The 56111-nt window shown below is 43.0% G+C and carries 72 protein-coding genes (1 of these 72 running past the window's edge); 57 read left to right on the top strand and 15 right to left on the bottom strand.

What is annotated here, in order from left to right:
* The 8 genes from J7384_RS17330 to J7384_RS17295 all read right to left on the bottom strand — a co-directional run.
* A protein-coding gene (locus tag J7384_RS17330; RefSeq protein WP_209115804.1) for a DEAD/DEAH box helicase crosses the window boundary here: on the bottom strand, positions 1-1147 show its 5' portion. 470 nt of this gene lie to the left of the window's left edge; 1147 of the gene's 1617 nt are visible here — the first part of the coding sequence; it begins with the start codon at positions 1145-1147; the stop codon falls past the left edge of the window.
* Complete coding sequence (locus tag J7384_RS17325) at positions 1147-1347, bottom strand: hypothetical protein (protein ID WP_209115803.1); 201 nt, start codon at positions 1345-1347, stop codon at positions 1147-1149. Before J7384_RS17325 ends, J7384_RS17330 begins: the two co-directional genes overlap by 1 nt.
* A 63-nt stretch (positions 1348-1410) precedes the next feature.
* Positions 1411-1719, bottom strand: coding sequence for a hypothetical protein (locus tag J7384_RS17320; RefSeq protein ID WP_209115802.1), 309 nt, complete (start codon positions 1717-1719; stop codon positions 1411-1413).
* On the bottom strand, positions 1712-2797 hold the full coding sequence (locus J7384_RS17315) for a hypothetical protein (RefSeq protein ID WP_209115801.1): 1086 nt from the start codon (positions 2795-2797) through the stop codon (positions 1712-1714). The genes J7384_RS17320 and J7384_RS17315 overlap by 8 nt, the downstream gene beginning before the upstream one ends.
* Before the next feature lie 60 nt (positions 2798-2857).
* The gene (locus J7384_RS17310; RefSeq protein WP_209115800.1) at positions 2858-3091 is read right to left on the bottom strand and encodes a hypothetical protein; all 234 of its coding nucleotides are present in this window, start codon (positions 3089-3091) and stop codon (positions 2858-2860) included.
* A 4-nt stretch (positions 3092-3095) separates the two neighbouring features.
* Positions 3096-3773: a hypothetical protein gene (locus tag J7384_RS17305; RefSeq protein WP_209115799.1), complete on the bottom strand. Its 678-nt coding sequence runs from the start codon at positions 3771-3773 to the stop codon at positions 3096-3098.
* A 2-nt stretch (positions 3774-3775) separates the two neighbouring features.
* Positions 3776-4546, bottom strand: coding sequence for an ATP-binding protein (locus J7384_RS17300; RefSeq protein WP_209115798.1), 771 nt, complete (start codon positions 4544-4546; stop codon positions 3776-3778).
* 5 nt (positions 4547-4551) lie between these two features.
* Positions 4552-5025 (bottom strand): hypothetical protein, encoded by a 474-nt coding sequence (locus tag J7384_RS17295; RefSeq protein ID WP_209115797.1) that lies wholly within the window; start codon positions 5023-5025, stop codon positions 4552-4554.
* 540 nt (positions 5026-5565) lie between these two features.
* Here J7384_RS17295 and J7384_RS17290 point away from each other — a divergent pair.
* The 27 genes from J7384_RS17290 (at position 5566) to J7384_RS17160 (ending at position 17499) form a co-directional block, all read left to right on the top strand.
* Entirely contained in the window at positions 5566-5916 is a 351-nt protein-coding gene (locus J7384_RS17290; RefSeq protein ID WP_209115796.1) for a hypothetical protein, read from the top strand.
* 30 nt (positions 5917-5946) lie between these two features.
* Positions 5947-8109 carry an AAA family ATPase gene (locus J7384_RS17285; RefSeq protein ID WP_209115795.1) on the top strand — a complete coding sequence of 721 codons (2163 nt, stop codon included), beginning with the start codon at positions 5947-5949 and terminating at the stop codon, positions 8107-8109.
* Positions 8110-8123: 14 nt separating this feature from the next.
* A complete protein-coding gene (locus J7384_RS17280; protein ID WP_209115794.1) occupies positions 8124-9101 on the top strand; it encodes a hypothetical protein in 978 nt (325 codons plus the stop codon).
* Positions 9101-9721 carry a hypothetical protein gene (locus J7384_RS17275; protein WP_209115793.1) on the top strand — a complete coding sequence of 207 codons (621 nt, stop codon included), beginning with the start codon at positions 9101-9103 and terminating at the stop codon, positions 9719-9721. Before J7384_RS17280 ends, J7384_RS17275 begins: the two co-directional genes overlap by 1 nt.
* A 16-nt stretch (positions 9722-9737) precedes the next feature.
* Positions 9738-9923 carry a carbon storage regulator CsrA gene (csrA, locus tag J7384_RS17270; protein ID WP_209115792.1) on the top strand — a complete coding sequence of 62 codons (186 nt, stop codon included), beginning with the start codon at positions 9738-9740 and terminating at the stop codon, positions 9921-9923.
* On the top strand, positions 9904-10263 hold the full coding sequence (locus J7384_RS17265; protein ID WP_209115791.1) for a hypothetical protein: 360 nt from the start codon (positions 9904-9906) through the stop codon (positions 10261-10263). Before csrA ends, J7384_RS17265 begins: the two co-directional genes overlap by 20 nt.
* Positions 10264-10305: 42 nt before the next feature.
* Complete coding sequence (locus J7384_RS17260; RefSeq protein ID WP_209115790.1) at positions 10306-10491, top strand: hypothetical protein; 186 nt, start codon at positions 10306-10308, stop codon at positions 10489-10491.
* Entirely contained in the window at positions 10481-10729 is a 249-nt protein-coding gene (locus J7384_RS17255) for a hypothetical protein (RefSeq protein ID WP_209115789.1), read from the top strand. Before J7384_RS17260 ends, J7384_RS17255 begins: the two co-directional genes overlap by 11 nt.
* A gap of 18 nt (positions 10730-10747) precedes the next feature.
* On the top strand, positions 10748-10939 hold the full coding sequence (locus J7384_RS17250; RefSeq protein ID WP_209115788.1) for a hypothetical protein: 192 nt from the start codon (positions 10748-10750) through the stop codon (positions 10937-10939).
* Positions 10929-11183 (top strand): hypothetical protein, encoded by a 255-nt coding sequence (locus J7384_RS17245; protein ID WP_209115787.1) that lies wholly within the window; start codon positions 10929-10931, stop codon positions 11181-11183. The genes J7384_RS17250 and J7384_RS17245 overlap by 11 nt, the downstream gene beginning before the upstream one ends.
* Before the next feature lie 117 nt (positions 11184-11300).
* Entirely contained in the window at positions 11301-11723 is a 423-nt protein-coding gene (locus J7384_RS17240; RefSeq protein ID WP_209115786.1) for a hypothetical protein, read from the top strand.
* A complete protein-coding gene (locus tag J7384_RS17235) occupies positions 11720-11914 on the top strand; it encodes a hypothetical protein (protein ID WP_209115785.1) in 195 nt (64 codons plus the stop codon). Before J7384_RS17240 ends, J7384_RS17235 begins: the two co-directional genes overlap by 4 nt.
* Positions 11915-12091: 177 nt before the next feature.
* Complete coding sequence (locus tag J7384_RS17230) at positions 12092-12436, top strand: hypothetical protein (RefSeq protein ID WP_209115784.1); 345 nt, start codon at positions 12092-12094, stop codon at positions 12434-12436.
* Between the two features lie 28 nt (positions 12437-12464).
* Positions 12465-12725, top strand: coding sequence for a hypothetical protein (locus J7384_RS17225; protein WP_209115783.1), 261 nt, complete (start codon positions 12465-12467; stop codon positions 12723-12725).
* 103 nt (positions 12726-12828) lie between these two features.
* A complete protein-coding gene (locus J7384_RS17220; RefSeq protein WP_209115782.1) occupies positions 12829-13287 on the top strand; it encodes a hypothetical protein in 459 nt (152 codons plus the stop codon).
* 13 nt (positions 13288-13300) lie between these two features.
* Positions 13301-13531 carry a hypothetical protein gene (locus J7384_RS17215; protein WP_209115781.1) on the top strand — a complete coding sequence of 77 codons (231 nt, stop codon included), beginning with the start codon at positions 13301-13303 and terminating at the stop codon, positions 13529-13531.
* A gap of 9 nt (positions 13532-13540) precedes the next feature.
* Positions 13541-13789 carry a hypothetical protein gene (locus J7384_RS17210; RefSeq protein ID WP_209115780.1) on the top strand — a complete coding sequence of 83 codons (249 nt, stop codon included), beginning with the start codon at positions 13541-13543 and terminating at the stop codon, positions 13787-13789.
* Positions 13790-13794: 5 nt separating this feature from the next.
* A complete protein-coding gene (locus tag J7384_RS17205; RefSeq protein ID WP_209115779.1) occupies positions 13795-13935 on the top strand; it encodes a hypothetical protein in 141 nt (46 codons plus the stop codon).
* A 228-nt stretch (positions 13936-14163) separates the two neighbouring features.
* The gene (locus J7384_RS17200) at positions 14164-14487 is read left to right on the top strand and encodes a hypothetical protein (protein ID WP_209115778.1); all 324 of its coding nucleotides are present in this window, start codon (positions 14164-14166) and stop codon (positions 14485-14487) included.
* An 8-nt stretch (positions 14488-14495) separates the two neighbouring features.
* Positions 14496-14726: a hypothetical protein gene (locus J7384_RS17195; protein ID WP_209115777.1), complete on the top strand. Its 231-nt coding sequence runs from the start codon at positions 14496-14498 to the stop codon at positions 14724-14726.
* Positions 14727-14746: 20 nt separating this feature from the next.
* Positions 14747-15115, top strand: coding sequence for a hypothetical protein (locus J7384_RS17190; protein WP_209115776.1), 369 nt, complete (start codon positions 14747-14749; stop codon positions 15113-15115).
* Between the two features lie 6 nt (positions 15116-15121).
* Positions 15122-15382 (top strand): hypothetical protein, encoded by a 261-nt coding sequence (locus tag J7384_RS17185; RefSeq protein ID WP_209115775.1) that lies wholly within the window; start codon positions 15122-15124, stop codon positions 15380-15382.
* A gap of 25 nt (positions 15383-15407) precedes the next feature.
* On the top strand, positions 15408-15608 hold the full coding sequence (locus tag J7384_RS17180; RefSeq protein ID WP_209115774.1) for a hypothetical protein: 201 nt from the start codon (positions 15408-15410) through the stop codon (positions 15606-15608).
* Positions 15609-15769: 161 nt separating this feature from the next.
* Complete coding sequence (locus tag J7384_RS17175) at positions 15770-16051, top strand: hypothetical protein (RefSeq protein ID WP_209115773.1); 282 nt, start codon at positions 15770-15772, stop codon at positions 16049-16051.
* A gap of 32 nt (positions 16052-16083) precedes the next feature.
* The gene (locus J7384_RS17170) at positions 16084-16236 is read left to right on the top strand and encodes a hypothetical protein (RefSeq protein ID WP_209115772.1); all 153 of its coding nucleotides are present in this window, start codon (positions 16084-16086) and stop codon (positions 16234-16236) included.
* A gap of 150 nt (positions 16237-16386) precedes the next feature.
* Positions 16387-16587, top strand: a complete 201-nt coding sequence (locus J7384_RS17165; RefSeq protein ID WP_209115771.1) for a hypothetical protein — start codon at positions 16387-16389, stop codon at positions 16585-16587.
* A 543-nt stretch (positions 16588-17130) separates the two neighbouring features.
* Positions 17131-17499, top strand: a complete 369-nt coding sequence (locus J7384_RS17160) for a RusA family crossover junction endodeoxyribonuclease (RefSeq protein ID WP_209115770.1) — start codon at positions 17131-17133, stop codon at positions 17497-17499.
* A 205-nt stretch (positions 17500-17704) separates the two neighbouring features.
* Here the strand turns inward: J7384_RS17160 and J7384_RS17155 are convergent, their stop codons facing one another.
* The 6 genes from J7384_RS17155 to J7384_RS17130 all read right to left on the bottom strand — a co-directional run bounded on the left by J7384_RS17155 (position 17705) and on the right by J7384_RS17130 (position 20196).
* A complete protein-coding gene (locus J7384_RS17155; RefSeq protein WP_209115769.1) occupies positions 17705-17911 on the bottom strand; it encodes a hypothetical protein in 207 nt (68 codons plus the stop codon).
* The gene (locus J7384_RS17150; RefSeq protein WP_209115768.1) at positions 17908-18135 is read right to left on the bottom strand and encodes a hypothetical protein; all 228 of its coding nucleotides are present in this window, start codon (positions 18133-18135) and stop codon (positions 17908-17910) included. Before J7384_RS17150 ends, J7384_RS17155 begins: the two co-directional genes overlap by 4 nt.
* Positions 18136-18199: 64 nt before the next feature.
* Positions 18200-18490, bottom strand: a complete 291-nt coding sequence (locus tag J7384_RS17145; protein WP_209115767.1) for a hypothetical protein — start codon at positions 18488-18490, stop codon at positions 18200-18202.
* Between the two features lie 227 nt (positions 18491-18717).
* Positions 18718-19449, bottom strand: a complete 732-nt coding sequence (locus J7384_RS17140) for a hypothetical protein (protein ID WP_209115766.1) — start codon at positions 19447-19449, stop codon at positions 18718-18720.
* A 79-nt stretch (positions 19450-19528) separates the two neighbouring features.
* Complete coding sequence (locus J7384_RS17135; RefSeq protein WP_209115765.1) at positions 19529-19921, bottom strand: hypothetical protein; 393 nt, start codon at positions 19919-19921, stop codon at positions 19529-19531.
* 5 nt (positions 19922-19926) lie between these two features.
* Positions 19927-20196: a hypothetical protein gene (locus J7384_RS17130; RefSeq protein ID WP_209115764.1), complete on the bottom strand. Its 270-nt coding sequence runs from the start codon at positions 20194-20196 to the stop codon at positions 19927-19929.
* A gap of 266 nt (positions 20197-20462) precedes the next feature.
* Here J7384_RS17130 and J7384_RS17125 point away from each other — a divergent pair, with 266 nt between their 5' ends.
* The 29 genes from J7384_RS17125 to J7384_RS16985 all read left to right on the top strand — a co-directional run bounded on the left by J7384_RS17125 (position 20463) and on the right by J7384_RS16985 (position 54743).
* Entirely contained in the window at positions 20463-21005 is a 543-nt protein-coding gene (locus J7384_RS17125) for a hypothetical protein (RefSeq protein WP_209115763.1), read from the top strand.
* Positions 21006-21372: 367 nt separating this feature from the next.
* The gene (locus tag J7384_RS17120) at positions 21373-22083 is read left to right on the top strand and encodes a terminase small subunit (protein WP_209115762.1); all 711 of its coding nucleotides are present in this window, start codon (positions 21373-21375) and stop codon (positions 22081-22083) included.
* Complete coding sequence (locus J7384_RS17115) at positions 22080-23639, top strand: terminase (RefSeq protein ID WP_209115761.1); 1560 nt, start codon at positions 22080-22082, stop codon at positions 23637-23639. Before J7384_RS17120 ends, J7384_RS17115 begins: the two co-directional genes overlap by 4 nt.
* Positions 23640-23648: 9 nt before the next feature.
* On the top strand, positions 23649-25703 hold the full coding sequence (locus J7384_RS17110) for a hypothetical protein (RefSeq protein ID WP_209115760.1): 2055 nt from the start codon (positions 23649-23651) through the stop codon (positions 25701-25703).
* 31 nt (positions 25704-25734) lie between these two features.
* A complete protein-coding gene (locus J7384_RS17105) occupies positions 25735-25992 on the top strand; it encodes a hypothetical protein (RefSeq protein ID WP_209115759.1) in 258 nt (85 codons plus the stop codon).
* A 49-nt stretch (positions 25993-26041) separates the two neighbouring features.
* Positions 26042-27043, top strand: coding sequence for a hypothetical protein (locus tag J7384_RS17100; RefSeq protein WP_209115758.1), 1002 nt, complete (start codon positions 26042-26044; stop codon positions 27041-27043).
* A 25-nt stretch (positions 27044-27068) separates the two neighbouring features.
* Positions 27069-27977, top strand: coding sequence for a hypothetical protein (locus tag J7384_RS17095; RefSeq protein ID WP_247741843.1), 909 nt, complete (start codon positions 27069-27071; stop codon positions 27975-27977).
* A 52-nt stretch (positions 27978-28029) separates the two neighbouring features.
* A complete protein-coding gene (locus J7384_RS17090; RefSeq protein WP_209115757.1) occupies positions 28030-28263 on the top strand; it encodes a hypothetical protein in 234 nt (77 codons plus the stop codon).
* 12 nt (positions 28264-28275) lie between these two features.
* Positions 28276-28947: a DUF6682 family protein gene (locus J7384_RS17085; RefSeq protein WP_209115756.1), complete on the top strand. Its 672-nt coding sequence runs from the start codon at positions 28276-28278 to the stop codon at positions 28945-28947.
* A complete protein-coding gene (locus tag J7384_RS17080; RefSeq protein WP_209115755.1) occupies positions 28940-29494 on the top strand; it encodes a hypothetical protein in 555 nt (184 codons plus the stop codon). The genes J7384_RS17085 and J7384_RS17080 overlap by 8 nt, the downstream gene beginning before the upstream one ends.
* Positions 29495-29505: 11 nt before the next feature.
* The gene (locus tag J7384_RS17075; RefSeq protein WP_209115754.1) at positions 29506-29841 is read left to right on the top strand and encodes a hypothetical protein; all 336 of its coding nucleotides are present in this window, start codon (positions 29506-29508) and stop codon (positions 29839-29841) included.
* 19 nt (positions 29842-29860) lie between these two features.
* Entirely contained in the window at positions 29861-30607 is a 747-nt protein-coding gene (locus J7384_RS17070; protein WP_209115753.1) for a hypothetical protein, read from the top strand.
* Between the two features lies 1 nt (position 30608).
* Positions 30609-34001, top strand: a complete 3393-nt coding sequence (locus J7384_RS17065) for a hypothetical protein (RefSeq protein WP_209115752.1) — start codon at positions 30609-30611, stop codon at positions 33999-34001.
* Positions 34002-34067: 66 nt separating this feature from the next.
* Complete coding sequence (locus tag J7384_RS17060) at positions 34068-34556, top strand: hypothetical protein (RefSeq protein WP_209115751.1); 489 nt, start codon at positions 34068-34070, stop codon at positions 34554-34556.
* Positions 34557-34566: 10 nt separating this feature from the next.
* A complete protein-coding gene (locus tag J7384_RS17055; protein ID WP_209115750.1) occupies positions 34567-34893 on the top strand; it encodes a hypothetical protein in 327 nt (108 codons plus the stop codon).
* 8 nt (positions 34894-34901) lie between these two features.
* Entirely contained in the window at positions 34902-35195 is a 294-nt protein-coding gene (locus J7384_RS17050) for a hypothetical protein (RefSeq protein WP_209115749.1), read from the top strand.
* Positions 35195-35680, top strand: coding sequence for a hypothetical protein (locus J7384_RS17045; RefSeq protein ID WP_209115748.1), 486 nt, complete (start codon positions 35195-35197; stop codon positions 35678-35680). The genes J7384_RS17050 and J7384_RS17045 overlap by 1 nt, the downstream gene beginning before the upstream one ends.
* Positions 35680-36093, top strand: a complete 414-nt coding sequence (locus J7384_RS17040) for a hypothetical protein (RefSeq protein ID WP_209115747.1) — start codon at positions 35680-35682, stop codon at positions 36091-36093. The genes J7384_RS17045 and J7384_RS17040 overlap by 1 nt, the downstream gene beginning before the upstream one ends.
* A 21-nt stretch (positions 36094-36114) precedes the next feature.
* Positions 36115-37713: a hypothetical protein gene (locus J7384_RS17035; protein ID WP_209115746.1), complete on the top strand. Its 1599-nt coding sequence runs from the start codon at positions 36115-36117 to the stop codon at positions 37711-37713.
* Positions 37703-42523, top strand: coding sequence for a tail fiber domain-containing protein (locus tag J7384_RS17030; protein ID WP_209115745.1), 4821 nt, complete (start codon positions 37703-37705; stop codon positions 42521-42523). Before J7384_RS17035 ends, J7384_RS17030 begins: the two co-directional genes overlap by 11 nt.
* Positions 42516-43721 carry a hypothetical protein gene (locus J7384_RS17025; protein ID WP_209115744.1) on the top strand — a complete coding sequence of 402 codons (1206 nt, stop codon included), beginning with the start codon at positions 42516-42518 and terminating at the stop codon, positions 43719-43721. The genes J7384_RS17030 and J7384_RS17025 overlap by 8 nt, the downstream gene beginning before the upstream one ends.
* Positions 43722-43835: 114 nt before the next feature.
* Entirely contained in the window at positions 43836-44237 is a 402-nt protein-coding gene (locus tag J7384_RS17020; protein WP_209115743.1) for a hypothetical protein, read from the top strand.
* Complete coding sequence (locus tag J7384_RS17015) at positions 44218-44796, top strand: hypothetical protein (RefSeq protein ID WP_209115742.1); 579 nt, start codon at positions 44218-44220, stop codon at positions 44794-44796. The genes J7384_RS17020 and J7384_RS17015 overlap by 20 nt, the downstream gene beginning before the upstream one ends.
* 2 nt (positions 44797-44798) lie before the next feature.
* Entirely contained in the window at positions 44799-45266 is a 468-nt protein-coding gene (locus J7384_RS17010) for a hypothetical protein (RefSeq protein ID WP_209115741.1), read from the top strand.
* Complete coding sequence (locus J7384_RS17005; RefSeq protein ID WP_209115740.1) at positions 45267-45785, top strand: hypothetical protein; 519 nt, start codon at positions 45267-45269, stop codon at positions 45783-45785.
* Complete coding sequence (locus J7384_RS17000; protein WP_209115739.1) at positions 45785-47014, top strand: hypothetical protein; 1230 nt, start codon at positions 45785-45787, stop codon at positions 47012-47014. Before J7384_RS17005 ends, J7384_RS17000 begins: the two co-directional genes overlap by 1 nt.
* Before the next feature lie 8 nt (positions 47015-47022).
* Positions 47023-52911, top strand: coding sequence for a PLxRFG domain-containing protein (locus tag J7384_RS16995; protein WP_209115738.1), 5889 nt, complete (start codon positions 47023-47025; stop codon positions 52909-52911).
* A gap of 60 nt (positions 52912-52971) precedes the next feature.
* Entirely contained in the window at positions 52972-54210 is a 1239-nt protein-coding gene (locus tag J7384_RS16990; RefSeq protein WP_209115737.1) for an integrase family protein, read from the top strand.
* A gap of 296 nt (positions 54211-54506) precedes the next feature.
* Positions 54507-54743 carry a hypothetical protein gene (locus J7384_RS16985; RefSeq protein ID WP_209115736.1) on the top strand — a complete coding sequence of 79 codons (237 nt, stop codon included), beginning with the start codon at positions 54507-54509 and terminating at the stop codon, positions 54741-54743.
* Positions 54744-54752: 9 nt separating this feature from the next.
* Here the strand turns inward: J7384_RS16985 and J7384_RS16980 are convergent, their stop codons facing one another.
* On the bottom strand, positions 54753-55874 hold the full coding sequence (locus tag J7384_RS16980; RefSeq protein WP_209115735.1) for a site-specific integrase: 1122 nt from the start codon (positions 55872-55874) through the stop codon (positions 54753-54755).
* Here J7384_RS16980 and J7384_RS16975 point away from each other — a divergent pair.
* On the top strand, positions 55864-56111 hold a 248-nt coding region (locus J7384_RS16975), incomplete at its 3' end, for a hypothetical protein (RefSeq protein ID WP_209115734.1). The genes J7384_RS16980 and J7384_RS16975 overlap by 11 nt on opposite strands.

Raw genomic sequence — 56111 nt, 5'->3', positions numbered from 1 at the left:
TCGGTGCTTCACCTTCGCCAGTTGTTGATTGTGGTTGTTTGCCAATGTCGGGATCGTCAAATGCTCCGTGCTCTAGAATATTGCCCGCAAAGTCGAGTACTAAACAATTTTCTTTGTCGGGATGAATACGAACACCACGGCCTAGCATTTGAATGTATAAGGCCGTACTTTTAGTCGGCCTAAACATTGCGATTAGGTTTATTTGAGGCTCGTCAAAACCCGTAGTAAGGACACCGACATTAACAATGCAACGAATAATGCCAGCATTAAAATCTGAAAGTATTCGTTCGCGAACAGACTTCTTAGTTTTGCCCGAAATAACTTCACAACTAACCCCTAATAATTTTACTTCTTTGCAAATGTTGTTTGCGTGCTCAATGGAAACAGCAAAGGCTAGCCAATGACTACGGGAACCGCCGTGCTTATACATTTGATAAACGGCTCGCTTGATTAGCTCTTGCTGGTTTACCTTTTCATTAAGCTTTTTGAGAACGAATTCATTGCCTCTTATGGGTACGTCATCAACGTTAACCGTGGGCATTTCGTCGGCGGGGGTAATGAGTGGGGCAATTAAGCCTCGCTCAAGTAGCGTTTTGACCTGAATTTCATAGGCGATGCCATCGAATAAGCGGTTTTTACCTTCGTAAAGGTAGCCGCCACTTAATCGGTATGGCGTGGCTGTTAAACCAACCACTTTCAATAGTGGGTTTAGTTGCATTAGTGCCGCAAGGTAAGTGCGGTACATGCCGTCATCGCTCTTAGGAATTAAATGGCATTCATCAACTAAGACAACATCGAAGCGGCCTAGTAATTCAGGGTGCTTATAAATTGACTGTATGCCAGCAAAAATAACGCTGTTATTGGTTTCTTTTCTGCCAACAGAGTCGGAATAAATGCCAGCATCAACCTCTGGCCATTGAGTTAACAATTTTGCGTGGTTTTGTTCTATTAACTCTTTTTGATGAGTTAACACAAGAAAACGAGCAGAGGGGTAAGCCAATAAATTACGCTTGATGTACTCAGCAATAATGATTGACTTACCCGCAGCCGTAGGCGCAACAACAATAGGGAACGAGCCACGTTGAGCGATAAAGTAATTATTTATCGCTTGAATAGCTTCTTCTTGATGTTGGTACGGCGTATACATTAGTCGATCTCGAATATTTCAAAAAAACGGGTGCCATACGGTGTGGCTTGCCATGTGATTTTTTGGGTTTTAGACCTGGTACATGTTCGGCGCTCGCTCGATTCAACATGGCCGTTGCAAACCAGTGTTTGTAAGCAATCGAATAGCTCGCCGTCCGTTCGAGTAATATCGAGTTGTGCCGCTATTTCGGTGATCGTCATGCTTGTTGCCGCATCCCTCAACGTGGCAAATATTTTTTGTGTTAATGGTCTTTTCATTTGTAGTTAACCTAGTCGTTTGGCTTTTCTAGCTTTTACTTCTTTGCGTTTGATTCTGGCTTTATACTTGCGGCGTTCTTTGGTTTCCCGCTGCTTTGCGTAGCGCCTGTTGGCCTCTTTGATGCGCTTTTGTTCTTCTTCCTCGGTACGCACTTTTAACTCGTATAAGCTTTCGCGCGTGTGAGTTGATTTAACCCAGTGAGAACCAATGAAAATGTAGATATAACCAAGGTGGCCGATCTTATAGTAAATGTTGTCAATCAAGTACATTGCGCCGCTTGGCGCTTTGCTATCGTGCGGGAATAAATCATTCATCACTCACCCCCTCGAACGTAGCGTCAAAGTCGTTTAGTAGGGCGAGCACGTTGCTATCGACAAATTCGTAACCGGTTCTGACAATTGCGGCTAGGCTTTCAGAGTCGATAACTGTTTTGGCTTGGGTGCCGTTTTTGAGTTTTAAGCCGTTATCGAATTCGTACTCGATAAAGTTCTCGGCATCGTTGAAGTCAACTGCGACCGCGATATTGGCCAAGAAGTCAGGGTGAAAAACATGGCTTTTACAGCCCACGGTCATTAGATCAGGATGAAGGTTTTGTTCGTTTCGGTAGTTACAGTCCCAAGTACCATCGGGCTTAGGCTCGATGTGGGCGCATGTTCTGCAAGTAACATTTAGCGGGTATTTTTCGGTATGACAGATAGCATAGTGATCGCAAAATCTACATTCAAAATGGCTCGGATCTTCGTGCAACCTGATAGGAATTGTTTTTGATGACGCAACGCTAACCATTCTATTCTCGTAGTGGTCGGCGTGCTCTTGTTGAAAGTGAACAACTTCAACATAAAGCGCGTCAGTGTTCTTATTGACGGCTATATATAAAGCTTTGCTCAATTGTGACCACTTCATATAGAGCTGCATTTGCGTAAAGTGCAGCGGCTTCGATTTCTCGACACCTTCTTTTTCAAGCTTGGTAAACGATTTGTCGTTGTGGGTTTTCATTTCAACAACAACCCATTCGTTCAAATCAAAGTGCTCAAATTGCTCTGTTAGTACTTCGGCAAAGCCGTCACCGGAACCGGAAATATGCGTATTAATTTGGCTGGTTAGTCTGAACTGGTTGCCGTTTGGGTCGGTCGTTAGCAAACGAAAACCAACGCGGTTTAATTCGTCTGCAAAGGTGAATTCTTCTTTGTGGCCACGTTGGAATAGCTTTAATAGTCTGCCATCGTGTTCGATACTTATTGCGTGGCGAAAGTTATAGTAAAGGTGACGTAAACATTGATGACCGCCCATACTTGCGCCAAGGTGAGGGCGAAACTCACCGTTAAATCGTGTCTGATAGTTCTTATAAATTGCTTGAACGATATCAGCACATTGTTGTGCCGTGGTACTCATTTCTTAGGCTCCGTTGTATGGCTGTTTGCCGACAGCCATACGCTTTTTGTTAGAATTAAATTAGCCGTAAAAGGCTTTGCGAATTATCTGCATTGCTTTAGTTGGCTCAGTATTCGCCGGTATGGTGGTGTAGTAAGTGCTGTCTTTTAATCTGATTCTGCGTTGCGTGATGAACGTATCAGCAAAATAGACGCTTACTTGATTTGGAATACCACCTTTATCGATGAATAGCGCCATATCAGATGGCGCATTAGAGCAACGTGCAACAGTCCCGTGAAAGTCTGTTACGGTCATAAGCTTATTGTCTTTGTTGCTGCATGAACGGCGGCACGTTGCCGGTATTGTTCTGCATTGGTTGTTGAGCTTGTTGCGGCGCTTGTTGCTGCATTTGAGGCGGCATATTTTGCGGCTGCATTTGTTGCTGTTGTACCTGCTGTGGCGGCTGTTGCGCTACAGGTGCTTGCTGAGCCATTGCGTCATCTTTAGGGAAGAAGTCGACAACAGAGTTGTAAACAGGCACTTGATCTACGGCTGAGCGAGTTTTGTTTTTCTTAAGCTCTTTCAAATCGTCTTTAGATACACCAACACCTAGCGTTAAAATAGCACCGTCCATCATGTACGCGTTTTGCGGGTCAAGCGTTGGCATTTGATTTACATCGCCATTGAATTTATTGGCAATGACGTTTTGATAAAGGTCGAATAGCCAGTTCTGCTCGCGGTTCGTGCGCCATTCCATTTTAGGGCTTGAGTGCTCTAACCAGAGATTAATAAAAACAGTGCGAGTGGTGCTGTCAGGCATGAAAACATCAACTTTAGATCTGAACTCAGTGCGTTGACTGGTGCGGTCGTTGTTGAATTTGCCAACTTCAATCTCACATTCGTTTAACTGGCAGCGGTAGTTGCCGTCTGGGATAAGCTCAAAGCTTTTTTCTTCTACTTCGTGTTTTTGAAAGTTGTTTGCTTGAATTTGAAACATAATTAGTTACCTTGCTTAGGTGCGTTAGACGCGATAGTTGTCATTAATTGGTTAAAGTCCATTGGGATTGGCTGTTGAATGCCGTAACGGTTTTTCGATGTGTACTTTTTGCTTGAGTAACAATGTAAAACACGTTTACCGGTTTCTATTGCCGTGCCTTGCTGACGGCCAAAACCTTGATCTGTTTGCTTGATAATCTGCTCTAGTTCACAGTAAGCGACGATATCGGCTTGCGTGTGAATGTAGTCACCGATTTTGTTATTGATGTTAAGGACGTACTGGTCATAAGCCGCTTTATCTGGCGGGCTAATGGTTTGGGTTTTGGTGTGGGCAATAAGGATTACGCCCATATTGGTCTGCGCGCGAAGTTCTTTAAGTTCACGAACAAATCGATCCATCCATTCCAATGCACGGGTATAGCCTTTACCGTAGCCGCCGCCGACTTCCTCGATAGAATCCGCGTTGTTAGTGTCACATAGCTCAGACCAGATTTTTTTCTCTAGTGCTGTTACTGAGTCAACAACAAGCCATTTGCGGTCGCGAGGGTCATTTTTAATGGCTTGTAACTGGCCTAAAACGTCCTGTGCTGATTCAGGTTCAGGCATATGCGCAACTGGCAACATGCCCAAGCCATCCTCGGCAATAATAAAAATTGCGTCCTGCGCTTGTGCTGCAAATGTTGTCTTACCAACACCCGCGTCACCGTGCAAAACGATAATAGGGGGCTTTGACAGCGAGTTAACAACTACGCTGTCCATTGAATACTTAGACATAAAATTTACTCGATTGGTGTTAACGAAACCGCTGTTTTTGCTGGCTTAGCCTCGATGCACGTAGCAACTCTAGTCATAAGCCGAGGGTTAGCTTTTGCAAGCGCGTTATATTCACGCATGTTCAAGCTGGGCGTGTATTTGATGAGGTCAGGCGCTAGCTCTGCTAAGCGGTCTGGATCGGTGATTTTTCGGGTTAATTTACCGGTTGTTGCAACGACGAATTTAGGGGATTCGTGCTTTGTCACACCTTCGGTTTTTGCTCCGCATAGCTCAATCAGCTTTGATTCAACATCAAGGATTTGCTCGGTGATATCGTGCTTTTGCTGTTTAAGCGTTTGCAGCGTAATTGCGAGGCTTTCTATTTGACTCGTGACATTTTGTGTCACGGGCGTGACATTTTGTGTCACATTTTTTTCGCTTGGGTGCGAAAATTCGTTGATCTGACCGTGACGATCAGATACATTTGCGTTGGGGGTCATGCCAATGGCTCCTGCTTTTTGTTAGAAGCATCGAAAGATGCGATAGTGTTTTGTGAGTTGCCGCTCACTTTTCACGTTCCGCGCCTCAGTCAGAAATGGCTGGGGCGCAGTTCTTTTTAATTCCCAATTCCTTCGAAATATTTCCAAATTACACCCGCCATATCGAGTGCTTTTTTTAAGTTACTTGAGTAATTTTTTTTTGCAAGATCAAAAAATGTCACTTTTTTTTCATTTTTTTTTCGAGTCATTTTAAACGTGACTTTTTCTAAACCTTTGTTACCAATTTGTGTTTTTGGCTGTTTAAAGTAAAAGCTCAGTTATAACGCTTGTTTTATGAGGTTTTGATGATTATTCGATTATATTTTAACTCGAATATAAGGTATTATTACCCTGATTTTTATCGGTCTATTTTAAATAGGCCGATAAATTTTTAAATTGTTTTAAACCACTCGTTCGTGGCTACAGCCCTTGTTTACAAAGGATTTTGATTAATGCTATAAATCGTCCCAGTTTGATTGGGCTAGCATTAACCCAATATAAATGGAAAGCGAAAAGGTATTAACCGCGACTATCCAACGTAGTCAAAAAAAGGAACGGAAAAAAATGTTCAGACAATGGTACATGAGTCTGTCGCAAGCTGATAGACGCTCATTTTGCAAAGATGCTGATGTGAAGCAAGGTACTGTTAAGAATGGATATCTTGCCATAGATCCGCTTAAACGGACTATGCCCCGCCCCGAATCGCTCGCCAGAATGGTTATTGCTAGCAGGAAGTACGGCAAAATTACTCTTGATGTAAATGCAATGCGTGGTTACTTCTTTGACGAGGTAGTCCAAGCCTTAGTCGATGAACACGACGAAATGCACGGTACAGAAAGGAGTGATCACTAAAAAAAAGCAGGATCTACATTGGCATATTCAATGAATTTTGCTCAAGAAGCGGCAAAACTTGAGCAAGCAAAATTGTCCGAACAGAAAGTAATGGACAACCCCCTTCAAGAATTTGAGGTAACACTAAAAAGTTATGGCTTAGAGCCAAACCATATCGACGTAACAGGCTACGGAACCTTTAAAAGAATCCCTAGCAATGTCGGCGGCAAACGCTCTAAGGACTCAGGCTGGTACTGGCTAGAACAAGCAGGCGATACAATGTTTGCGTGTTACGGCGATTGGCACGTAGGTGACAACAATTACTGGCAATCAAGTAATGCAAAGCGCTTATCACCCGATGAGCGCAAAGCATTAGATGAGCGCATAGCGAGAACAAAAGCGTTACACCAACAACACCTAGAACAGCTAAGAGATAAAGCAGCGGAAAAAGCGGCAACGCTTTTAAACCAGCTAGAAGATGCAAACACAAAACACCAATACCTAAGAGATAAAGGTGCCTCTGTTTACAAAGGCGTTAAAACCGATGGTAAGTTTTTGTATATCCCTGTTTATATCCAAAACCAGATCCGCAGTTATCAGAAAATTGATGCAAAAGGCAATAAGCAATTTTTGTATGAGTCTGAAACAAAGGGTGGTTACTTCTGGATAGCTGGTACTACGTCGACAGACATTTACCTTGCCGAAGGTTACTCGACTGGTGATACCGTTCACCGTGCGACAGGTGCTAGCGTACTTGTTTGCTTTAACGCGAGTAACATGTATGAGGTGTTATTACATTTTCGCACGATAGATAAAGATACACCGGTAACTATCGCAGCCGATAATGATCACCACAACAATGATAAAAAGTGCGGGAATACTGGCCTAATATACGCTGAAAAATGCGTTGAAGACTTTGCCGGTGTTCGCATGCACTACCCTGAAAATATCAAAGGCACCGACTTTAACGATATGGAACAAGAGCTAGGCTTGAGCCAAGTTAAGCGAGTGCTTAACAGCTATGTTCCGCGCTTTGATATTTTACCCGTTCACGATATGGATATTAAGCCGACCGATTGGCTTATTAAAAATATCCTACCCAACGTAAACCTCGGCCTTTTATACGGCGCTAGTGGCCACATGAAATCGTTTCTTGTGTTTGATATGGCGCTAAGTATTGCCGCTGGCATCGACTGGCATGGCAATAAAGTAAAAGAGCCAAAGAGCGTCCTTTATATATGTGGCGAGGGCTTTTCAGCAATCACCAAGCGATATAAGGCTTGGGTTCATGCAAAACAAATCACTGAAAAGTTACCGTTTTTTATGACAAACAAAGCTGTTCATTTTCTAGATGAAGGACAGCGATTTGATGTGCTATCAGATTTAACATATTTCATGGCTCAAAATGGCCAAAAGGAATATCCAGCATTAATTATCATCGACACGTTAAACCGTAACTTTGGCGATGGTGACGAGAATAGCACGCAAGATATGACTAATTTTGTTGCGGGTTGTGATGAGTTACATCACAAAACCGGCTCAATGATTTTTATTGTTCATCACTCAGGAAAAGGTGAACTTGCAACGGCGCGAGGTTCAAGCGCTTTAAGAGCAAGTCTTGATGTTGAATATCAAGTAACAATGAAGAATATCGAAGAATTTGAGGCGGGAATTCAACCGGCAAACATCGAGCTTAAGTGTACGAAAATGAAAGACGCTGAGGCTCCTAAGTCAATGTTGTTTGAGCATGAAAGCGTCAATATCCCCAATGTATTCGATGAGGATGGCGAGCCAGTATCGTCTGTCGTATTGCATCCTATCTCTAGCCAAAAAGTGAACTCGTCAGAAATTCGAAACCTTATCGATCAAGACGTGGCATTCAACGCTAAAGCTAAAAACAACAAAACAGATTTTGCATTACTTGCAATAAAAGATGCCCTGATAAATACAGCCGCAGGCATGCTTGGGAAATCCAACCAAAAAGCCGGTGTATTTGTTCAGGTGCCAATTGATGACGTAACAACTCGCTATCGCGCCATTTGCGAACGAGAAAAATTAGATATGTCCTCAATGCGTAAATTGAAGTCACGAGCAATTGATTCACTAGTCGATATGAAGTTTATCGATGCACTTGGCAGCAATACTCATTATGTGATTTCAAATAAAGAAGTAATTAAGAAAATTAATCAAATAATCGACGAACGATTTAATTAACGGAGTAAAAGGCAATGCAGGCATTACAACAAAGCGGAATGAGTGATTACAACTTGTCGATTTTGTTTCTTAAAAGTAGACAAAGTTTATCGGCATCGGTTGAGTACGTAACACCAGAAATCGCCAAAGAATACATAAAGGTCAACCATGAGAACAACAGAACTGTTGATAACAGAGTTGTTGAGAGCTTCGCGTGGCAAATGCTTAGGGGGTTATGGATTAGCGCGTCAGGGGAAACCCTCAAATTCGATCAGAAAGGCAAATTTGTTGATGGCCAACATAGAGCTTTAGGCGTTATCAGAGCGGCGGAAATAGCAGCGAATTCAAATGGCGAACACTATTTTAAAGGCGTTGAATTCTTAGTTGTTACTGGGGTGCCAGAAGAAGCATTTATAACCATTGATGACGGGCATAAAAGAACATTAAGCGATGCTTTTAAGATCCGTAATATGTCGGTTTCAGGCCAAAAATATATTAATGGTGCAATCAAAACACTAATGACATTGAGAGATAGCACCTTGTCAGGCAAGCATTATGAAGTAGAAGCAGGATTAAAACGCCGTTCAACCTCAGAAAGTATTGCATTTTATGAGCAGCTAAAAGGTATTGACGAGCTTTACTGGAAATTCAAAGACAAATTTGCATTTTCACGCATTGAGGGAGTAATGCCGATAGCACAAGCTTTTGCCATGTACTACTTGTTTCATGATCAAAACGAAGAAGCTTGTTTTAGTGTGTTTAAAGATTTTGAACAACATGCGGCATTCACCGAGAAAAACTCGGCAGCACATTTAATCGCCGTGAAGTTAAAGCACGATAGAAACTTGCGTATTCGCTACCGAGCATGGGAATACATTACATACTTTTTGACGGCATACAGCCGACAAATTGAACCGAATATTTTACCACTTCCTGTAAAAATCAAATGGAATTGGGACACGTCAAACCCTGTTATTTCAGGGGCAGTTAAAAAGTTAATGAGGATCGACTAATGGCAATCAATAAAAAAAATCAGGTGTACTTATCAGTAAGTACAGGTAACGGCAAATTTAATAGGAAAGATGGCTTTCAAGCAACCTTTATCGATGCCGAAGGCCAGCCACAATATAAGTCCATGACGTTTGATGAGGGTGAGCATGAGCTGCCATACCAAGTGGTTGACGCTTGGGCGCAAAGTAAGGTTGATGAATTCGGCGCTAAATATGTGAGGCCAACACTAGAGGAATTACTTGTAAGACTTGAAAAAGCTCGAAGTAAAAGCCGACCGTCTACTATGGCTGGGCGATTACCAGTAGATGAAGCCGAAGAAAGCAGAAAAATGTTATTAGCGATGAGCAACTATAACTTTTTAGATGTTGAGATCAAAAGGGCTTATAGAGTGCTTGGTGAGGACAGAGTATACGATGTGCTAAGCCGAGCCAAAGCCTTAGTTGATAACTTGGTTGAAAAGGAGCAAGAAAAAAGAGAAGCAGCTAGCGCCGAAGCCACTAAAAAAGCACAGCCACTATTTGAAGCATATAAAAGCACTGGTATTTGCTTGTCTGACTCAATTAAAGACAAGTACGTACTTGAAATTTACAACGAGCTAAAAGCTCAACACAACTCAAAGTAAAAAGGAAGATTAAACTATGTTGATTTTAACCAGACGTGTAAGCGAAAAACTGATTATCGGTGAAGGTGTTGACGCGATCGAGGTAGCTATTCTCGGCGTGAAAGGTAATCAAGTTCGCATAGGTGTTGAGGCACCAAAAGACGTGCCAGTGCATCGCGAGGAAATTTACCAGAGAATTCAAGATGAAAGATACGAAAGGTAAGTTTTTAAGTAAACACGCTAACAGAGTGAGCGCTCAGCTCGCTTTGTTAGTGATTAATTTAATTATTTTCTATGTGCAGTATTACGCTGCGGCAAGCATTAATTACTTGCTGTTTAACGCAGTAATGATCGGCGGGAACCTCTTTCTTGTCGCTCATACACTACTAGTTGAGCCAAAGACAATAAAAACGCTAAATCGTTATGAACTACAAGTCAAGATGGTTGAGGACAAGAACGAACTCTTAACGCAAGCGGTTTCAATACTACAAGACGAAGCGGCTTTGCTGAGAAAAATACTCGATTCTGAAAAGCGTGAAAACGAACGTAGCGAACACAAATAACGAACACTATTAACCTAACAAAAGCAAAGGAAACTCACGGCAATGAGCACAGAAAAAAGACGATTAACCATTATTGAGGACGATATCGGCGCGTATGTTCAACTAGAAGTTGGGCGCGAACGTTATCACATTGATTTTGACGGCTGGGACGAGGCACTAGAGGGGGTTAACGACTTACCCGAAGTGCCAAAAGTTGAAGAGTGCAAAGGTGGCCAATATGTCGCGTAGCACGTTATCAGATATGCGGGACGATACGATCGTTTTGTTGCTATCACTTTACTGCAATAAAAATCTGCCCGTTGAAGGGCAGGCACGAGCAATTAGAAAGTGTGCAAAAACTATCGCTCAACGAACAAGAGATAAGGCACTTAAACAGGCATGTAAAGGGCTTAGGCGCAGTAAAAACGATTATCTCGTTGTTGCTGGCATCGAGCAGGCCGCTTATAAGTTTTTCTTGTCTAAATAACGGAATTAGGAAACAACAATGAATGATGATTACCCAATAGAGCTATTTGAGTGGATGAGTACCAACGACGATCAAACGTTACCGGACGGTGCTTGGCAAGCGATGTTAGAGGATGCGGCCAACACGTTTAACTTGCTTAATAAAACGCAGTTTTGCACGTATGGCTCTTTTATCGCTTATTGCAAGTGGTCACATAACAATGAGTGCTGATCTGCCACTAAAACTATTTAAGCGCATGTTATACGCCTATTTATCGGCGCTTGCATTCAATTTGACGATGCAGTTTATTTCGCTGGATTACTACATGTGGGGCGGCGTTATTTATTTGCTCGTTGGCCTTTGGTGTGTTGAGCAAGTTTTTAAGATCAACAAGGCAAAAGGAAGCAAGCCGAGCAATTGGCGAGAATACTACGAAATTATTGCGGAGTTTACGACACATGAAAATCGAAGATGAAAAACGCCGTCGACATAAAAATGAACGCACGCGGCGAGGTGATACAAACGGCGGTAGCTTAGTCGTTCTAGCCCTGTTTTTATTTTGGGTATTTGTTTTGTTTATACAGGATTGATTATGGCTAAGCCGAAGAAAACACGCGCCGAACGGCGATTGTCGAAAATTGAAGCGGATAAAGCTATTGATAGATTATTTAACGGTATTTGTTGGTGCGTATTAAAAAATAGAAAGCCTGTGCCAATAACAGCAAACACAATACGGGGGCTATACAGAAAAATAAAACCTTCTACAAAAATTAGGAGAACTTATTTTGACAATTGCGTTGTGTGCACGTCATTTATGGCTATTGACCATGATTATTTATTTGATGGTAGTCGGGTACATTTTGAAACAATGGTTTTCTTTGATCCTAGTTTAGACGTATCACACAAATTAGATGGCGAACCATTTAGATCAACCAACCACCGTGACGCACTGAAACAACACTGGAAAATCGTTAGAGAAATTGAAAAATCAACCGGCAACAAGAGGCATAAATGACTAAAAAAATAAAAATAGATCAGGTGTCGCTGGTGGCCTCTATCTGTCAGGCCGTTTGTGACCAACAAGAGCATAACGTGCCAGCTCATAGCAAGATTATGAACGCTTTTATAAAAGCCGCTGACTTGATTGTTGAAGAAATCGACGGCTACGAATACGAGCCAGTGAAGAAGCATGATGAGGGGGCTTAAATGCTTCGTATATTGAAGTTCCTTATAACTGGCGATTGGCACCTTCACAAATGGCAGTGTGTGGCTACTTATAATTGGCGTGAAAAAAATTATGGCAATTATCTCAACTATGAAATTCAAATTTTAGAATGTGAGCACTGCGGAAAAAGAAAAAAATTTAAGGTTAAAGGCTAGGTCATGAACGACAAAATTAAAGCATGGTGCGAGCACACCGATTCGCAAAAGGGCTGGGAAATAGACGGCGTTATATATTTAGCGCATAAGCTCATGTTTCACTGGGCGCTATTAATAGATCCTGACCCCTTTGGCTATAGCGATCGCTATTGCTTTGCAAGCCTTGAGCTTATCGAAAAGGCCATTGAGGAATTTAAACGTGACGGCGTGCTTAGGTATTGGCACAAGTATCACACCAAAAACCATATTGTTCGCGGGAATTTGGTTTTTAATCAAGCCGATTTCCCATACAAGCCAGAGGATGCGCTATACAGCGTTGATTTTGAAATAGACAAGTCACTTAACTGACTTAAATTTACTAACAAAAGGTATAAAAATGAAACCTATACAAATGAATGATGCAGTAGTTGAAAAGTTACAAGCCCATAGAGCACTAAGAGAAAGGCACGAAGCTGAGTACGAGAAATCACATGATGAATTATGGAAATTTGTTCATGAGCAATACCCAGAGCTAGATCCTGATGGCAGTTTTTCGCTCAAGGCTCAGTTCATTGAAGCCGGTGTTGTAATGCTTGTTGAAAGTGAAAATGACGGTATGTCAAAACTTAAAAATTTGCTTGAAAAAGTTGTGAACTAATTACCCCCAACCATCACTTTGACGAGTGGTAATGCTGGCCGCTTATGCGCGAACTTTGAAAAAGCCCCGTGACCAGCCACGGGCGTTTAATTGAGGTGATTAAGTGGAAATAAAATCAATACTTGATATTAAGAAATCAGAACTACAAAAAATGTCTGATGAACAAACGCAAATACTGCTCAGACTTATGCTTGCTGATAGCAAAAGCAACGAATTACAGGCAGTTTATGAAAAAATTAAAAACTCAAGTGTTTTGCATAGTGCGCTTGATAACCGTTTAAAGTGGATAGGAATAAAAGACAAAGTTGATAAACGTGTTGAAATTCTTCTTGGCTTTATTTCACCATCACTAGGAGCTATCACGCTTTGGTGTTACGCACTCTATAAGCTAACAAAGAAGTACAGTCATATAACGTTGAATCAGTTATGTGAGGAATTCCCTTGGGGTTTTCCTTCAGAACAACAATACGCTGAATATTGGGATATGCAAAAAGGCTTCGCCAACAAGGATCTAGGCTTAGATTGCGATAACGTTCTCGATCAGCAAAGTATTTATGCTTAATTGAGGTGATTACATGGATTTAGACGAGTTATCACAAAGCGATATCGATCACATGGCTAAAGACGCAAAAGAAATGTTTTCGTTGATGCAGAAAGGTTCTGGCCACAGTGTAGCCATGTTCCTTGCGACCTCTAAAGAAGCCGTTGAGTTTATCGGGCGTTACGAGATTGCACGGCAGAAAATAATTGAACACGGCTTTGATATGCCGCTGTTATTAAGCAGTGTAACAGTGACAATTGAGTGAGTTGTGTAAATGACAAATCCACTAATAACAAAATTAAGCCTTTTGCTAGAAGAGGCAAAAAGGGCGAGTAAAAGCAGTGAGGTTGTAGAGCTAGAGCTAGCCATTAAACAGGCTACTAACATGGTTCACGCACTGAAAGGTGTTGTCGCTGATGTTGAGCACTGCGAAATATGCCTGTGTGGTATATGGGAAAACGATCCAGAGCTAGGCGAAATGCTAGACAACATGAAGAACCAATGTGCTAACGCGTTAAAGTAGACCTTATGGACTCAAAAACAAAACAAAAACTTGATGAGCTAATACTTGATTTATCGAGAATGGTAGTTGAAAACAAGTTTAACGAAAAAGAGCAAAAAGTCGTACTGAGTGCTATCGATGACTTGGACGAATTAATTGAAGAATAAGTGTACTTAAACGGGGGAACTGAAATGAATTTACCTAAAGTAGGTGAGCAATATATGCACACTAACGGCAATGTTTATGAAATCATTATGTTTACCAATGAAGAATCCACAAAATCGAATTATCCACCAACTGTCGTTTACAAGAACATAATAAACGGAACTAAGTGGAGTCGACCTATAGCGGATTGGTCTAGATCGTTCACTTTAAATGCTCAAAAGTAAACGATCATGAACGATATAATAGATTTCACAGCGAAAGCAAAAGAAACAGTTATGACACCTGTTTCTAAGTTTACTGGCGGCTGCCCCCACACAAAGATTGATCTTGATGAACATCGTCGCGTGATTGAATGCACCGAATGCCGCAAGATTTTTGAGCCATTTGATTACTTGCTTAAATGGGCTAACGGACAGCAAAGAATTATTTGGAAAATAACGGCCGCTAAGCATGAGGCTGAGTCGTTGAATAATCAGATTAAAGAACTAAAGCGCCAAAAGCGAAACCTGCAAGCTCAAGTTAATCGACTCAAAAAGAAAGTTATTTTGGAGTAGAAATGACAATGAAAAAATTATTAACAGCACTAGCGATATTATTATTGTCTGCTTGTGATGGTTCGACGATCAAGCCAAGTAAAAAAGGCGAATTGAGTATTTATGTTTATGTTGTCGAAGGAATACCACTTGAGTGCGTTAACTTGCATTATCGACTCTCTTGCAATTGGGAAAAATACAATGCGCAAAACCTGAGAGCAAAATCAGGCGGTTTCGGCGCTGTCCCTACTATTAATTAGCTTTCTTTAGGAGAAATATCATGGTTGACGCATTTACAGCTAAAAAAGCGCAAGAATACCACGATACTCTTGAGCGAATAATGATCTTAGAACCTGATTTGGATATAGATGAACTTAAAGAAAACATTAAACAGTATTGTTTAAGCAGTCCAGTCAGTGTTGGCGATGCTTTGACACAATGCTATCAAAGCATTATTGAAAGCAAGCCGATGCCATGGGAACCCATTGAATGTTGGCGAGATTTGCAGGTAGGTGAAAAAGTGCAAGTAGGTGACAGGTTTTATAGTGGGCATACGAGAGAATGGGTAACAGTAACTGATGAAGATGTTCACATTAGAAAAGTAACTAAAACAACCTTCCCTTTTCAAAGATTAGTTACACAAAAGTAGGCTGATATGAAGAAGAATTTAACCTTTATTGTTTCTATTGCATGGCAAAAAACAAGCTCTGGTACAACTGAGACTAGATTAAGAACTAGCATCTACTTTAAAGACCGTGACGGTGTGAATAGTGAAGATGAAGCACTTGGTCGCGCAATGAGAGAGCAAAAGAAAGAATTTGATGTACCCGCTGAATTCAGTCCTTTTGTTCACAATACGGCGTCGACTTGGCAGTCGGCCAAGAAATCAGACCTAAGTTGTCTTAGATACTGTTAATTAAGCGTACTTTAGGAGAATTGAGTTGAATATAGATAGCGAAAAAATTTCAGAGATTATCACTAGCAGCGTTGGAACTGTAAAAAGTCCATTATCACCGTGGATTGAAGAAAAAACATGTGTCGGAGAATTTGACGGGGTTCAAGTTCAAATAGTTGTTACAAGTGATGAGTCTGAATTTGTCGAAGAACCATCATTAAACGATATCGCTGTTACACCAAAGTAGGCTTGAAGATGAACAGAGCATCAAACGCCGAGTGGCAGCACAAATGCGATTGCGGAGCTTGGAATAAGGTTAGCCATTTAAATAAAACAAATGGTCATTGTCATGGTTGTAAGCAAAAAACATTTAAACGCAAAAATGAATCAACGAAAAAGTAGTCACCCATGAACAAAGATGAATTTGTTTTTTATCTCGGCAAGTTGAAAGGCCGATTTCCAGAGGCGTTTATTTGTATCACTTTGTACGACAAACCCAGTGATGAGCCAGAAAATTATGTTGCTAGGGCGCATGTAGCCATGAAGGGCGATACAAAGCCAACAAATGTATATTTTAAATCACCGGATAGGGCAGAGGTTGAGGGCGCGGTGCCAGATCCATATTTTTACTGGCTTGATCGCGAGCCGAACGACGATCCTACTATTTTGGGTACATGGATTTTTAAATGATCGGCTGTTACTACTGCTTAAATGAGATCGATATGGCCAAAGTTGAGGATTATGTCGACCAAGGTAAAACGCCGCTATGTTATCACTGTCATGTTGATGCCGTGGCCGAAGTGAAGGACAAGAGCGAGCTAGAAGCGCTTAATAATAAATTTTTTGGTGAATGTGACAATGAAAGTGTTAACTAGGGTATCAACAATCAAAAAAGGCTGTTGGACGTACAATTTAATGAGCAACGGCATGATCCATATTAATAACCACAAAACGGGTGATAAAAGCGTGATAGTGCCGTCAGACGGGCTACTGGATTTGCTTTTGATGGTGGCTTAGGGGGTGTTATGAGCTATTGGATATCGCTTTATTTACTGCTCAGCTACATAGTATTTTTTATCTATGTGTATTGGGTTGCGCCAAACGGCATGAACCCCAAAGAGCACTTATTGGGCAGTTTAGGTGCGGCATTATTTGGCTTTATTTTGCTGCCGTTTATAGTGGTTATTATCGCGATGAAATTTATCAAACGAAGGTTAAATACGTAAAGCTAGGCTTTTGTTTAATGTGACAATCGGCACCAATTAAGGTGCCTTTTTTGTCACTATAGGGCGTGACTTTGGGCGTGACTCGCGGCAAATTCCTGTCACATGGCTTGTGGATAACTTACCTAAAGCTACAGAAATAAAGGCGTAGCGGTGAGTCACGGCAATTTCGTTTAAAAAATTTTATTTTAATTTTAGAGTAATAACTTCAAACAAGCTTGTAGCCCTTGTTATATAAGGGTTTGATTTAGTTATTTAATAAAATAAAGGTGTGAATCGGTATTACTTTGGTGGGTTACTTTTGGATTGCTCCGCAATCTGTTCGCCGTGACAAATAACCGAAGGGACTTCGTTTGTCGACGTGCGACAAAAGTACCATATAAATACAAAGCGCGTCTAGGTATCACGTTATGTTTTAATGTTTATTTTGAATATATGAAAGGTGGTTTTTAGTTATTTAGGTTATATACGATTTTTAGTATTGAGGTAAATTTTGATTAGGCGATAGTGCAACGAACTAGGGTTATTTTAGTGAGTTGTATTTTTATGTATCGATTGGTTTTGCCATTTCCACCGAGTAACAATACGTATTATCGTCATGTTGATAATAAAGTTGTTTTGTCGAAGAAGGGGCGCTTGTATAAGGCTGATGTAGCCAAAGTATTAGAAAGCTATGGTTATGCTCGGTTGATGATAGATAAGCCGGTAATTTGCCGTTTAGAGCTTTATAGGCCAGATAAAAAAAAGAAGTGGGACAGTGATAACTATTTTAAAGGTGTTTACGACTCACTGAGTCATGCGGGCTTTTGGGTTGATGATCACTTGGTTGTCGAGAGTCAAGCTCGCAAGATGGAACCGGACGGTTTAGGCCGTGTTGTTGTTAATGTTGATTATGATATGGGGAATACGTTTTGAGTAATTACCCAGATGATGTAAGACGTTATGATGGTGATCCCCGTTCGCCGTTCTGTGATGATGAGAAGTGCCAGTGTGAACAGTGCGAAGGCTGGTTTGATTATGAGGATATAATCGACGGTGAGATTTGCAGCGGTTGCTTTGATTCGGTTTGATGCAAAGTGAAAAAATCCCCAGAGCTAGGGCAGCGCTGGGGATTTGTGTTTTATAAATCTCGATAGCCTTTCGGTTTGGTTAAGTTGTAATAGTGGACTATCGCTTTTTCGATGAGCTGGCCGTTAGGTGTGTCCTCGATTGAATCTAAGTAGTCTTTAACAAACTTAGATAGCCTGAGAGGTGTGTTCACTTTGACTAGTTCATCTGGCAGTTTAGGTCGGTGCGCTGGGCGCTTTGGTTTCTTTGTTGTGCTCATAGTGATAGGTCGCTTTTGTTGAATTGGCATTCGATATGCGTAGCAAGCTGTCGTAGTTTTAGTGGTAATAGTTTTAGATCATCTTGTGGCATTTGAAGCGAAAAGCCGCCAATTCTGGGATTGTTCAGGTTGATTAATATTGCTGCGTCAAGCTCTGCTTGTTGTGCAGCTTGTTCAAGAATTTGATTGAGTGCCGTGTTATTAGATAAATTGCCGTTTATCATTTTTGTTGCCTTTTGTTAGTTATTCCAACAAAGCAAGCTAGAGCTAACTTGCTTTAGTAGATAACTATTTTTTCACCGCCTCAAAACTTAACTTGATGTGTCCAGTATCTAGCGCGTGTTTTGCTAAGGTTTGTTGTTCTTCTTTTGTCTTAGCTAGATAAATTTCGCGTTTATCAGGCTTAAGACTGTTAGCAAAGCAATCAACTAGATCGCTGAACTCTTGATCGGTTAATGTTTTGTTTTTGATCAGGCTGTTCAAGCATATCGCAAGCGTTTCGGGGTCGTCTAAGTTATCTAACCCCTGCTTGTAACTGGCACAATCTAACCCGATCCTTTCGTCTGACTTGGTAGCCATCGTTAATTCCGTCCGATTGTTTTAGCGCAACCTGAATCATTAGGCGCGCGGTTTGTTCTGTCATGTTCTCAGATTTTAACAAAACCTCTTGAACTAGCTTTTCAGCTAGAAGTGTTTTGTTTACTGTGCTGTTAGCTGTTTTTAGACAGTTAACTAATAAACATTGTATTGCATTATCAGCCGTATTTGTGAAAAAGTTTCTCATTTTTATTTAACTCCCTTTTTTGTTAGTCGATTAACTCAAAAAGAACAATTGATCTGGCTGATTTATCAAATAGCTTTTGATGCTGCTCTGATAGCTTAGTTGTTGGTGCTTCTAATACGTTGATAGACATTTGTTTTAAGGTGCATAAGAAATCGATTTGCGTGTTTACCATGCTTTCAACAAGCGCTAGTGATTCGCTACGATTATCAGACAAAACTATGCTTGCAAGGTTGCACATATTGAGTGCATCTTGGATTGAGTGGCGACAGTTGCCTACAAAGCGAGAGTATTCTTTTACGTACTTTAGTTTGTCGTTAGCGCGTTCTAGTGCTCGCTTTATGGTCAATATTTCCAATGAGTTATTGAAGTTATGAACAGGCTTGTAAAAGGTTACAGGCCAAGGGTGGCGGCTCTTATATTCGGTTTGCTGGTTGATAAAGTCCCACAAATCAATTTTGTGGTTTTGTATCGAATCATCCCTAATATCAATTGTTTTGTAGCTTAATTCGCCTGTTTTAGCGTCGAAATGATATTGATATTCTAGCCCGCCAAACTCGTCGGCTGATTCAATTGGTTCAGCTTCTGGGTTGCCTCTTAAGAATGCCGCATCAAAACAACCCCGATCTGAGTCTGGGCGCTCTAGCATTCGATAAAAGTAGACACATGCAAATGAAGGATAGCCGTCATGATGGATATAAAAATGACGGGTTTGGCCGTTTAAATTTTTGATTGAATAGGTTGCTCTAGTACTCATAGTAATTTGCCTTTTGTTAGAAGTTAGTAACGAGCTGTTACCAGATAGCGCACTGTCGCCAATGCGCTAACGGGTTATGCTATTTGTCTAGTTCTTCATTGCCGATTAGTACGAACTCAGAACGGCCATACCAGCAGCCAACGCCGACAGGATAAAAGGCACCATCAAAACCGATTTCTAGATCTAGGTTTTCGGCGTTGAAGTGATCGCAAAATTGCGAAACGTCATGAATCAAGTAATGTTTAGCGTTTAGGATGCAGAGCGCTAACTTTGAAAGCGTATCAAGCGAGTATTCGCCGTATTCCTCGGCAAAATCATCATTGAACATATCGACCAACCAACAAAGTAAATTCTCATCGTCTGTTTGATGGTTAAGTGACTCGATCACTTTGTTTAACAACTCGTCAACTTCTTCAACGATTCTAGAGTCGATCAGTGTTACGCCTTGTCTGTGAGTTATCTTGTGATACATGGCTATTACTCCTTGATTTCTGTTGCTTGGCGTTTCATACCGCCGCAAGGTTCGAAACCTTCGCAGTAAATGAAAAGAGTGTGAGTTTGCCAGAACTGTGAGGACGCGTAGGCGTATGCGATTTTCGACGCTTTGTCGATAATGCAAATTTTATAGCCGTTGTGGTCTTTTAGTTCTCGTTGAATGAACTGCGCTTTATCAAGCGGTAAGTTTTGGATGTAAAGGCGTTTTTTGCTGTCCATCAGTTCAGCGATTCTTTTAATCAATTCAAGCATTGCCGTGCTTTCCTTTTAGTCAATTTGTTAGAAATTGGCCTTAAAACTAGCCAACGAATGAGAGTATTACTTATTGTATTACAAAAAGCAATACAAAAAGTAAAATAAGTTAAAAATAGGCTAAATTAGTTTTTGCTAATATAGTGGTGCAAGTCATGTTTTTGCTGATTTCGGTCTGGTTGGTGTTGGTGGGTGATGTATATTTTTAAAAATTAATTTGCGTTTTTTTGTCAGATTTTTAAGATTGCCTAAAAAAGGGGGTATCTGTGGAAAAGCTTCTAACAAAACTCGCGACAGGCTCGGCAAAGCTTGAAGCAACCGGTAGTTCAACCAGCACAAAAGCTAGTCTTGATAAGGTATTGAATATCAAAGGGATTAGCATAACGCACAACAACTATTTGTATGCGATCTATCTTGATGATCGTATTGCAACCATCAAACTAAAAGGTCATTTGCTCATCGTCTCTAATGACTGGCTAGAACAACACGACGATAAACAGCGTTTAAAGCTCATAAACGGCGCTATCGAAGCACTTAAGACAAACGCATATCAAAGCGTTGATTGCTACAAGTGCAACGGTTCTGGACGCGTTAACGAGTCAGAAAGCGATTGTGATCGATGCAAAGGGATTGGCAGCGTAGCGAAAAAACCGAAAGCTTATCAGCTTTGCGGCTTTCATCGTTCGTATTGGTATCGCAAAGACAACACACAACTCAGAGAAGTATTTGATCGACTCGTGAACAAGCTATTTAAGCTAGATAACGAGGTTAGAGCGGCAATCGCTAAAAACGAACGTGATAATGATTAAGTATCACTGATAACTTACCATAACTAATATATAAAGAGGCTTTCAGGCTGTTTGAGCTAACTGCGCACTAAAATTAGTACGCTTTTTGGTTCATTTTTGAGAGCGTTTCGCCTGTTTATTGTCTAAAGCTCTTTTTAGTATGATTAGCATAACTTAGGGTTTTCATGCCATACCTTGAGTTATTGCCTTTTGGATCACTCCCATTTGTAGCCAGACCGTCAAGTCTGGCTTTTTTTTGCCCCTTTACCACCCCCCCCAGACCCACAGATTCTTCGGGTAGGGGGGCAATTATATATATGGAACAAACTAGCGAAAAATCCTAAAAAAATTTTTCCAATTTTTTCACCCAACTTTTTTCGAGTTTATCATGACCTCCTATGCAGCAGTTGTCGACGATAAGGGCAAATTGAACCTTGACGTTGCACAAATCAAAGAGCGCTACGGCATTAGGCAGGATAAGCATGTTGAGTTTGCTCTCGCCTATGTCAGCGACCCCAGACGAAACGCTGGACGTGCTTTTGCCAAAGTACGTGGCAGAGCGAAGCAAACACAAACCGATAATGCCCAAGCGTGTCAGCTACTAAAACCACATACACCGGTAGGTAAGTTTATTAACGACCTAAATACCGGCGTGGCTAACGTAATGATGCGTCGAAACATTATCTCAACTGAACAGGTGTTAAATGAGCTTATTAAAGTCGGCTTTTGTGATGTTGGTGATCTGTACGACGACAATGGCAGTCTCATACCAGTGGCAGACCTCCCACAAGATGTTTCCCCTGCAATTCGCAAAATCAAAGAGAAGGTGCTTAGCCGAAAGATTGATGATGAAACAGGGCAAGAAGAAGTCGTTTTATCACGAGAGGTTGAGCTACACGACAAAAAAGGTGCGCTCCAACTCATCGGCCAGCACTTACAAATGTTCGTTCAGAAAGGCGAGATCGAGGTCAAAACGTCCGTTGATGATCTAATTCGAGATATCACCGAACGCAACGCCCAGAACCGAAACGGCTTGCTACCTAAAAACAATATTCGCCTTAAAGACCGATTGCCAATTGAAGGTGAGGCTAGCGAATGACTCAGGTAGTACCGGTTGAAGGCCAGCACGCACTGGCTGAAAACGAGGGTAGCTTAGAGTTTATCCTTGATAATCAAAACTGGCTCTGGCGAATAAACAACCTCTATTACATCACCGACAAGCGTGGCCAGAAAGTTAAGTTCGTGATGAACGATGCGCAAAAGCGTTTCTTTCACGGCATGCACACGCGCAACATCATACTCAAAGCCCGTCAGCTCGGCTTTACCACGTTTATGATGATTTTCATGTTAGACGCGGCATTGTTCAATAGTCGTACTAACTGTGGTGTTATCGCTCATACAAAAGACGATGCTAACCGGCTATTTGATGAAAAGATCAAGTTTGCATACGACAACTTGCCAAAAAGCCTACGCGATCGTTTCCCAGCACTGACTGACCGCGCTGGCCAAATCAAGTTCCCGAACAAGTCAAAGATCACGGTCGGCTCATCGTTCCGTGGCGGCACGTTCCAATACTTGCATATTTCCGAGTTCGGTAAAATTTGTGCCAAGTACCCAGAACGCGCACGCGAGATTGTTACCGGTGCATTCGAGTCTGTCGGCGCTGATTGTGTGATCACCATCGAGTCAACGGCAGAAGGGCGACAAGGCTATTTCTTCGACCTTTGCCAAGTGGCCGAACAAGACCAGCTCAAGGGCAAAGAGCTTAGCTTTCTTGACTGGGAATTCTTCTTTTACCCTTGGTACAAAGACACTAATTACCGGCTTGAATCAAAAGAGCCGTTGCCAATGCGGATTATCGAGTACTTCGACACCTTAAGGGCGAAGCACAAGCTTGAATTCACGCAAGAGCAAATGAACTGGTACTACGCCAAAGAAAAGCTCTTAGGCCACGATGTTAAGCGCGAATACCCGACCACACCGCAAGAAGCTTTCGAGCAAGTGATCGAGGGGGCTTACTACTCAAGCCAGTTCCGCAAACTTTACGAAAACAACCAGATCACCAGCGTACCTTACGAGCCTACAGCGCTTGTTCACACGTTTTGGGATATCGGCTTTAACGATGACAACGTGATCTGGTTTATTCAGCAAATAGGCCGTGAATACCGCGTCATTAACTACTACGAGAACCACGGCGAGGGCTTACCGTTTTACGTCGATAAGCTTCGCGAATTATCCCAGCAATACGGCTACCAATACGGCATTCACATGGCACCGCATGATATCGGTGTTCACGAGTGGGGTACGGGTATGTCGCGTTTAGAGCAAGCAGATCAACTCGGCTTGCATTTTGAGACAGCACCAAAGCTATCAATTATGGACGGCATAGAGGCCGTGCGCGCCGTGCTCCCTATGTGCTGGTTCGACGAAGTGCATTGCGAACAAGGCATATCAGGTTTGCAGAATTACCGCAAAGAGTGGGATGACAAATACGGCGTTTGGAAAAACAGACCCGCACACGATAGCGCATCACACTGCGCCGATGGCTTTAGAACCTTTGCTGTTGCTCTGCGTGATATCCAGAACCGCATGGGCAGTGTTGTTCACGGCAGTTTTACCGATGTTGAACAAGTCGACGTTAGCTACTGGTGTTAAGAGGCAATTATGACCGGAATTTTACAATCATTAGGTGCCGAACAAACACAGGCAATATTTGATCAACAAAAGCACGACGAACGCGAAAAAGCGAACCCAAATTACGGACAACAAGAAGTTGTCAGCGGCCTAGCGTCTTATGTTAAAAGCTGTTGGGACATTGCAAAGCATCACAAGCTAACAATGACTGACCGCCTTACTAACTGCCTTAGACGGCGCAAAGGCATGTACTCAAGTAATCAGCTAGCCAATATCCGCAAAGCCGGTGGCAGCGAGATTTTCATGGGTATTACCGGCACCAAATGCCGCCACGCAAAGTCATGGATTTCTGATATTTACAATCCTTCAGGTGATCGCCCGTTCTCGTTAGAACCGACACCCGTTCAGGAATTGCCACCACAGCTAAAAGAGCACTTGCTTAACGAAGCGATGCAAGGCGCTTTACAGCACGGCGTACCTGAACAAGAAGCCTATGCGCTGATGAAAAAGCACGAAACCCGACTGAAAGAAGAACTCAATCAGGAAGGTGAGAAGCGCATGGAACTTATGGGCGATTACATCGAAGATATTCTAGTTGAGGGCAACTATCGCCGCGAATTCGACGAGTTCTTAGACGATTTAACGACTTACCCCTCGGCGATCATGAAAGGCGTTATTTTCAAGCAGAAAAAGCAGCTCAAGTGGAAACAAATTAATAACGGCGAGTTTGTCCCGCAAACCTCGTTAGCGATTAGCCGCGAATTTAGCCGCGTTTCGCCTTTTGACTTTTACCCGTCACCAAACACGATTGATATCGGCGATAGCTGGACGTGTGAACATATCCGTTATACGGCTCCTGATTTGAGCAATATGCGCGGTATGAAGGGTTATAACCGACAAGCGATTGAGTCCGTATTGCGTGACTATCGCATGAACGGCCATCGTGAATGGCTATTTGAATCGAATGAACGCGAACAGTTAGAAGGTCGCGACTCATCACAAGCTTACCGCTATGAGCTATTTGACGCGGTTGAGTTCAACGGACACGTTCAAGGTCAGCAACTAATTGACTGGGGCATGAACCCAAGCTTAGTTGACGATCCTTACAACGAATATCCCGTGTCTGTAACGCTAATTGGTAATCACATTATCCGTGCTTTGATCAATCCAGATCCGACAGGCCGACCGCCTTACTACAAGGCTTCTTGGTTAAACGTGCCTAATTCGTTCTGGGGCGAAGCAATCCCCGAAGTGATCGCCGATATTCAAGATGCGGCGAACTCAACCGCGCGAGCGCTAATGAACAACATGGCTATTGGTAGCGCGCCACAAACCGCGATTGATGTATCGATGTTGCCGACCGGCTCTAAGCCAACGGCTATTCACCCGCGCAAAGTCTGGCTATATGACGGCTCTAAAGGCTCTCATCGCGGCGGCTCAGCAGGCGTTACCTTCTTTAGCCCTGATATTAAGGCCAACGAGCTTTTAGGCGTATATGAGCGTTTTGAGCGCTATGCCGACGATAAAAGCGGTATCCCGTCTTATATGCAAGGTTCAGATCAAGGCGCAGGCGCGGCACGCACTGCGAGCGGCTTATCTATGTTGATGAACGCGGCAAGTAAGTCAATTAAAGACGTTGTACGCAATATCGATATCGGCGTGATTGAGCCGGTGATCAATTCAATTTTCATAACGTTGATGCTCGACAAAGACATACCGGCAGATATCAAAGGCGATGCGAAAGCCAAAGCTCGTGGTTCAGATGCCTTAATGCACAAAGAGGCCGCAGCGCTTCGTCAGCAAGAGTTATTGCAGCTAACTAATAATCCAGTCGACTTAGAAATTATCGGCACTGAGGGACGATTAGAGCAGCTAAGACGCGTGTTCCAGACAAGTGACGTACCGGTTAATCGTATTTTGCCAAACAAAGAGCAATTGCGAGAACGTCAGCAAGAACAAATGAAGCAGCAACAACAGCAGATGCAACAAGAAATGCAGATGCAGGAAAAGCAGCTTCAAGACGAGCGAGCATTTCAAATGCAGCTTGAACAGCAAAAGCACAGCCAGCGGCAACCGGCTAATTAATTTACTTCTAACGAAAAGGTAATAGCTAACAATGGAAAATAACGAAGATAACATTCGATTATTGCGTGCGCTTGTTCGCTTACAAGCTAAAGAACCAGACGCATACGAACAGTTAATTTTATTGCTCAAACGAGCAGGTGTGAACGCGTCAGATCGCGTTATTCATTCCGGTGAAACGGTAGATATCTATCGAGCACAGGGCATGGCACAACTCATCTTTGAGCTTCAAAAATACATCGAGAAGCCAAACGAATTGCTAATCGAAATTGAAGCTCAAGACCAGGAATAGCAACAAACGCTATTCACCCAACTAAGCCGCTAATTCAGCGGCTTTTTTTATGCCTGAAATTCAGGCCAACCCAACTTACCCGCGAACACCTTTGAATACCGGCAAGGCTCATCGGCTCGCTAGAGGCCAAGTTATGACATTACCAAAGTCAGTGCAAGAAGCAGAACAACGCGCAAATGAAATAATCCAAGGGAACACCGAAAACTCGGCTCCTGATACAGACGTTTCTGAGCAAACATCAACAACTGAACAGCCTACTCAACAAACAGAAACACCGGCACAAACGCCGACTTCTAACGATGTTGATTGGCAAAAGAAATATCAAGTTTTACAAGGCAAGTACAACGCTGAGGTTCCGGCTTTATTAGATAGAGTCAAAGCCCTTGAATCACAAGCGCCACAAGCTAACGAGCCTGATCAATCTCAAGAACAAGAGATAGCACGATTAAAGCAGCAATTAGCAGAAGCGCAGCGGCATGCAGCCGCCAAGGACTCAATCACCTTAAACGAACACCTTGTCAATGAGTACGGCGAAGAATTTGCGCGTGCAGTGGCACAGACCGCAAACGCTCAAGTTGACGCTTTACGCAAAGAGTTTGACGGGAAACTGTCAGCTCAAGAAAAAGATATTTCGACTTGGAATACTGAGGCAAAGATGAACTCAGTTAAGCAAAGCTTAGCGAGTCAAAGCATCAATTTTGACCTCGTAGACAGCGATCCACTATTCCATGATTGGCTACGTGAACGCGATGAATACTCAGGTCAAAGCCGCCAAGAAATGTTGATGAACGCCTTTAACGCTGGGGATTTAACCCGCGTCACCCGTTTTTACTCTGCCTACGTTGACTCAACCCGCACACGTTCAGAACAAAACCCTTTTAACGAGCACATACAAGCACAACCTACAGCCGCGCCTGATGTTGGTACGACTGAGGCTGTTTTTGATCCTAGTGCCTTTGAAGATCTGCACAGACGCTACCAGCGCAACCAGATCAGCGAAGAAGAATTTCAAAAGGCTGAGCGTGAAATGTATGCGGCGCTACATCGCTAATTTTCACAATCAAGGAGTATAAGCAATGGCTTATCCTAAAAATTCTAGCTTGCCGGTAGTTTCAGGCAAGTTCATCCCGCAAATTTGGTCGACCAAGCTATTAACCAAGTTTTACTTAAAAACTATTTATAGCGAAATCTCTAACACTGATTACGAAGGTGAGATCCGTAACCACGGTGACGAAGTAATCATTCGCGAAATTCCAGATATCGCGGTTCAAGATTACGTTAAGGGCAGTGGCCTAACGTATGAAAATCCGGTTCACAAGACCACTAGCTTACTTATCGACCGTGGTAAGTACTTTGCGTTTAACTTGTTCGACGTTGACCGCGTTCAGTCAGACCTTAAGTTAATGGATGACTGGTCGAATGACGGCGCTGAGCAAATGAAAATTGCGGTTGACCGCGATTTCTTAGGCGCAATTTACGCCGATGCTGATTCAGCAAACGCTGGTGCTACAGCCGGTAAAATCTCAGGTGATATTAACTTAGGTACGTCAGCGTCACCGAAAGCAATCACCAAAGCAAACGTAGTTGATTGGATTGTTGACTTATCGACGGTAATGGACGAGCAAAACTTACCAGAAGAAGGCCGCTTTGTTGTCTTACCAGCAAAAGCGTGTGCGCGTATTAAGACCTCTGAGCTTAAAGACGCGAGCTTAACTGGTGATGGCAAGTCTACCTTGCGTAACGGCAAAGTCGGCATGATCGACCGCGTTACCATTTACCAAAGCAACAACGTCAATAACTCTGGTGGTAAGTACGATATCGTATTTGGTCACAAGTGTGCGACTACGTTTGCTAGTCAAATCACCAAAATGGAAAACCTTAAAAACCCTGATGACTTCGGCGACTTAGCGCGTTCGTTGTTCGTGTTTGGTTTCAAGGTTATCAAGCCAGACGCATTAGGCCACAGTGTTATCACTTTAGCTTAATGATTATTAGCCCTGCCTTTGGCGGGGCTTTTTCTTTTTCGGAGTCTTAAAAATGAGCAAAGTAGTAGGTTACAAAAACCGTTTCGGTCGCATCTTGGCCTATACACCAACGCTACAGCGAAATGTTGACGCTTTTCAGTTAACCCCAGTATTCGAAGGTGATCCAGAAGCCGCTGAGCTTCGAGAAGTTATCGACATTACCGCCGAAGTAGTTGAGTCAGAAGAACCTGCAAAGGCAACTGAATCAGACACTAAGGCTAGCAAAAGACGTTCAATCGTTAAATAAAGGTGGTGAACCGTGGCAACCATTAAAATCGTTGATGTGATTTCACAAGCTGAAACCATCATTCAAGATAAAACCAACACACGTTGGCCTAAACAGGAATGGCTAGACTGGTTTAATGGCGCGGTTCTAGCTGTCATTGGCTTGCGTCCTGATGCCAATATTGCCAATGAAGAATACGACACCACTGGCGGCCAGTCATTACAAACGTTACCGGCTTCGGGTTTGCGCTTAATCAATGTGGTTTACAACGTTGGTACAGGTAAGCAAATTCGCCGTATCGAAAAACGCATGTTAGACGATCAGGTCGACAACTGGTACAACGCATCGGGTTCTGACGTAGACCATTATGTTTATGATGACCGAGACCCTAAATCGTTCTGGATATACCCGACACCGGCATCGAGTCATAAGCTTAGAATCATATATTCAGAAGCCCCGTCATCTATCACTATCAGTAATTTTACTACTGACACACAAGTGCTACCTATCGACGATAGCTATATGAATCCTATTTTGGATCACATGCTTTATCGCGCTTATAGCAAAGATGCTGATTACGCAGAAAACGCGAGTCGAGCAGCGCAACATATGCAGGCGTTCCAAGTGGCCTTGGGTGCTAAAACCGAAGGTGATACCGGTATTAGCGCGTCTAACAACCGAGCGGGGATTATAGCTAATGGCTGATTACACAGAGTTTACCAGTTTGGTTAATAACTTTGTGCCTAATATACCGCCGTTCGTTGTCGCGAAGGCCGCACAGCAGTGCTCTCAAGACTTTTTTGGGCGCACTACTGAGTTGCAAGAGCAGCAAACACTTAGCGTTACAGAGGGCAAGCGTAAATACACGTTACGCCCTCAAACCGCTGACACATTTATCAATTTAGTGCTCAGTGTTGAAGATGACAAAGGGCGTGAAATTGCCTTTTGTCAGCACGCTAACGAGTTAGTGTTAGATCCCATCCCTAGAAAAAATGAAGATCTAACTATTCGCTTGGCTCTTTGCCCAAACTTGGAATCAAGCGAAATTCCCGACGATGTGTATTTTAGACACTCAACACCACTAAGGTACGGCGTTCTGGCCATTCTAAAGGCACAACCCAATACCGAGTGGTATCACCCTCAAGAAGCGGCTAGCTACCGCGCGATGTACGAACAAGAGATAAGCCAAAGCAAGATCTTGCAGTACACGACAAACCCATACCTAAAAATGGAAATCGATTCCTTTAATTAAAAGGGGTACTCATGATCCCAATTCTAAAGACCTTGCGCACTTTGCTTGCTTACTTAGTGCTGGGCTTGCCAACACTTTTATTTATTTGGCCTACGGCTTTCTGGATTAAGAAAAACCGAGCTATTCGCTCAGCGTGGATCAGCTTTGACAAAAGGATTTGCTCATTCGCTCACGGCACTTATGACCGCACTATTAGCGGCTATACAGGCCAGTTTATGCACAAACATAAACGCTTTGAGTATCAAGCCAAGTTTATCGATTTTTTTGCTGAGCTATTCGGCGATGACCCCGACCACTGTTACCGCGCTTACTTGTATGAACTAGGGCGTGGACTAGTAAAACCCTAACCTCTAAGGCAACACTAAGATGAAATTATCAGACTTCAATACTTTGTCTGAGGCACAGGCGTACTCAGAACTTAAGACAAAGTTAATTAGCGGCTCACAAATGAAAATCTTTGTCGTTGGTAATGGCCTATACAGCTATTTCAAAAATCACGCTGGCGACTTACAAGCCGCTACTTATGACGAGTTACGAGGCGGTGAGTTCAACTTTATCAACGGTCATCCTAGCAATGTTTGTGCAATGCTTGACGCTATGATTGCGCTTTCGGCGAGCGAGGGCAATGTAACGCTACTTGATGGAACTCAAGTCAAAGTTAGCGATGCTCTTACCAACCTGAAAAATGCGGCAATTGTATACGCTAACGGTGCTCACAAACCTTTTGAGTCTGTAACGCAAGAACAGTTCGATCAAGCAAAAGCAGCACTGACACCGAAAAGCATATTAGCAAGTACTAATATAACAACCGGTGATGACACCCACTACTTGATCAATAACGGTGCGCGAGAAAAGCACAAAGTCACCATTACGGTGTCGAACGCTTCGCAATACGATGACGTTTTTACTGTTACGGCCTTAACTAAAAATAATGCCGATGACGATTACGCTGTTGATTCTCGTATACGCGGCAGCATTGCATTAAAGGCGGGCGAAACGGCACCGATCACGCTTACGGTGAATAACAGTGATTTGCTTCGCCGCGTTAAATATCGCGTAGCAAGCAAATACGACCGCGACTTTACAGCAACGGCACAAACAGCGGTAAGCTAATATGAAGTTTTACCAACAAGTCAGAGGGCTTAATCAGGTTGATATAAGTAGTCCTGTTGCGCCTTACTTAGTTGCTGCAATCATACCCAGCGAGGGCGCGGGTAACACGATTACTGAAATTGTTAGCGGTCAATCGCTTGATTTTGTCGACGGTGTTACGTGGAATGTCGACGGTTCGGTGACTACAAAAGGGGCTGATTCTAGCCAAAATGCTTTATCTATCGCTAATAGCAGACTGATCGGCAAATCTTCCGAGGTCGGTGACTTTGCAATAATTATTGATATTGATGTGGGTTCATTAGGTGGCGTTGGTAATGCAAACAAAGTAATTGCTTCACTAACTACGCCCGCATTAGGTTCAAAATTAACGATCGAACACCAGAACTGGTCAACTAACTTAACAGGTACAAATACTAGATCTTGGAGCGCGGTTACTGGTGGATCCTCAAATTTGCGAAAAGGTGTCATTATCTTTCATTGGACTGGCACTACTAACACATTATCTATTTATGAAGATGGCGTAAAAGTTACTGAAACAGTTGCGACAGACAATAATACAGGTTCAGCGATAAATAATGTTGCGATTGGGTTAGGTTGCTCTACTGATAAGTTGCGTTCAACTGCAATTTATCACAAAGATACTCAATTCACTGAGTCTGAGCTAAACGAATTTATCCACAACCCATATTCAGCTTTTGAAACCGCCGAGGTTATTGAGGACGAGTATTGTTTGCAGTTCAGTGGTGCAAATCCGACTTACGTAACCGCTAATTATGCGCCAAGCGGTGACTTCAAATGCTTAATTGAATTTACTTACGAAGATTCTGGACACCAAGTTTTACTTGGCATGACAGGTTATGACAATGTATTACGTATTAACAGCCCAACATCGATACTAATTAAACCGCAGAGCAACTCGTCAAACGTGACGTTAACGACAGGTCTAATTATTGGTCAGCGATACAAGTGGTACTTTGTCCGTTCTGGCTCTACGTATGACATTCAAGACATTGACGGTAACAGTTTACTTGCTTCAATTGCCAATAACACCTCTACGTTTACCTTTGATCGCATTGGTAGCTTTAATATTGAGGGTTTCTTTTCAGGTAAATTGCACGCTTTTGGCTTGGAATTCAATGGTGTTAAGCGTCTTTGGTCTTTTAATCAGACAGACGGCGATACTGTAGAGTGCGTCTATACTGGTGACACATTAACATTGAACGGTTTCCCCGTTGATAAAGGTTATGTTAGAAGTGATAGCGGAGTGATTGATGGCTATCGGTTTGATAACAATACTTTCGCCACTATCAAATCCCCTTTTAGTCTAGCAGACAATTCAACATTAAAATGTCGCTTTAATTATAAGCACAATGCCTTAGCAAACACGTTTCAAATGCTTATTGGTGTGTATAGCAGTAGTAGTGGCTTAGATTTTATATCTATTTCAACTACTAACCACAGGCTTGATTGTCGAATTGATAACCAAAGACTGAGCGGTCAAACAGTTTTAGTCGAAAATCAGGATTATGATTTAGCTATAGAGCGCAGCGGCACACAAATAAGCATTCGTATCAATGGCAATTTAGAAATGTCTTGGTCTAATGTTACGTTTGACCCAATTCTCGGTTTTAACACGGCTGATAGTAACTTTCGCTTTACAGGGACTATATATTCAGCAAGTTATGGTATTCAAGACGGAACGGTAATCAACTCTTGGGATTTTACAACTGGCGACTCTAATCAAATCATTGAACGGGTAAGTAATAATCATGCGTCGATAGTCAATATTCCCACGACTAAATGGCTACGAGTTATCGATAAGCAAGTCTACACAATAGGCAGTGCTAAAGATTATTCAACGCCGCAAAACTTCATTAATGGCATAGGCTCAAATTTAAACGTTATCAATCAAGGTGTTGTTTACGAGTATTTTACGAATGAATCATTAGCAAAAAATGGCGCAGATGGTGCGATCATAGAGCTAGTCGGCAGTACTGATAAACACGCTATTTTAGAACAGAAACAATATGGCTTTGGCGGGCATTGCTTAATAAATAAGTCAGGGTTATTTAGCCTCAAAAGGCTAACGCTTGGTAGTTTTTCGGGTAATACAAACGATGGAAATTTAAGCATAGATAGTTGTGTCGTTGATACAGCTAGCACACAAGCGATAAATTGCAGCTTTATACAAAAAGCTAACATAAGCAAAACCCTTTTCAAAAGTTATACAAGGGAAGCCGTTGTAGGTAAGAACACTGACAATACTAAGCTACAGGAATGTATCTTTGATAGTTCGTCAGTAACAAGTGCCGTTGCTTTCAATGTTAACAATGCTGAACTGCACAACTGCCTTATTCCTAAAGGTGGATGCTTTGCAGCTCTCGGCACTGTGACGGGTTCAGGTAATGTTACTGATACTGTCGATGCGAAAAACAAAGGCGTAGGTATTCAAGATGCAAGTTTACCAAGTTATATCACTGATGACGGTCAAATCAATGAAGCTGGCCAAACGGCTTTAAAGGGTAAAGGCTGGAACGGTAGCGATATCGCGTCAGCGTTTTACTTAATAAACAGCGGGCTAGTAAGTGTGTTATCTAACTTGGACGTTAGAACATCAACGCTAGGACAAGTGCTTAGTTCTGTCGATATTAGACAGCAAATATTATCGGCGTTGGCGAGTATTACATCGAGTATCGATGTTCGTAACGCTGTTTATCAAAGCGTACTGTCAAACACTGATATTAGGCAACAAATATACGGGATCGCGGTATCTCAGGCCGATTTACGATCAAGTGTTCTTAGCTTTGTCGCCAGTAATACCGATGTGCGTTCAAGTGTCTATCAGGCGATTAGTTCGTCATATAGCATTCAGCAAAAAATACTCTCGGCAATCCTAAGTAATACTGATATCAGAGCAGCAATACTTGGCAGCACAGTGTCAAAATCGGTTGATATTCGTCAAGCTGTTTTGGGCGCTACGGTTGCTCAATCGGTTAATTTGGTTTCACAAGTATTAGCCGCTGTTTCACACGACAGCGAAGTCGTTAACAGTGTGCTTGGAACCATCAACGCGACAAGTGACATTCGCGCAAGCGTGTATCACGCAATAGACAAAAGCACTGATATTCAAGCTTCTATTTATCAGGCGTTAAGTAAAGAGCTTGATATCAGGCAACAGGTTTACAGAGTTGTCGCAAGTGACTTAGATACCGGCACGAAAATTCTTAGCAGCGTCAGCAATATTGTAGATATACGCATGTTTGTTGATGGTGTTGCTATTCCGGTAGATCTCGACAAACCCGTTAGTTTTTCAGTCGGCGAAACTATTAATTCAATCGATACCACTGAACAGCGCTTTACGCTCGATGTGATTTCAGAACGTTTTTCAATTTAACCAACCTCATTAATCCACATAAGGGCGCAACTTAGTTTGCGCCCTTTTTTTGTTTAAGGGCTTTTTATGGCTATAAGTGCAAGTGAAATCAAGTATTTCAAAACGACTAATAACTTAGGCGGCGCGATTACATCAAGTGAAATTTCTAGCGGATCACTTGAAAACATCTTTCCTAATTTTACCTCTGCCGAAGCAGCAGCGGGCATTGTTAAATACGCCTGTATCTATGTTCGAAACACAAATACAAGCGACACGTTAACCAGTGTCAAACATTGGATTGCGACACAAACCCCAAGCCCGACAACCTCTGTCGAAGTTGGCCTAGGTACAGCAGCGGCCAATGCTAGCGAGCAAGTCATTTCCAACATTACAACTGCACCGACCGGCGTTACATTTTCGACAGCGGCAAACGAGGCCAACTCGTTACCACTGCCAGACTTAGCCCCCGATGCTTACAAGTCAATTTGGATCAAGTGGACAGTTAACACAGGCACCGCAGCTATTGCTGTCGACAACGCTGTTTTGACCACTAAAGGCGACACACCACCGGCATAAGGGGGCGATTATGTTAGTTAAAAAAGTACTAACGATCTATCTAGGTCGCAATTCCCCAAGAGATATCACAGTTAAGCAAGACGGTGTACCGGTGCCATTTGTTAGCTTGGGGGCTACATCGTTAGCAGTTGAGTTAGACGGCACCGAATACAGCTCAAATGATGGCTATGTCGCCTTTGATAACAACGGCGTAGTAACACTTACTCTAGGCAGTTTAACCAATATCTCAAAAGGCAAGCGTAATGCCCGCTTGATTATGTATAGCGATACGTACAAGCGCGGCAAAGTACTTCTATCTGAAAAAACAGAGTACCGCTTGGTGCTTGATTTTGTTTAAGGAAATTTATGTCTATTGAAAACTTAACAAGCACACAAACGAAAGAGTTGTTGGCTATTGCGTTAACAATGCTCGCTGGCTTTATCGCTCGAACGCTAGTCAGTGATGAGCCTTTTAATGTTAAACGCTTTTTCGGCGAAATGATTTTATCAATCATGTTTGGCGGTGCTATTTACGCTTTTGGCATCATTCAAAGCATGGACTTTTGGCACACGTTTTTGATTGCGCTGTTATCTGGTATGGGAACAACTAGATCTATTGAGTGGTTAATCAAAGCTAGCAAGATATCAAAGGGGCAGTAATGAAATATTATTACGGCGCTCTTGACAGAGAGCATATTGTTTCTTGTATCGGCGCAGTTTGTTCAACGCTTGGTGGTTCACGTCGATTAGCTAAGAAATTACTTTTTGAGACGTGCGCCGCTGAAACCCAGCTTTGCACATACCCCGACAGGCACCCAGATCGCTTGGGTGTCGGTGGTTATCAGTTCGATCAGATTGCACTTGATGACATTAAAAAAGAGACAGATTCACGTCACAAAGAGCGTGTTAAAAGCGTTTGGGGCTATGACTTAGCTAGGGTTCAACTGGCCGATCTTGCTGATGACTTTATGCTAGCGACCATTTTGTGTCGCTTGAAGTATATGCGTGTGCCAGCGGCCATTCCTGATAACTACCTAGAGCGGGCTGTCTATTGGAAAAAGCACTATAACACCGAAGCAGGCAAAGGCACGGTTGAGCACTATCTAAATTCGGCTGAAAAGTGGCTATACGCAGGGGGTGACTAATGTTTGATATCGGTGCTTTTTTCTCAAGCTTAGTATCCCCGATTAGCAAAGCTTATCAATCTCGCCAAGAACGCAAAGCGGCCAAAGAATCGGCAGAAAGTAAGATAAAGCTAGCCAAGCAAACTGGCGATTTTAAGCTTGACCTTACCGATGCCGAGTGGGAGGCATTAAGCAAGCGAACCGAGGGTGATAGCTGGAAAGATGAGTGGGTGACAGTGATTATTACTTTGCCTATCCCGTTAATTTTTATTTCGGCTATTTTAAGCGCATATACAGACAACCCCGCTTATATCTCATCAATTAAGGCAGGGGTTAACGCGCTTATCCAACTAATACCCAACTATCGAACCATCTTAGAAATTGTCGTACTCGCGGCAGTATCAATTAAAAGTATTAGCGTACTGAAACGCTAATAGCGCTCATTCTGGTGCTTTATGAAAATTAGAATCCCGACCTTTAAGGGGATCGTGCCTATTGCCGATTCTCGCTTGCTTGAGCCTGAAATGGCTACCGAGGCGGTAAATTGTCGTTTCGAACGCGGTAATCTAGAGCCTTACAAAGACAATACTAATTTTAATGCGAATATTCGAGCCAATACAAAGTCATTGTTTCTATACAATAACTTTTGGTTTTCATGGGCTAACGATGTAGACGCAATTCTAAGTCCGACAATTGATGACACGTTCGATAGTGTTATTTGGACGGGTGATCACCGTTACGCACAAATTGGCTATAACACCACAGTAACGGGTAATACAACACCACCAAACGCTAGCTATCGTTTGGGCAGCCCAGCACCACCGTTCCCGCTAACAATCACCAGCATTAGTAGTAATGATCAAGACGAAAGCGATACAGAGAACGATGAGACGCGCTTTTACCTATTTACAGCAGTTACAGAAGCAGGCGAAGAAGGAGCACCAAGCCCTGTTAGTAACGAAGTTACCATATTAAACCCTGACACAGCGGTAGTTAATATTTCGATCCCGTCATGGTCAACCAACTATCACAACGTAAAAAATATTCGCATTTATCGCTCGGCTACGACTCTCGAAAACTCAGCATTTTTTCTAGTTGCAGAGTTGCCTATTTCGGCCACTACTTATGCTGATTCAGCACCTTCGCCGCAATCAGTGACGTTAAGCACTATTGATTTTGATGTACCACCAGCCGATATGAAAGGTTTGACGATGATGCCAAACGGCATTGCTGTTGGCTTTATTGGCAAAACACTGTGCTTTTCAGAGCCATATTTGCCGTATGCATGGCCTGTAAAATATCGCCAAACAACAGAGCACAATATTGTAGGTATTGCCGTGACCGGTAACTCGGTGATTGTAGGTACTGAGGGCAACCCGTATATTTTCTCTGGTGTGTCACCTGACAATATTTCAAGTATTAAGCTTGAAGAAAAGCAATCTTGTGAATCAAAGCGCTCAATGGTTGATATGGGAGATTACGTTATCTATGCCAGCCCAGATGGATTAGTGGCAGCGGGCGCAAGTGGTACGCAGTTGATCACTGAGCAAATTATTCGCTATGACCAATGGCAAGCTAAGTACAAGCCGTCGACTATTCACGCAAGCCATTTCGAGGGCAAATATATTGGCTTTTATGACAATAGCGCGGGCTTTATTTTTGATCCACAAACACAAACCCTTGTTGATTTAGATTTTTACGCGCAGGCCGCACACAACGACCTCAAACAAGATCGATTGTATTTAGTTATAAATGACAACTTGGAATCGTGGTCGACTAACCATACAGACCGTGACTACCGATGGAAAAAACGTTTTGAGCTGAACGACAAAACGTTACCGGCATGTGCGCGAATTGAAACTGATGATATCGCAAATGTCCAATTTAAGCTCTACGTTGACGGCGTATTGCAAATGGATATTAGCCCACCTGATGAAACATTCTGGTTGCCGCCACTACGCGGCCAATATTTCGAAATTGAACTAACTGGTAGCGCTGTTGTGCGCGGCCTTATCTTTGCTAACGACAAGCGAGCGCTTAACTATGGTGAATAAAAAAATTAGTTACCCCGCGATTGCTCGTGGCAATACTGATCGAGCCGTCAATGCGTTAACTGAGATTTCAGAAATCCTAACTGGTGCGTCAGGTAATGGCTTAGATAAGGCCGTAACTTACCGAGATTTACAGCGAGTAGGTGTTGTTAATTTCACAACGCTTCGCAATGGCTCTATCGGCTCGGTTTATGTCCCTAATTCCAACAACGATCCTAACGTTGGTAGACCAACAAAACCAACCAACGTACAAGCTACTGGTAGTTTTTCATCGGTGCTCGTTAGCTGGGATGAACCTAAGTATTATGGCCATGCTTATGCCGAAGTTTTCCGCGCATCAACAAACGATTTAGCAACGGCGGTTAAGATTGGTGATACACGAGCTATTACCTATGCTGACTCAGTAGGAACAGATCAAGCCAACTACTATTGGGTACGTTTCGTAAATGTTAATAATTTAGCGGGAGGCTTTCACGATACAAGTGGTGTTTTTGGTGAAACCAGCAAAGATACAGCTTATTTGTTGAGTCTCTTAACAAATGAAATAACCAATACCCAGTTAGCGCAAAGCTTGCGAGACAGAATCGACTTAATCGACGAAAGCGGCACAGGCTTGGTTGATTCTGTTGCGGCTGTTAAAGCAACCCAGCAAACCTTAGATGACCAAATAAATAATGCGAGCACTGGCTTAAAACAAGCACAGACAAGCTTGTTATCCGCGCATAACTCGCTGCACGACCAAATCAACAACGCAACCACGGGCTTGTTGAAAGCGCACAATGATTTAGACAACCTCATCACAACACCGGTAACAGGGTACGGCGCTAGGTTATTAACTGTTGAAAATGCGCAAGGTGACTATGCGGTGCGCTTAAGCGTGCTTGAAAGTAGCACTCAGCCGCTACTAGATTCTTGGACTGGCTCCCAAGTTGTGCCAGCGAGTAGCAATGAATCAAGCGGTTACAGCTTAATGCTAACGTCTGATAGCGCGGGCAGTGGTACGGTAAGAATTCGCTTAAGCCTTGGTATGCAAGGCTTTTCTGCCTCATTGAACGGCACTACGTTTGCCGATAACCATATTGGCGTTAGCGATATTGAAACGTGGTATAGCTTTGATGTAGATAACATTGTAACCGGTAATAATACCATCGTAGTGTGGTCTATTGATGCCGATATGCCAGTTATAAAGCAAGTTGAATTGCGCAAAGGTGCTGGCGGTTTCTCATCGAGAATTGCAAGCCTTGAGACGGTAACAGGCACACATGCTAATCAATTGAGCACGTTATCAACGGCAAGTACAAATCACACAAATAAAATCTCTACACTTGAGACAACTACAGCAGATCAGGCGACTAAAATCACTGAACTGACAAGTAAGAACTCAACCAACGAATCGGCGATTACGTCTTTACAAAGTGCGAGTGCAAGCCAAGCGAGTAGTATTACGGCATTAACAAGCTCTGATAGTACCAATAAGTCAGATATCGCTGATTTACAGACAGTAACCGGTAGCCAAGCGACGAAATTATCTGCTTTAGAAACAAGCGACACCTCGCAAAATTCTAAAATTAGTACGTTGGAGACAACGACCGCAGGACAGGCAACAAGGCTGACTTCGTTAGAGTCTGACAATACGACTAATAAGTCTAAAATTTCAACGCTTGAAACAGCTAGTGCAAGCCAAGCAAGCAAAGTTACAGCGCTTGAAAGCACCAATGCGACACAGACAAGTAATATCAATAATTTGCTGTCAACGACGAGTTCGCAGGCAACAGCTATTACAAATCTGACTAATACTAACGGCACGCAATCAAGCCAAATTAGCACACTTCAAAGCGCAAGTAGTGAACACGCGAGTATTTTCAGTAATCTTGGTGTGACTTCTTCAAGCTCAGTAACCACATATAGCGCATTAACTCAGCTTGCTAACAACAGTGCGACTATTTTTAGTCGCCTTGGCCTAACGACTAGTTCAAGCATTAGTAAAACGTACAGCGCACTTGTGAGTTTAGCCAATGACAATGCGCAGATTTACAACGTATTAGGGCTAACGAAAAACTCAAATGTTACTCGCTATACTGATTTAGTCAGTTTAACTAACACTAGTGCAAGTAAGGTTTCTCAGCTTAGTTTACGTACTGGCGGAGTAGACCAAAGTACGAACTTGTTAACAACGGACGATTGGGAAATCGGCACAACTGGCAGTCAATCTGCTAATGACGGTTATACATGGTCGGCAAATGGCACTCATTCTGAAAACAAAATTGTTTCAGGTGTTACCCCATACGGCAAAGGGGTTTTGTGGTTCTCTGAAAGTGAGGGGGATAACAGTTCTAATGGTGGTTGGGATAAAAGTTTCGCTTGTGATTCAACAAAAAAATATCGAATTATTTGTTGGTATAAAAGAGCTGAATCAAACGATTCTGCCAATTTTGACAGTACTGGTGTTACTTATTTAGGTTGTTCAACATCAACAACAGAAAACCTTGGTGGCTCACCCAATAATAACCCTTATTTTATAACGCCATCGGGTGCGACATTAAACAATGTTGGGATAAAGCCTAATGAGTGGTTCGCTATTGTTGGGTATATATACCCTCAAGGCACAACAAGCGGCGAAGCTCTAAGCGGTTTATACAATGAAAAAGGGGATAAAGTAGCACAAGGCACTGATTACAGGATGAAAGCTAATGCAACGCTGCAAAGGATTAGAGCCTATTACTACTATGAAACAGGTTCAGGGGACAAGCAGTGGTTTGCCGAGCCTAGGGTTGATGTTATCGATGGCACTGAACCGCCTTTAAGTGAAGTTTTTAGCACAACAGTCAATGCTAGAACTGCCGCAGTTGAAGATCGTTCTAGCGTGCTTGAGACGGATATGGGTAAGGTCAAGGCAGAGCGCACAATCAAGGTTGATGCTAACGGCGTTATAGCGGGTATCGGCTTAGTTGCTGACGAAACTAGCGGCACTGGCTCAGTGCTTGTTAGGGCTGACAGGTTCGCGATATTGCCAAGCGGTTCGTCTAATCCTTCAGAAGGTGCTTTGCTACCATTTGTAATCAACAATGGCGTAACGTTCATTGATGATGCCAGAATAATTAACCTAACAGGCTCAAGTATTAAAGGTGGCGAGCTATCGGTTGATAAATTAACCGTAACCTCAAGTGCTACTGATGCGGTACTGTTGCCCGCGAATTCGTTGCATGAAACTGTATTAAGGGATGACTTTTTAAACACATTAGTAAGAATAGATCCAAGTGCTACACTGACAGGTGGTTCAAGATCTATATTTAGAGAGAACTTTACAAACACTTCTTACTATGCGGCTGGTTCTTCAAATCCAATAGCGTCTGGTGGTGCTGTTACTGAAATTAACATTGTTGTTGTTGGTGGTTCTGCAATCGTGCCATTAACTACACCGTTAACAGCTCCCTCATTCATTATCAACATAAAAAGATCTAGTAGCTTAGGTACAGAAATACTACTTAATAGAAGTGTTACCGGTACGGTAGCAAGAAGAAGTGACGGTAATACTCACTTTAGTTATATACAACTAAATGAAACATTTAATACACCACTGCCTAGTGCCGGTAGGTCTTACCAGTATTGGGTTGAGATATACAGTAAATCGGGCAGTTGGGGGAATCAAGGTGGTTCACTAATTTTTTCTGTTAATGAATTACTTGGTTCTACAGGTGGCGTTCTCGTTGATTGGGCGGGCATACAAAATAGACCAAATACTATTTCAGGCTTTGGTATTACTGATGCGTACACAAAGGCGCAAAGTGACAGCAAATATCTATTGAAATCGCAATATGACTTGGACTATCGGTACTTAACGAGCATACATGGCACAGGCGCAGTTACCACTAGCCAGTTTATTGCGGCACTTACTGCTCACGGCGCGTTTAATGTTCGTTATTGGGTTGCTAAAGCGTCATGGAGTTATGCAGGTCATGGTTATATTAGTGATACAGGTGTTGGCAATATTGACCTAGCGGGCGTTACGATTGAGGTAATTAACTCGTCATCGTCAGTTTATATGGTGAGGGTGACAACTTCACCGTCGGCAAGTGGACACAATGGTAAGACAAATAGTGTTTTTATCTATCGTAACCACGGCTCGACCTATGCACCAAATTGGACGTTAGAATACAATCACCGAAATTTTGGTAAAACGCAAATTGATGCGTTAGGCATTCATGCCTCAAGCGCAAATACGGCAACGAATGCAACTAATGCTACCAATGCGACTAATGCGACGAACGCAACCAATGCCAACAATGCAAATACGGCAAACTGGGCTGACCAAGTAGACGTTAATACTTCAAATTCTACTAGTTATTACAACATTCTGTGGCACTCAGGCGACACTGTTTACGGCGCAAATGGTAAGTTTAGACTACAGCCATCTTCGGGCAATGTGATAGCTAACGGTGTTATCACTTGTGCAAACTTGACCTCTACCTCAGATCGCCGTGTTAAAACGGATATTCGAGTTATTGAGAAAGCCAGTTTCATTCGTGATGCGCTGAACGGCTGTTACTTCAAACGCAAAGATTTAGGCATGATGGACGATGCCGGTCTAATTGCGCAAGAAGTTCAAGCGGCATTTCCCGAAGCGGTAAGACTTGTCGAGGATGATGAGTTAGGCGAAAAGTTAACGTTATCGCCGTTACCCTTAATTGGCTTGTTGCTAGAAGCATCCAAGGATGACCGCAAAATCATTGATCAACAATCGCAAGCGATAGCCAAGTTAGAGGCGAAGCTAGCGACTCTTGAGGCGAAGCTAGAGGTAGTGCTCAATGGCTAATCATGCAGTAAGCTTTAGTACTCAGCGATTTTTTGAATTTCCTGAGATTGACGAAAGAGTAATACGACACAGTGGTACTAGTAGCAGTAACAGAAAGGTTATTGCTATTGGTGACACGGTAACGTTTCGCTATGCCTTTGGCGTACAAACGTCAACTAGGGTAACTATTAGCGGGTTTGATAGTGATCTATGGACTAATACAAGTCCCGTCTCGTTAGGTGTCGGTGAAAGTGTTACTAAAACGATACGATCGGGGGCTTCACTTAGAAGTGATGCCGTATTTTTTTCAGCAAGTGGTTTCACTGGTGATGCGTTTTATTTCACTGTTGTAAGTGGCGCAGATACAACACCGGACGGCTTTAGTTTTAACGATTTAGTTCAAGTTTCACCAAATCAAACCTACACGTCTAATCTGATTAGGATTTCAGGTATTAATACACCGGTTGCCGCGTCTATTAATAATGGCGGCTCGATGAGTGTCAATGGTGGAAGTTATCGTACATCGGCGACTATCGTTAATGGTGATTCTATCAGAATACGGAGAACGTCAGGCGGTTATGGTGCAAGGGTGAGTACTACGATTACTGTTGGGGGTGTTTCTGATACTTGGTACATCACGACTAAAGCGTCCCCAGATCAGGGGCAAATTATTCCGTTCCCGATAACAAGCCTACCAATAAATTTTAACGCGATTAAACAATTCTTTGGTGGCAATGGTAGCCTAAACGATTATCGACGAGGCGGCACTTATGTACCGGATATTTCGCAAAACAGCAGAATTCCAACGGGTGTACCGCTCGATATGCACGACTTTCTAGGTTCTGCTACATCGTTCTATTTTACGAAAAACCCAACAAGTAGGTTTGCGTTTGAAAATACTTTTTATTCGGGACGAAATATCCAGTTAATTTGGAACTTTGGTATTGATTGGGCGTTTGGTTATGCAAACATAGGTAGTAGCGTTGAGCATCGTTATACACTAGTCCAAACCACAGGATCAGGCTTGACTCTTAGTCCATCTTCGGCAGGTAGCTTTTCAACATCAAACAACTATGTTTCAGTTAGTCGTAATTTTAATCAGAAAGAGGCAGGGACATTTATTGGCTATATTCGGATTGAAGCTAGGCACAAGGATTACCCAAGCCGAGTATTAACACAAAACGTTTCATATAACATCGAAGCTTATTCAGAACCGTAATTGGCTAATAAATCAGTTTTAAGATAGTATATTTACTATCCGACAAACCCGCATTTTTGCGGGTTTTTTATTGCCCTTTTCATAGCCTCGCACTCGCGGGGCTTTTTTGTATCTATGAATAAATTTCAACCCTTTGTTGGTGAGTTAACCAAACTCGCCAAGGCTACTGGCGTGCCTGATTTAATTGAGCAACTTAAAACAGCTCAAGAAAAAGGCGAGGCAATTATTTACTCAGAACCACATATCGGCTTTTTAGCGGTGAAACCAACGTTTCGCGATGACGAGTTAGTGCTTTTTGTTTGGGTAGGTATTAGTCGCATGACCAATGGCCTTAAGCACGGTGTACGAATGTGTCAGCAAATGGCCAGCGAAACAGCATGTAAAGCGGTTGAATTTGAGACTAGTCGAAAAGGCTTTAAACGCATTGCTGGGCGAATGGGATTTATCCCAAAAGCTCGGCGCAATCAATTCATTACCTACAGAAAAGAGGTGAACAATGGGCGGTGGTGGCGGTAGCAATCGACTAGAAGAAACCGAAGAACAACGCGCAAGTGCTCGCGTAGCGATGCAGCGTTGGAACGACTATCAAACTTTATTTAGACCATACGAAACCGAGTATTTCGGGCGTGTTGAACGCCTAGGCTCAGAAACAGCCATGAATGATGTTAGACGGCTGGCGACTAACTCGGTTACATCACAATTCAACGGCGGCATTAATCAGGCTGCTAGTTCAATGGCCGCAAGTAACATCAACCCTAATAGCGGCTTATTTCAACAAGAGATTGGCAGACTAGAGCAGCAAAAAGCAAAAGCGCGCGCCGACTCTGTAAATCGTTCTCAAATTGCTCAGCAAGATCGCTTTGTTTCTGGCTTACAGTCAATCGCACAAATGGGACAAGGCCAAGCGGTAGATTCTATTGCTGGCCTCGGTGATGTTGCTCGTTCGGCAAATAACTATGCGAATAGTTCTGCGAGCAATGCGTTACAACGTTCAACAGGCAGAAATCAGGTGCTTGGTTCAGCGATAGGCGCAGGGCTTAACTATTCATTAAATAACGACGATGGTGGTAATTAATTATGTCTGACTATTTTAGAGCGGTCAGAGAGGTTGCCCAACAAAACCAGTACAACACCTACGGGTATGTTAATCCAAATGACGAGCATTATGCGTCAAGAACTTACGCCAATTTAATCAATCGTCAATATGCTGATTATCGGTCGAGATTTCTACCATACGAACGTCGATTAATGGAATTAGCAGACTCAACACAGTTGCTTGATGAGCAGTTATCAAGAGTTACTACCAACGTTAATCAGGCATACAACGACTCAAGCTTGCAACAACGCATGATGAATGAACGCTACGGCTTAACACAGACTTATGATGTTGCTCGTAATACGTCTCGTCATAACGATGTTAACCGCGCCTTGTCTATGGCTCATGCCAAAAATAATACCCGTATCGCTGACTCTGATCGTCGAAATGACGTTTTAACAGGAGCGAGCACTTCACAACAAACATTTACGAATCGAGCAGGGGGCTAAATGTCTTATAGCATCTTACAAGCTGGTCAACGCACGAAGGATCAGGCGATTTCAGGTTTTAGACAAAGTGCTCAAGCAGAGCAACAACGCAACATTGCGAACGACAGAATCGAGTTAGCCGAAGAACAGGCCGACAATACTACTAAGGCAACAGGTGCCTCGTTAGGTTTAGCGCATGGCTTAAAAACAGTTAACACCGCTGGCTCATTGGCTAATACGGTAGGTACGTCTGTCGCTGGCACTAGCGCCACTGGCGCAGCCGGTTCAACAGCCGCCGGTCTTGGCTCAGCGGGAGCGGGAGCGGGCGCAGCAGGCGCAACTGGTGCGGCAACAGCAGGTACTACAGCAGCGACAGCAGGCACAGCAACAGCAGGTACAGCGGCAGCGGGTACTGCTACCGCAGGTGCAGGCGCGGCTGGTGCAGGCACTACGGCGGGATTAGGCGCATCATTAGCGGGTGGCCTCGCTACGGCGGGCGTTGGTTTATTGGCGGCTTGGGCTTTAGCGGAGATTTTATAATGAGCAGAGGACTAGTAGAAGGTTTTCAAGCGGGCTGGGGCATGATGAACCAGCACAATCAACAACAAGAAAATAAGCGCCGCTATGATCAACAAGTAGCACTTGAGCAACAGCGATACGATGACCAAAAAATGCAACGTGACGAGATTCACAATGCAAATATGGCCAACTCTGCGCTACAGCGTCAAGCGTTGCAGCACGAAGTTGATAACTTGCAGACTAATAGCGCATTGAACCAACAAGTGAAAAAAGCTCAGATTGACTCAGTTAATACCGGCACAGCGAGTCGCCAGTTCAAGCTAAACTCGGCTAAAGAAGCTAAAAAGAAAGCCAGTTTGCAAGAGCGTTTAGCCATTGCACTGCAACAAGAAGGTGAAAGACCAGGCACTGTTTCAAATCTTATTCAAAGCAAAGACTTTGATAGCTCTAACATGGTTATGCTACGTGATAGAGACGGCAGGCAGCAGGCTAAGACACTACAGCAAGGCATTGATCACGGCTTGCGAACAGGCGACTTTAGTGGTGCCGTTGGTTCATACAATAAGCTATTTAAGCGTAACTTGAATCGAGCGGTAGGCAGTAAGAGCCGAGACGGTAGCAAAATTCGCGATGTTGAAGTGGTAGGATTTGAGGGGGGTTTTGGCAACCAAGGCCGTATTCGCGTGAAAGTGACCACCGAAAAAGGCGCTTATGACAGCTATGTTTCTGAGCTACGAAGTGCAGATCCGAACGACAAAGTTAAGTTTTTCTCAGGTGAAGAAATATTTAGACAAGCGACTTCAATGGGGATGCTTGCTGATGTGATTGAACAAAGCGGCATTCCTCAAACTGAGGCGGTTAATTCTGCTCGCTATATGTCTGCATTGAACCCGCAACAAAACAATGTTCCTTCTGAAACTCAAAACGTTCGCAATCAAGCTCGTGCTATGGGTTTGAGTGAGGGCGAGGTCTGGGCATTAAGAAGTATGGCCAGACAAGATCCACAGCGTTATCAATTAGCACGTACTAATTTAATCATGGACAGATTAAACAATGATACCGCTTACATTTCAGCAGAAACGCCGCAAGAAAAGCAGGCTATCGAGCAACAAGCAATTGCGACTGTTGACCGTTTATTGCTTGGCCAAGGCAATCAGCCTCAACAAGCACCGGCACAAGGCGCTAACCCGCAACAAGCACAATTGCTACAACAACTATTAGCGGCGCAAGCTCAACAACGCTCACAGTAAGGTTTTGTATGGATAATCAAAAAAATCCGTTTGCAAATTACGACTTATCTAACCCGCACGAGTTCTATCGTGCGGCAAAAGATATCGGCTTAAGTGACGATTTTTTGCAACAAAATGCACCTGAAATCATTCCAGCGCAAGGTGACTCTTATTCGGCGCAATTAGTCGACTCTGGGCTTGATACACTAGGTAGTATTTCTCGTTTTGCTGGTAGCGCTCTTGATGGCTTGAACAATGTTAATGCAGAACTTAAGCGTTTTGTTTCCAGTAATATTGTTGGTGAAGATACGGCAAATCATGATGTTGATCTATATCGTGATAGGTTAGTGGATTCTGTTAGTGATGGTGCTAAGTCAGCAGGACGAGGCTTGCGAGACGCATTGGAAACTACCGCTACAGGTAGCCCAGATTCAATAAGTGATGCGTATAAGCACGGCGATACCTTTGATGTACTAAGAGAAGCAGGTCAGTTTATCGCAAGTGCGGGTGCTGATAGCCTGCCTGTAATGGCTGGCTTAATTGCTGCACCGGTGCCGACTTATGCCGGTATCACTCAGGATTTTGCAGAAAACAGAGCGGCTAATGATGGTCGTAGTGCAGAAAACCCAAGCCTGTCTGATTTCGCAGTTGCAGCCCCGACAGCGGGCGTTGTTGCTGCACTAGAACGTTTTGGTGCTGGCAATGTATTAAAACCATTTTTAGGCACAAGCGGCAAAGCGTCAGGTTATGCGGCTACTGATGCGTTAGGTGATATCACGGGCGCTTCTGTTGCAAATGCAATTAAAGAAACTGGCAAGAATGCTGGTAGAGCCGCAGTGATTGAAGGTGCGACAGAATTTAGTCAACAATTGGTTCAAGATGCAGGCGAGCAAATAGGCACTGAACGAGGCTATGATTTCGCTGATTCTGTTGAGGGCGGCTTATGGTCAGCGTTGGCCGGTGCTGGTGTTGGTGGTGGTTTACGTGGTTCTGCGGCACCAGTTGATTACTATCGCGCGAAGAAAACACTAGACGAATATCAAGGCGATAATATTGATTTGCTTGCCAGCGATGAGGCTTTTTTGTCTGGCAAGTCAGTTATTGCGCAAGATCAGGCGGCGTTTGCCAACCCAGAAATAGCGCCAAACATCGAACAGCAGCAACAGCCTATTGAAGTTGCTCAGCAAGACTACAGCTTTCAACAGCCATCGTCGCTCGATAGCGTCAATGAGCTAACTTATGATTTTGCCGACAAAGTTGAGTTAAGCCCAGAACAGGCAAGGCGCGAGCACAATCAAGAGCAAGTAAACCAGTTCAACCAACAATTTGCTGAAAACCAAGCAGCCGAAAACGCTTACCAAAATGAAATTGAAAGCAATACGTTATTGAATACGCGAGAGCGTATTAGGCCAGCCAGTAAAGCCGAGAGAATCGAGAATCAACTCGAAGATCAACGCGTTCTATTGCCTCGTGCTGAGCGTTCACGTATTAAAAACCAAGAGCAATCGCCACTACAAGCATTTAGCGAACAAGACAATTACGTACCAAATAACGCAATTGCTGAGCAATTAAAGCCTCAACTAAAAGCTAAAAGCGATAAGCCTACGGACAATAAATACGACATTGCTTATAACTTGCCAAAAAACACGGTAGTCGGCACCCCTCAAGATGTTGTCGAACTTGCCAAGCCTAAGAACCGCATTAAGCAAAAAAAGATAAGGTTGTCTGTTGTTCAGGGCAAAGAAGCGAAACGTTTAACAGAGCTTACAGGCGTTAATTTAGACGGCTATAAACACGTTGTTGATACGTCAGGCATTCGTCACGCATTCAAGCATCACGGCGATGCAATGGCCGAGAGTAAACGCGGTCAAATTGCGATTAAAGAGTCTGACTTTTCTAAGATCAGCGAAATTATCTCTAACCCCGATAAGGTTGAATTATCTGGTAAAGATAAATTAGGCAATGATCTGATTAAATATCAAAAGCAAGTTGATGATGGAACAACGTATTATGTTGAAGAAATCAGAACGGGAAGGAAAGAGCTTGTACTTAAATCGATGTGGCGGGCGCGTACTGCGAGCGTATACCAGCAAAAAAGCTCTCCACCTCTAACGTCCGAAACGTCTCAGCAGCAAGCCGCCACGGACAAAAGTATAGCACAAAATACGGGTAACAAATCAACAGATGACGATACTCGCTTTAGTGTTGCCAGTGATGCGGGGTTAAGGATTAATAAATCAATCACGCCCACTAATTCTAACGCTAGTGTCTCTACCGGCAATAACGGCACCACCATCACTAAGGCCGATGCTAGTAAGGTTGTTGATCGTGTTGTCCGTGGTTGGTCTGGCGGCTCTGCGCGCAAGAACGATTTTGTTGTAGCGTCTAATTTTAATGATCTTCCTGATGCCATTAAAAATGCAGCCAAGCGACAAAAGGCCGAAGGTCAGGTAAGGGGCGTATTCCATAACGGTAAAACCTATTTAGTAGCGGATCAACTCGGTTCACCAAAAGAGGCTGAGCAAGTTATTTTCCATGAAACCTACGGGCATCATGGTATACGCAAGGTATTTGGTCAAGAATTACCTAAGAAATTAAACCAATTACATGCGGCTATCGGCGGCAATAACGGCGTTCAACGCATTACTAAAAAGCACAATATCGACCTGTCTCAATACCAAGACGGCTTAAAAGATTCTGGTTACTCACCGGAAACTCAACAGCAGATTATGGTTGATGAATTATTGGCTCACCTTGCACAAGACAATAAGCCGTCTGTTAAACGATTGGTTAAAGAGGTGCTAGGCACTATTCGCCAAGGGCTTAAAAAGCTTGGATTAGTGCAGCTCAATAAGGTGTCTGATAATGAGCTTTTTGCAATATTACGTGATGCAAGAAAAGCCGTGCAGCAAGGCAAAGGCTCTACCGGTAATAGTGATATTCGCTTTTCGCTGGCTTCTGATACCCGCAAGGCCGTGGCAAAGAAAGTCGTTAGACCTGTTGCTCAAGCGTTTGACAGTAAATATGGCTTATATGCTCGTATGACAGATCAGATTGTCGAGTCGAAACGCGATTTATTCATGGACGGCGACAAGTCTTTACTCGATAGTTTTTCAGACAACATTCAGCGCATGCAGGCATATCGCAATAACTTGCTGAGTAAGGCCGAAAAGCAAATTGAGGAAAAGTGGGATTTACTCGATCCGCAAACTTCTCAACGTTTATCAAACGTGATGCTTGAGGCAACTATGCAGCGGGTAGACGCGGCGAAAGCGTTTAAGGTACAGCCTATTGTTGAAAACTTGACTCAACAAATTGATGACGGCAACAAAGAAATTGCTACGTTAAACGCTAAAGAAAAGCTTAGCGTTAAAGAGCGTGCGCAGCTAACACGACTTAAAGATGAAGTTGCAGATAGCGAGCACGAACTTGGCAAACTGCGAAATGTCCACACGAAGCTAGCGAAGGATTTCGCGGCTTTGGGCAAAAAAGGTCAAGACCAATATATTGCGGTACGCGATTTTTATGTCGATTTGTGGCAAGAGCAGCATGAGGCGTTGCAACAACGCATCGATGAGTTAGGCTTAGACAAGCGCAACAAAGCGAAAGCATTGACACAAGTTGACGAAATGTTTTTACGTGCGTCAGAGCAAGGGGTTTATTTCCCGTTGGCTCGCTTTGGTGATTACGTTGTAATCGCTAAAGACAAAGATACTGGCAAAGTCGTTGCTCGTTATCAGTACGCTTCAAAGAAAGAGGCACGAGCAGCCGAGGCCAAGTTACGCAAAGAGCAACCCGATTTGCTTGTATTGCGTGATCTTGTCTCAGAAACCGGTGGCAAAAGTAATAACATTTCTGAGTATGCTAAAACGCTTATTAGTAAAATCGAAAAGCTATCAGATGAGCATTACGACAAACGGCATCAAGAAGATGCTGCGCAGGTGGTGCCAACTGATACCGCCTACGATTTATACGGATTAATCCCTGATACTGAGGTTATGGATCTGATTTATCAGACCATGTTGCGCTCGTTGCCCGCTAACTCGGCTGGTAAACAGCTAATACACCGAAAGTATATTAAGGGTGCTAGTTCTGACCAGCGCAGAGCATTTGCTCATACGGCTTTTCACACGGCAATTAAAATTTCTCGCATTAAGTACGATCATAAAGTATCAAAAGCTATTTCAGATATGGACGCTTTGGTTAGTGAGGACACTTATTCGCAAGAAAATAAAGAGCAAGCCCGTGTGATTGTTGACCATGTGCGTAAAATCCACGACTCAAATATGAATCCGAACGGCAGCCGTTTCGCTAGTGCTATGGTTACTGGGGCGTTCATGATGCACCTTGCGGTGAGTCCTGCGGCTGGTTTAATCAATATGTCGCAAACCTTCCTTATCGGCATCCCTTGGTTAGGCTCGCGCTATGGTATTGGCCGCACTATGTCAGAGATTGGTAAGTTAAGTGCTGATTTTGGTAAACAGGCTTGGAATAACAAAAGCGGTTTTAGCTGGAAAAAGGCGGTACAGGCTGACGCTTGGGTTTCATTGGTTGATAGCCCTAAATTAAGTGACAACTATAAGCAGTTGCTTAAAGAGCTACACACTGACGGCACAATTGAAATTACCCAAATGCAGGCTATGGCTCAGTTGGCCGAAACCGATATGAGAGAGAAAGCCACGTATAGTCGTAACACGATAAAGGCCATTCGTGGTGCTGGCTCGGTATTTCATAACGCCGAAATATTTAACCGTGAAGTTGTCGCCTTAGCCGCCATGAAGTTATATGCCGAGGATTACGGCAAGTCTAACAATGGTAAGCAGCCGACTAACGAGCAGATGAAAGTTGTTGCTCAACGCGCAGTGCGTGCGATTCACTTTGATTATTCATCGGAAAATCGCGCCTATGGTATGCGTGGTAACGTCCAGAAAATGCTGTTCGTTTTTAAAACCTACTCGCAGAACATTATTAATTTGTTGCTCAAGGATTTTGCTAGAGCAATTGATGGTTCAACAAAACAAGAGCGCAGACAACATGCCAAAGAGTTAACCGGCATTTTAACAGCGCACTTTATGGCGGGCGGTTTATTAGCCTTGCCGTTGATTGGTGTTTTGTCTGAGGTGACGAATACCGTGCTCAATGCGATAAGTGATGATGACGAGCACGATGTTATTGCAGAAATGAGAACGGCAATACATGAGATAAGCCCGCCACTCGAAGGTGTGCTATTCCGTGGCTCGGTTAATACGGCACTTGGCATCGATTTATCAAACCGTATTAAACTTGATGGTCTGTTATGGCGTTCACCATCGCGTGAAATGCAAGGACAGGAAAAAACATGGCATTACATCGAGGAAACATTCGGCGCGGTGTTTGGTACTTGGTTAAAAGTCATTCGCGGGATTGATACTTTTGGCAAAGGTATAGCCGAGGATGATAGCCATAAAACTATCAAGGGTTTTACTACTGCGGTGCCTAAGTTTATTGCCGATCCATCTAAGGCCATTTATCGCATGTTCGAGGGTGAAAAGAACTTTCGCGGTGATGAGTTAATGGCGCGCGAGGAATTCATTAACAGAAACGTTTGGCGTTCTGTTGCTCAAAGTATGGGTTTCTCACCAGCGAAGTTGACTGATATTTACGACCGTAATAACGCTATATCTAGTCTTGATAAGCGTCTAGGTAGTAAGCGACAAGTGCTTATCACTAAGATCATCAATGCGATGAGAAAAAACCGTAATACTCGTGAACTCTGGGAAGAAGCGAGCGAGTTTAGTTCACAATATCCTGAGTACAGAATTACACCAAAACAAGTGATGCGAAGTTACAGAGCCAAGGCAAAACGTGGCGCTCAGACTGACGAAGGTTTGTATAAGCCTCGTACCAAATCACAGACTTTTGAAAAATATCAGTACTAAAAAGTGTACTAAATGTGTTATGCTCTGATTTAACAAAAAGCAGCAATCAGGGCATGACACATGAAAATTACGGAATCACGGCTAAACAAACTTTGGCAAAAAGAAGGGAAGGGTTGCACAATTGGCGATGGCAACGGCTTAACTGTTGTAGTATCGCCGAAGGGAAAAATAATTTTTTCATTGCGGTTCAAATGGATTGATTCACCGGCAAAAATGAAGCTTGGCACTTACCCAGCATATTCGCTAGACGAGGCGAGAGCCGACACGTTGCAGTACAAGCGAATGCTTGAGCAAGGCCAAGATCCAAGGCAACACAAGAAACTTAAAATAAGAGAAAATCAAACGGCATTTACCGTTAAAGACGGCTTGCAGTATTGGTTGGATAACTACGCCAAGAAAAATAGAAAGTCTGATTTTGATAAACTAGCGCCACTTTTTGAGCGTTATGTTTATAGGCATGTTGGTAACTTGCCGCTTGAAAAGACTACTATGCAAGATTGGGATCAGGTGTTTGATAACCCAGCATTAGTAAAGCATCCGGTACAGGCTGGTCGCTTGCTCGGCATACTGCAAACGGCTTTGCGTTTTGTTAATAAAAAGCATAAAGGTGAATGCTTGGTTTTAGAGTCTTTGAAAGTTAACGATGTTGGTAAGCATCCTGAAAAGTGCGACCGCTACTTACTCGATCACGAACTGGGCTTGTTATGGCGTTTTGTTAATGAAGATACAACGCTAGCGCTTCACAACAATAAGCGTCCTATGGGGCGCAGAAACCTTTTAATCACAAAGCTAATTATTGCCTTTGGCGATAGAACTGGCGAGTTGAGAACAGCGCAAAAAACCGATTTTGATTTAATGAACGGCATTTGGTCGGTGCCAGATTCAAAGAATAAATCGACGATTATCAGACCTATTCATGAGAGCTTAAAGCCAGATATACAGGCGCTTATAGACTTGTACCCCGACACGGGTACACTCATTCCACCGTCAGATAAACCGCACTCTAGAGAGCCAGTTAGCGGTCAATCGCTAGTGGGAATACCGGTAACAATCAACAAGCGTTTATGTCTCGATAAGTGGAACATGCACGACTTGCGCCGCACCATTGATACGCACATGGCCAAACTCGGTATCGACGATGTTGTGACAGAGAAAATACTAGGGCATAAGCTAAAAGGTATTAAAGGCAACTATCAGAAACATGATTACATTGCTGAGCAGCTTGAGGCTTACAATACTTGGATAAACTATCTTGATGGTTTGTGGCAACAGAATATAGACGGTAACGGCAAGCAATAGGGCTTGTTCATCCGTTTTGGTGCTAACTGACGGGTTAGCCGCGCTCACTGCGAAAGTGTGGGCATTGATAATGTTATATCCCTAATCCGTGATGGTTGAGAACGTGCGCGGTCACGTTGAACCGGAGAGATCCGCAAATTATTTAAAGCGTGACGGTTTTTAGCGTTGCGCACTTATATTGTGTTGATAATATAGGTCTTGAGTTTCGCTTTTCATTGAACTCCTCTTGTTTTAAATAATTAAAAAAATGCAAAAACCCCAGTGGCCAAACTGGGGTTTTTTATTGGGTGATTAAAATGTTTAAAGACTTTTTAGAAGCTATCTTGTTTTATATCCCACATTTTGTGACTGACCGTGTGGCGTTGGCCTACGACGAAAAAAAACGGCTTTACGTTTATTGTCTTGAAGAAGAAGTGCAGAGCAGCGACAAAAAATACATTGCTTATTATGGCACCTGTAAATCTATAGCTTTTTTGGGTATTGGTTACGGCGGTGTTGTGACATTAGATAAAAAAAGCCCCAGCAATCGCTAGGGCTTTTTGTTATGCGGCAACCATAGTTACAGGTGGCTTATACATGTTTCCTAGTGACCTAGGGTTGAGGTGTGTATAGCGTTGCAATGTTTTCCAGTTAGTGTGGCCAGTAATAGACGCTACTTGCTGGATTTCCCAGCCTTGTTCAAAGAGTCGGCTTGTACCTTCGTGCCGTAAATCATGAAATCTTAAATCATCAATATTTAGTCGCTCGCACAATCGGTCAAATCCTTGAGACAACGATTTAGGATCAGAACAACCAAAAAGTAACTCGTCGGGTTCTACATGTTTCGCGAAGCTTTCAAATATTTCAACGGCTCTTGGCGATATAGGAATGACGCGACCAGCTTTTCGTTGTTTGCGGTCTGTCTTGGTTTTATGAATTTCTAATATATTGCCGTGTAAGTCAGCAGGAACTAAGCGCGCAATCTCGCCGCGCCTCATAGCCGTCTCAACGGCAAATTCAGCGATTAAACTGTACTTGCTTTGGCCATCGAACAACAACTGATTTTCGAGCATAGTTGTTCTACGTTCCCTAACACCTTCCTTTCTGTCATATTCAGGGTTAAGAATGTCAAATTTCTTAATTCCGTCAGTAATCGCGTTTCCGTGTACGTTTATTCCCCAACCAACGCAAGAAGTTTTTAAGACGTTTTGTATTAATTGTAAGTCTTTGTTTACAGTGTCCCAAGCCACGCCCTCGATAAATAGACGATGACTGATAAAGCCACATATAAAATCGAAATTAATTTGGTCTAAGGTGTAACCCGATTCTTGAGCGTGATCGTAGAGGTCTGCTCGTGTTGTGAAAAATTCTATTGGTATGCCGGTCATTGCCGCACGAATAACGCGAACCTTTGATAGGTCGCGGCTGTTATCTTCTTTTTTCGATAGAATTTCGTCGCGATACCTAACTAGTAACTCGTCAAAATAAATTTGCGTTGCCGCAGACATATCGATATGAGCACCTAACGTTAGTTCGGCCTCTTTTTTCTCAACCCACTGTTCAGCAGCTTTTTTGTTTTCTTCAAAAGTAGGGTGTTCGCCGAAAGTTTTTACTAAAGGTTTTTCGAGTGATTTGTGCTTAATAGTTGCACGGGCGGATCTATTCCGCTTGATTATGCTTGCCATGTTATTGCCTTTGATTTTTGTTAGAATCAACGCAAGTATACATAAACGAACGAGTACAGCAAGGCTACAAATCGTCACGCAACCCTTTAAAATCAAGCACCCCACCCACACTTACAAGGCGGGGGTCACTGGTTCAAGCCCAGTATCGTCCACCATTATTTTATTGTTAATAATCAATATCTTAGATGGCAAAGTGTTTAAAAACCTTGCTTATTTCTCTGTGCTTTTATTACTCAA

It is taken from the genome of Endozoicomonas sp. G2_1, from assembly GCF_017744155.1.
In the GTDB taxonomy this organism is placed as follows: Bacteria; Pseudomonadota; Gammaproteobacteria; order Enterobacterales; family Alteromonadaceae; genus JAGHQT01.
The sequence above is the reverse complement of the archived record's forward strand: the minus strand, read 5'-3'. Positions and strand labels throughout refer to the sequence as shown.

Excerpts from the sequence above, each read along its gene's own strand:
- J7384_RS17325 (WP_209115803.1), bottom strand. The coding sequence starts at position 1,347 with ATGACGATCACCGAAATAGCGGCACAACTCGATATTACTCGAACGGAC.
- J7384_RS17320 (WP_209115802.1), bottom strand. The coding sequence starts at position 1,719 with ATGAATGATTTATTCCCGCACGATAGCAAAGCGCCAAGCGGCGCAATG.
- J7384_RS17315 (WP_209115801.1), bottom strand. The coding sequence starts at position 2,797 with ATGAGTACCACGGCACAACAATGTGCTGATATCGTTCAAGCAATTTAT.
- J7384_RS17310 (WP_209115800.1), bottom strand. The coding sequence starts at position 3,091 with ATGACCGTAACAGACTTTCACGGGACTGTTGCACGTTGCTCTAATGCG.
- J7384_RS17305 (WP_209115799.1), bottom strand. The coding sequence starts at position 3,773 with ATGTTTCAAATTCAAGCAAACAACTTTCAAAAACACGAAGTAGAAGAA.
- J7384_RS17300 (WP_209115798.1), bottom strand. The coding sequence starts at position 4,546 with ATGTCTAAGTATTCAATGGACAGCGTAGTTGTTAACTCGCTGTCAAAG.
- J7384_RS17295 (WP_209115797.1), bottom strand. The coding sequence starts at position 5,025 with ATGACCCCCAACGCAAATGTATCTGATCGTCACGGTCAGATCAACGAA.
- J7384_RS17290 (WP_209115796.1), top strand. The coding sequence starts at position 5,566 with ATGGAAAGCGAAAAGGTATTAACCGCGACTATCCAACGTAGTCAAAAA.
- J7384_RS17285 (WP_209115795.1), top strand. The coding sequence starts at position 5,947 with ATGAATTTTGCTCAAGAAGCGGCAAAACTTGAGCAAGCAAAATTGTCC.
- J7384_RS17280 (WP_209115794.1), top strand. The coding sequence starts at position 8,124 with ATGCAGGCATTACAACAAAGCGGAATGAGTGATTACAACTTGTCGATT.
- J7384_RS17275 (WP_209115793.1), top strand. The coding sequence starts at position 9,101 with ATGGCAATCAATAAAAAAAATCAGGTGTACTTATCAGTAAGTACAGGT.
- csrA (WP_209115792.1), top strand. The coding sequence starts at position 9,738 with ATGTTGATTTTAACCAGACGTGTAAGCGAAAAACTGATTATCGGTGAA.
- J7384_RS17265 (WP_209115791.1), top strand. The coding sequence starts at position 9,904 with ATGAAAGATACGAAAGGTAAGTTTTTAAGTAAACACGCTAACAGAGTG.
- J7384_RS17260 (WP_209115790.1), top strand. The coding sequence starts at position 10,306 with ATGAGCACAGAAAAAAGACGATTAACCATTATTGAGGACGATATCGGC.
- J7384_RS17255 (WP_209115789.1), top strand. The coding sequence starts at position 10,481 with ATGTCGCGTAGCACGTTATCAGATATGCGGGACGATACGATCGTTTTG.
- J7384_RS17250 (WP_209115788.1), top strand. The coding sequence starts at position 10,748 with ATGAATGATGATTACCCAATAGAGCTATTTGAGTGGATGAGTACCAAC.
- J7384_RS17245 (WP_209115787.1), top strand. The coding sequence starts at position 10,929 with ATGAGTGCTGATCTGCCACTAAAACTATTTAAGCGCATGTTATACGCC.
- J7384_RS17240 (WP_209115786.1), top strand. The coding sequence starts at position 11,301 with ATGGCTAAGCCGAAGAAAACACGCGCCGAACGGCGATTGTCGAAAATT.
- J7384_RS17235 (WP_209115785.1), top strand. The coding sequence starts at position 11,720 with ATGACTAAAAAAATAAAAATAGATCAGGTGTCGCTGGTGGCCTCTATC.
- J7384_RS17230 (WP_209115784.1), top strand. The coding sequence starts at position 12,092 with ATGAACGACAAAATTAAAGCATGGTGCGAGCACACCGATTCGCAAAAG.
- J7384_RS17225 (WP_209115783.1), top strand. The coding sequence starts at position 12,465 with ATGAAACCTATACAAATGAATGATGCAGTAGTTGAAAAGTTACAAGCC.
- J7384_RS17215 (WP_209115781.1), top strand. The coding sequence starts at position 13,301 with ATGGATTTAGACGAGTTATCACAAAGCGATATCGATCACATGGCTAAA.
- J7384_RS17210 (WP_209115780.1), top strand. The coding sequence starts at position 13,541 with ATGACAAATCCACTAATAACAAAATTAAGCCTTTTGCTAGAAGAGGCA.
- J7384_RS17205 (WP_209115779.1), top strand. The coding sequence starts at position 13,795 with ATGGACTCAAAAACAAAACAAAAACTTGATGAGCTAATACTTGATTTA.
- J7384_RS17200 (WP_209115778.1), top strand. The coding sequence starts at position 14,164 with ATGAACGATATAATAGATTTCACAGCGAAAGCAAAAGAAACAGTTATG.
- J7384_RS17195 (WP_209115777.1), top strand. The coding sequence starts at position 14,496 with ATGAAAAAATTATTAACAGCACTAGCGATATTATTATTGTCTGCTTGT.
- J7384_RS17190 (WP_209115776.1), top strand. The coding sequence starts at position 14,747 with ATGGTTGACGCATTTACAGCTAAAAAAGCGCAAGAATACCACGATACT.
- J7384_RS17185 (WP_209115775.1), top strand. The coding sequence starts at position 15,122 with ATGAAGAAGAATTTAACCTTTATTGTTTCTATTGCATGGCAAAAAACA.
- J7384_RS17175 (WP_209115773.1), top strand. The coding sequence starts at position 15,770 with ATGAACAAAGATGAATTTGTTTTTTATCTCGGCAAGTTGAAAGGCCGA.
- J7384_RS17170 (WP_209115772.1), top strand. The coding sequence starts at position 16,084 with ATGGCCAAAGTTGAGGATTATGTCGACCAAGGTAAAACGCCGCTATGT.
- J7384_RS17165 (WP_209115771.1), top strand. The coding sequence starts at position 16,387 with ATGAGCTATTGGATATCGCTTTATTTACTGCTCAGCTACATAGTATTT.
- J7384_RS17160 (WP_209115770.1), top strand. The coding sequence starts at position 17,131 with ATGTATCGATTGGTTTTGCCATTTCCACCGAGTAACAATACGTATTAT.
- J7384_RS17155 (WP_209115769.1), bottom strand. The coding sequence starts at position 17,911 with ATGAGCACAACAAAGAAACCAAAGCGCCCAGCGCACCGACCTAAACTG.
- J7384_RS17150 (WP_209115768.1), bottom strand. The coding sequence starts at position 18,135 with ATGATAAACGGCAATTTATCTAATAACACGGCACTCAATCAAATTCTT.
- J7384_RS17145 (WP_209115767.1), bottom strand. The coding sequence starts at position 18,490 with ATGGCTACCAAGTCAGACGAAAGGATCGGGTTAGATTGTGCCAGTTAC.
- J7384_RS17140 (WP_209115766.1), bottom strand. The coding sequence starts at position 19,449 with ATGAGTACTAGAGCAACCTATTCAATCAAAAATTTAAACGGCCAAACC.
- J7384_RS17135 (WP_209115765.1), bottom strand. The coding sequence starts at position 19,921 with ATGTATCACAAGATAACTCACAGACAAGGCGTAACACTGATCGACTCT.
- J7384_RS17130 (WP_209115764.1), bottom strand. The coding sequence starts at position 20,196 with ATGCTTGAATTGATTAAAAGAATCGCTGAACTGATGGACAGCAAAAAA.
- J7384_RS17120 (WP_209115762.1), top strand. The coding sequence starts at position 21,373 with ATGACCTCCTATGCAGCAGTTGTCGACGATAAGGGCAAATTGAACCTT.
- J7384_RS17115 (WP_209115761.1), top strand. The coding sequence starts at position 22,080 with ATGACTCAGGTAGTACCGGTTGAAGGCCAGCACGCACTGGCTGAAAAC.
- J7384_RS17110 (WP_209115760.1), top strand. The coding sequence starts at position 23,649 with ATGACCGGAATTTTACAATCATTAGGTGCCGAACAAACACAGGCAATA.
- J7384_RS17105 (WP_209115759.1), top strand. The coding sequence starts at position 25,735 with ATGGAAAATAACGAAGATAACATTCGATTATTGCGTGCGCTTGTTCGC.
- J7384_RS17100 (WP_209115758.1), top strand. The coding sequence starts at position 26,042 with ATGCCTGAAATTCAGGCCAACCCAACTTACCCGCGAACACCTTTGAAT.
- J7384_RS17095 (WP_247741843.1), top strand. The coding sequence starts at position 27,069 with ATGGCTTATCCTAAAAATTCTAGCTTGCCGGTAGTTTCAGGCAAGTTC.
- J7384_RS17090 (WP_209115757.1), top strand. The coding sequence starts at position 28,030 with ATGAGCAAAGTAGTAGGTTACAAAAACCGTTTCGGTCGCATCTTGGCC.
- J7384_RS17080 (WP_209115755.1), top strand. The coding sequence starts at position 28,940 with ATGGCTGATTACACAGAGTTTACCAGTTTGGTTAATAACTTTGTGCCT.
- J7384_RS17075 (WP_209115754.1), top strand. The coding sequence starts at position 29,506 with ATGATCCCAATTCTAAAGACCTTGCGCACTTTGCTTGCTTACTTAGTG.
- J7384_RS17070 (WP_209115753.1), top strand. The coding sequence starts at position 29,861 with ATGAAATTATCAGACTTCAATACTTTGTCTGAGGCACAGGCGTACTCA.
- J7384_RS17065 (WP_209115752.1), top strand. The coding sequence starts at position 30,609 with ATGAAGTTTTACCAACAAGTCAGAGGGCTTAATCAGGTTGATATAAGT.
- J7384_RS17060 (WP_209115751.1), top strand. The coding sequence starts at position 34,068 with ATGGCTATAAGTGCAAGTGAAATCAAGTATTTCAAAACGACTAATAAC.
- J7384_RS17055 (WP_209115750.1), top strand. The coding sequence starts at position 34,567 with ATGTTAGTTAAAAAAGTACTAACGATCTATCTAGGTCGCAATTCCCCA.
- J7384_RS17050 (WP_209115749.1), top strand. The coding sequence starts at position 34,902 with ATGTCTATTGAAAACTTAACAAGCACACAAACGAAAGAGTTGTTGGCT.
- J7384_RS17045 (WP_209115748.1), top strand. The coding sequence starts at position 35,195 with ATGAAATATTATTACGGCGCTCTTGACAGAGAGCATATTGTTTCTTGT.
- J7384_RS17040 (WP_209115747.1), top strand. The coding sequence starts at position 35,680 with ATGTTTGATATCGGTGCTTTTTTCTCAAGCTTAGTATCCCCGATTAGC.
- J7384_RS17035 (WP_209115746.1), top strand. The coding sequence starts at position 36,115 with ATGAAAATTAGAATCCCGACCTTTAAGGGGATCGTGCCTATTGCCGAT.
- J7384_RS17030 (WP_209115745.1), top strand. The coding sequence starts at position 37,703 with ATGGTGAATAAAAAAATTAGTTACCCCGCGATTGCTCGTGGCAATACT.
- J7384_RS17025 (WP_209115744.1), top strand. The coding sequence starts at position 42,516 with ATGGCTAATCATGCAGTAAGCTTTAGTACTCAGCGATTTTTTGAATTT.
- J7384_RS17020 (WP_209115743.1), top strand. The coding sequence starts at position 43,836 with ATGAATAAATTTCAACCCTTTGTTGGTGAGTTAACCAAACTCGCCAAG.
- J7384_RS17015 (WP_209115742.1), top strand. The coding sequence starts at position 44,218 with ATGGGCGGTGGTGGCGGTAGCAATCGACTAGAAGAAACCGAAGAACAA.
- J7384_RS17010 (WP_209115741.1), top strand. The coding sequence starts at position 44,799 with ATGTCTGACTATTTTAGAGCGGTCAGAGAGGTTGCCCAACAAAACCAG.
- J7384_RS17005 (WP_209115740.1), top strand. The coding sequence starts at position 45,267 with ATGTCTTATAGCATCTTACAAGCTGGTCAACGCACGAAGGATCAGGCG.
- J7384_RS17000 (WP_209115739.1), top strand. The coding sequence starts at position 45,785 with ATGAGCAGAGGACTAGTAGAAGGTTTTCAAGCGGGCTGGGGCATGATG.
- J7384_RS16995 (WP_209115738.1), top strand. The coding sequence starts at position 47,023 with ATGGATAATCAAAAAAATCCGTTTGCAAATTACGACTTATCTAACCCG.
- J7384_RS16990 (WP_209115737.1), top strand. The coding sequence starts at position 52,972 with ATGAAAATTACGGAATCACGGCTAAACAAACTTTGGCAAAAAGAAGGG.
- J7384_RS16985 (WP_209115736.1), top strand. The coding sequence starts at position 54,507 with ATGTTTAAAGACTTTTTAGAAGCTATCTTGTTTTATATCCCACATTTT.
- J7384_RS16980 (WP_209115735.1), bottom strand. The coding sequence starts at position 55,874 with ATGGCAAGCATAATCAAGCGGAATAGATCCGCCCGTGCAACTATTAAG.